The sequence below is a fragment of the Siphonobacter sp. SORGH_AS_1065 genome, assembly GCF_030818595.1.
Lineage (GTDB): Bacteria > Bacteroidota > Bacteroidia > Cytophagales > Spirosomataceae > Siphonobacter.
Map to the genome: position 1 here is coordinate 922744 of NZ_JAUTAM010000004.1, position 47257 is coordinate 970000.

29 protein-coding genes and 2 rRNA genes (2 of these 31 running past the window's edge) are annotated in these 47257 nt (G+C 44.0%); 19 read left to right on the forward strand and 12 right to left on the reverse strand.

The features are described from left to right. Positions 1–503, reverse strand: partial view of a hypothetical protein gene (locus QE390_RS04580; RefSeq protein ID WP_307141276.1) — the 5' portion only. The gene continues 16 nt to the left of window position 1, outside the view; only the first 503 of its 519 coding nucleotides appear in the window; it begins with the start codon at positions 501–503; its stop codon lies beyond the left edge, outside the window. Next, positions 473–979 carry a hypothetical protein gene (locus tag QE390_RS04585; protein ID WP_307141277.1) on the reverse strand — a complete coding sequence of 169 codons (507 nt, stop codon included), beginning with the start codon at positions 977–979 and terminating at the stop codon, positions 473–475. Before QE390_RS04585 ends, QE390_RS04580 begins: the two co-directional genes overlap by 31 nt. A 649-nt stretch (positions 980–1628) precedes the next feature. Here QE390_RS04585 and arr point away from each other — a divergent pair. The 5 genes from arr to QE390_RS04610 all read left to right on the forward strand — a co-directional run bounded on the left by arr (position 1629) and on the right by QE390_RS04610 (position 5519). Next, positions 1629–2045: an NAD(+)--rifampin ADP-ribosyltransferase gene (arr, locus tag QE390_RS04590; protein ID WP_307141278.1), complete on the forward strand. Its 417-nt coding sequence runs from the start codon at positions 1629–1631 to the stop codon at positions 2043–2045. 90 nt (positions 2046–2135) lie between these two features. Then, a complete protein-coding gene (locus tag QE390_RS04595; protein ID WP_307141279.1) occupies positions 2136–3830 on the forward strand; it encodes a GMC oxidoreductase in 1695 nt (564 codons plus the stop codon). A 129-nt stretch (positions 3831–3959) separates the two neighbouring features. Next, positions 3960–4244, forward strand: a complete 285-nt coding sequence (locus QE390_RS04600; protein ID WP_307141280.1) for a hypothetical protein — start codon at positions 3960–3962, stop codon at positions 4242–4244. After that, the gene (locus QE390_RS04605) at positions 4175–4663 is read left to right on the forward strand and encodes a hypothetical protein (RefSeq protein WP_307141281.1); all 489 of its coding nucleotides are present in this window, start codon (positions 4175–4177) and stop codon (positions 4661–4663) included. Before QE390_RS04600 ends, QE390_RS04605 begins: the two co-directional genes overlap by 70 nt. 61 nt (positions 4664–4724) lie before the next feature. Beyond that, the gene (locus QE390_RS04610) at positions 4725–5519 is read left to right on the forward strand and encodes a DUF2625 domain-containing protein (protein WP_307141282.1); all 795 of its coding nucleotides are present in this window, start codon (positions 4725–4727) and stop codon (positions 5517–5519) included. A gap of 95 nt (positions 5520–5614) precedes the next feature. On the opposite strand, the gene QE390_RS04615 is transcribed toward QE390_RS04610, so the two are convergent. Continuing rightward, a complete protein-coding gene (locus tag QE390_RS04615) occupies positions 5615–7480 on the reverse strand; it encodes a glycoside hydrolase family 127 protein (RefSeq protein ID WP_307141283.1) in 1866 nt (621 codons plus the stop codon). A 308-nt stretch (positions 7481–7788) separates the two neighbouring features. Next, positions 7789–10593 (reverse strand): bifunctional aconitate hydratase 2/2-methylisocitrate dehydratase, encoded by a 2805-nt coding sequence (locus QE390_RS04620; RefSeq protein ID WP_307141284.1) that lies wholly within the window; start codon positions 10591–10593, stop codon positions 7789–7791. Positions 10594–10949: 356 nt separating this feature from the next. Between QE390_RS04620 and QE390_RS04625 the strand changes: the two genes are divergently transcribed. Continuing rightward, entirely contained in the window at positions 10950–12347 is a 1398-nt protein-coding gene (locus QE390_RS04625) for an ADP-ribosylglycohydrolase family protein (RefSeq protein ID WP_307141285.1), read from the forward strand. Between the two features lie 424 nt (positions 12348–12771). Here QE390_RS04625 and QE390_RS04630 read toward each other — a convergent pair whose 3' ends face one another. The 5 genes from QE390_RS04630 to dnaE form a co-directional block, all read right to left on the reverse strand. Continuing rightward, on the reverse strand, positions 12772–13233 hold the full coding sequence (locus QE390_RS04630; RefSeq protein WP_307141286.1) for a putative immunity protein: 462 nt from the start codon (positions 13231–13233) through the stop codon (positions 12772–12774). Between the two features lie 415 nt (positions 13234–13648). Continuing rightward, on the reverse strand, positions 13649–16888 hold the full coding sequence (locus QE390_RS04635) for a TonB-dependent receptor (protein ID WP_307141287.1): 3240 nt from the start codon (positions 16886–16888) through the stop codon (positions 13649–13651). A 408-nt stretch (positions 16889–17296) separates the two neighbouring features. After that, positions 17297–19255, reverse strand: a complete 1959-nt coding sequence (locus QE390_RS04640) for a family 43 glycosylhydrolase (protein ID WP_307141288.1) — start codon at positions 19253–19255, stop codon at positions 17297–17299. A gap of 699 nt (positions 19256–19954) precedes the next feature. After that, complete coding sequence (locus tag QE390_RS04645) at positions 19955–20626, reverse strand: hypothetical protein (RefSeq protein ID WP_307141289.1); 672 nt, start codon at positions 20624–20626, stop codon at positions 19955–19957. Positions 20627–21044: 418 nt separating this feature from the next. Beyond that, the gene (dnaE, locus tag QE390_RS04650; protein ID WP_307141290.1) at positions 21045–24647 is read right to left on the reverse strand and encodes a DNA polymerase III subunit alpha; all 3603 of its coding nucleotides are present in this window, start codon (positions 24645–24647) and stop codon (positions 21045–21047) included. A 173-nt stretch (positions 24648–24820) separates the two neighbouring features. Here dnaE and QE390_RS04655 point away from each other — a divergent pair, with 173 nt between their 5' ends. The 6 genes from QE390_RS04655 to QE390_RS04680 all read left to right on the forward strand — a co-directional run bounded on the left by QE390_RS04655 (position 24821) and on the right by QE390_RS04680 (position 33569). Continuing rightward, the gene (locus QE390_RS04655; RefSeq protein ID WP_307141291.1) at positions 24821–25171 is read left to right on the forward strand and encodes a hypothetical protein; all 351 of its coding nucleotides are present in this window, start codon (positions 24821–24823) and stop codon (positions 25169–25171) included. Positions 25172–25562: 391 nt separating this feature from the next. Next, complete coding sequence (locus QE390_RS04660) at positions 25563–26720, forward strand: glycosyltransferase family 4 protein (RefSeq protein ID WP_307141292.1); 1158 nt, start codon at positions 25563–25565, stop codon at positions 26718–26720. After that, a complete protein-coding gene (locus QE390_RS04665) occupies positions 26717–27691 on the forward strand; it encodes an NAD(P)-dependent oxidoreductase (RefSeq protein WP_307141293.1) in 975 nt (324 codons plus the stop codon). The genes QE390_RS04660 and QE390_RS04665 overlap by 4 nt, the downstream gene beginning before the upstream one ends. Positions 27692–27693: 2 nt before the next feature. Then, on the forward strand, positions 27694–28830 hold the full coding sequence (locus QE390_RS04670) for a LegC family aminotransferase (RefSeq protein WP_307141294.1): 1137 nt from the start codon (positions 27694–27696) through the stop codon (positions 28828–28830). Between the two features lie 10 nt (positions 28831–28840). Further along, on the forward strand, positions 28841–29563 hold the full coding sequence (locus QE390_RS04675; protein WP_307141295.1) for a sugar phosphate nucleotidyltransferase: 723 nt from the start codon (positions 28841–28843) through the stop codon (positions 29561–29563). 1084 nt (positions 29564–30647) lie between these two features. Continuing rightward, entirely contained in the window at positions 30648–33569 is a 2922-nt protein-coding gene (locus QE390_RS04680; protein ID WP_307141296.1) for a C25 family cysteine peptidase, read from the forward strand. A 187-nt stretch (positions 33570–33756) separates the two neighbouring features. On the opposite strand, the gene QE390_RS04685 is transcribed toward QE390_RS04680, so the two are convergent. Beyond that, complete coding sequence (locus QE390_RS04685; protein WP_307141297.1) at positions 33757–35670, reverse strand: S9 family peptidase; 1914 nt, start codon at positions 35668–35670, stop codon at positions 33757–33759. A 425-nt stretch (positions 35671–36095) separates the two neighbouring features. Here QE390_RS04685 and QE390_RS04690 point away from each other — a divergent pair, with 425 nt between their 5' ends. From QE390_RS04690 to QE390_RS04720, 7 genes are all read left to right on the forward strand, one after another. Then, a complete protein-coding gene (locus QE390_RS04690; RefSeq protein ID WP_307141298.1) occupies positions 36096–36788 on the forward strand; it encodes a TonB-dependent receptor plug domain-containing protein in 693 nt (230 codons plus the stop codon). A 7-nt stretch (positions 36789–36795) separates the two neighbouring features. Further along, positions 36796–39291, forward strand: a complete 2496-nt coding sequence (locus tag QE390_RS04695) for a SusC/RagA family TonB-linked outer membrane protein (protein ID WP_307141299.1) — start codon at positions 36796–36798, stop codon at positions 39289–39291. A gap of 48 nt (positions 39292–39339) precedes the next feature. Further along, entirely contained in the window at positions 39340–41061 is a 1722-nt protein-coding gene (locus tag QE390_RS04700) for a RagB/SusD family nutrient uptake outer membrane protein (RefSeq protein WP_307141300.1), read from the forward strand. 119 nt (positions 41062–41180) lie between these two features. Further along, a complete protein-coding gene (locus QE390_RS04705) occupies positions 41181–42176 on the forward strand; it encodes a LacI family DNA-binding transcriptional regulator (RefSeq protein WP_106637715.1) in 996 nt (331 codons plus the stop codon). Positions 42177–42347: 171 nt separating this feature from the next. Then, a complete protein-coding gene (locus QE390_RS04710) occupies positions 42348–43421 on the forward strand; it encodes a mevalonate kinase (RefSeq protein ID WP_307141301.1) in 1074 nt (357 codons plus the stop codon). A 29-nt stretch (positions 43422–43450) separates the two neighbouring features. Further along, on the forward strand, positions 43451–44311 hold the full coding sequence (locus QE390_RS04715) for a sugar phosphate nucleotidyltransferase (protein ID WP_307141302.1): 861 nt from the start codon (positions 43451–43453) through the stop codon (positions 44309–44311). 10 nt (positions 44312–44321) lie between these two features. Continuing rightward, complete coding sequence (locus QE390_RS04720) at positions 44322–45668, forward strand: Gfo/Idh/MocA family protein (RefSeq protein ID WP_307141303.1); 1347 nt, start codon at positions 44322–44324, stop codon at positions 45666–45668. A 204-nt stretch (positions 45669–45872) separates the two neighbouring features. Here QE390_RS04720 and rrf read toward each other — a convergent pair. Continuing rightward, positions 45873–45984, reverse strand: a 5S ribosomal RNA gene (gene rrf / locus QE390_RS04725). Between the two features lie 118 nt (positions 45985–46102). Continuing rightward, a 23S ribosomal RNA gene (locus tag QE390_RS04730) occupies positions 46103–47257 on the reverse strand; it runs 1656 nt beyond the window's last position.

Consider the following 47257-nt stretch of genomic DNA (forward strand, 5'->3'; position numbering starts at 1 on the left):
GCTTTATTTTGAGAAACATCGCCTAAACAGGGGCCAGATGAAAAGGAGGAGGAGGATTTGATTTTACGAAGGCTTATTTTTAACAGCCTTATAAACTCATTTCTCAAATCTAGAGAATTTGGTTGAACTGTCCCTTCTTGAAGCTCAGCAGCCAGATCAACTCTAGCTCCATTAAAAGCCTGAGCAAAGATAACACCTGCTTGGTCAGTAGTTAAATTATACGCAGGGATAGTAATACAGTTGGCGTAAAGCTCAATATTAATAATTTTTTTTTCAAGTGGATTTATGACCAGTGCACCGAGACCATTAACCTGAGTTGTCCAGGATGATCCCTTTTTGCTCCACTGTGTCGGCGGACAAAGGTACCCTAAGACAGAAATACCCCAGCCATTACCCTGTCCATTAGGGTATGAAACATCTCCACTACTGGAACCAACCGTTCCATAACCACTGTCTGTTGTTGTTCCGTCCGTTATGTCCGTGCATGTGCTTTGAGTGTACATATATGTACAATACATGTCAGGAGAAAAGGAAGGGACACTCCCGCAGCTATACCAGTCAGTAGAAACGCATAACTGATACTGGGTGCGACCGCCCGATTATCCGTTGTAATTCGATAAGTTTTTTGATCGGCGGTCGTCTGAAAGCCTTTGATGAAGTTTCCGTAAATGTCCTCCACGAAAATGGTTCCTGAAAACTTTTTCCCTTCTTCCCAATTCAGGTAATCTTCATCCGGGATTTTCGTGACTATTTCATAGATATAGTTGCCATTTTTTTTCATAACGGTCAGGAACGAAATATTGCTGTACGCAAAATTCAGGCCGTTTGCACTCTTATAATAGATTTCTTCCTGTAATGTGAAGGGAACAATCATTTTCCATTCGGATTCTATTTTTTGAAAGTAAGCGTCTTTCCAATAAATTCTTTTATCGAGTGTTTTAACATTTTTTCCCGATCTGTTAATGCGACCGGCAGCCATTTTTGACTCATAACCTTCCTGAATATCATCATAGGAAAAGCCATTGAATGTAACGTTAATCTTATTTAAAGAGGTACTTTCGTCACTTTTTTTGCAAGAATAAAATACTGCCGAAGCAACAGAAACGAAGATAATAAAGAGGATGGAATAGCACAGGTAGAATATAGTTTTAATTGAATTTTTACGTTTTTGATCGCCATAAATTATACAAACTTCAATAAATAAGATTGAGCCTTCTTAAATTTAATCCAAAATTAATAATTCATTTATAGACATCTAAAACGATAAATAAATCTGTTTTTTGGCTTAGTTTTTTTTAAAAAATAGCTGCACAAATCACTACAACTAGCAGCTTAATATAAGTTAGCATAATATATTAATCTTCCCATTTTTAGAAATATATTTAAAAACTAATAGAGAAATATAGTATTGATTTAGTATTCTGAGCGTAGCTGTTATTTAATTTATGTATATTGTTAAATATCACCTATCAAAATATGAACAAAAATAATTTTTAAAAATATTAAATTTGATCTTCAGTTAGTTCAATGTGTTTTACATAGATTTCCCTGTTCGTCCGCGAGTACGTCGCGAATGCCCGAGAAAGGCGTCTGTGACGCCCCCGTTAATAGTCATCCATCCGAATCGCATGAACCTAAACACCGAATCCACAACCAAGTCCTATTACCACGGCACCAAAGCCGATCTGAAAACCGGAGACTTGATTCAACCGGGCTTTCACTCTAACTACGGAAAGAGAAACAAAGCCAAGTTCATCTATTTAACCGCTACGCTGGATGCGGCCATCTGGGGAGCCGAACTGGCTGCTGGCGACGGACGTGAGCGAATATACATCGTTGAACCCACCGGCCCCATCGAAGACGACCCCAACTTAACCGATAAGAAATTTCCAGGAAACCCTACCCAATCGTACCGCTCGCAACATGCCTTTCGGGTGGTGGGTGAAATAACTGCCTGGCAAAGCCACTCTCCCGAACAACTTCAGACCATGAAGGATCATTTGGAACGGCTGAAGCAACTGGGTATTGAGGCAATCGAAGATTAAACCCTTTCGATAAATAGCTATTCTTTATCTTATTAAATTTCAATAATAAATAAGTATGTTTATATGACCACTTATTAGCATACGTATTTAGTGAAAGAAGAAGCTACATTCGACGCCATCGTTATTGGCTCTGGTATCAGCGGTGGCTGGGCAGCCAAGGAGCTGTGTGACAAAGGATTAAAAACGCTGGTCCTGGAACGGGGTCGTTCCGTGGAACATCTCAAAGATTACCCAACGGCTCATTTGCATCCCTGGCAGATTCCGCATCGGGGTCGGATGAGTAAGGCCTTTCTTGAAGAAAATCCGCTCATTAGTAAAGCCGCCGGATTTGGTTCGGATACTGCTCATTTCTTCATCCGCGATCAGGATCATCCCTATATTCAGGAAAAGCCTTTTGACTGGATTCGCGGGTATCAGGTTGGTGGAAAATCCCTGACCTGGGGAAGGGCCTGTCAACGCTGGAGTGATTTTGAATTTACTGCTCCCCAACGTTTTGGCTACGGTATTGACTGGCCCATTCGGTACAAAGACATAGCTCCCTGGTACACACACGTCGAAAATTTTATTGGCGTTTGCGGTAATGCCGATGGTATCGAAGCCATGCCTGATGGTGAGTTTTTGCCGCCTTTTCAGCTGAATTGCGTAGAAGCCGCTCTTCAGCAATCCATCAAAAAAAATTATCCTAATCGGCATCTGGTGCAGGCCCGCTGGGCTCACCTGACCAAGCCTAAAGAAATTCATCGGCAACAGGGACGGGGGCAATGTCAAGCCCGTAACCTGTGCATGCGGGGGTGTCCTTTCGGTGGCTATTTCAGCTCGGTATCCTCTACCCTGCCCTGGGCCCAGAAAACGGGAAAACTTACCATTCGTCCGCATTCGGTAGTGCATTCGATTCTGTACGATGCCCAAACCCAAAAAGCTTCGGGCGTACGGATAATTGATGCCGAAACCCGGCAGACCATTGATTTTTCAGCCCGGATTATTTTTGTGAATGCCTCGGCGTTGAACAGTAATCTTATTCTGCTAAACTCCCGCTCTTCCCGCTTTCCCAATGGACTGGGTAATGACTCCGGCTTGTTAGGCAAATACGTTGCTTTTCACAACTACCGGGCCAGTCTACACGCTGAAATGCCAGGCTTCACGGATCGGTATTACTTTGGCCGAAATCCTACCGATGCTATTATTGCCAATTACCGGAATCTGCACACGCAGGATACTGATTACCTGGGTGGCTTCACCACCTTTCTGGGAGCGTACCGAAGCAAAGGAAAATTGGAAGCCCAAAGTTCTGGTTTTGGGGCGGAATTCAAGCGGGCCATGACCGAGCCCGGCCCCTGGCAGATTTACATGTACATGCAGGGCGAAACCATTCCGAAAGTAAGTAATCACGTACGGCTGAGTTCGGATCAGACGGATCCCTGGGGGATTCCACGGCTCATTACCTCGGTAGGTTATGACGAAAACGATGAGAAAATGACGCAGGATTTTCTGCGGGAAAGCGAGGCCATGCTGGAAAAAGCGGGTTGCAAGAACATCGAAACCCATGATAACAAGCAGGCTCCCGGACTGGATATTCACGAAATGGGTGGGGTACGAATGGGCCGCGACCCGAAAACGTCGGTACTGAATGCTCATAACCAGATGCACACGGTGCCCAACGTATTTGTAACCGACGGAGCCTGCATGACCAGCACGGGAAACCAAAGTCCTTCGCTATTATACATGGCCCTAACGGCCCGAGCCGTTCACCATGCCGCTCAAGAATTGAAGGCTGGACATTTGTAGGGCTGCGGTATTACCATTCATCCATGATTACCAGCGTTGGAAGAATGGTTACTTGGGTGCATTCATGTGGTTACCTAATATTGCCTAACGACATGGACCTCTACCATTCCACATCTGTAATTCTAACCTATGGAGGAAATTAAGCCTTACACTACCTTTGAAGAAGCCCTCCGTGATCTGGATAATGGCGGTCACTTTTATAACCTGTTTACCCAAGCTGAAGACGATATCATTACTCAGGCCGAATTGTCTAAAGTATCTGGTGTGTTTTTCGCCAAACAGCAAATGATTTTATTTCTGGAAATGGCTCTTTCCAAACTTGATGAGACGGAAAAACTGAAGTTTTGTCGAAGTTGGACGAATCGCTCCAGAGTTGTTATCAGCAATACAAACCCCAACGTCTGGCCTCTTTAAGAACGGATGAAAAAGGTAAACTTACGTCCAGTACGATCATTACCGGCATTCCCAAACTACAGGAATCAAAATCCTATTTAAATGGCTTTATTATGATTCCCGTTGGAAAGTCGTTCACCATAGTACCCATTATGGATCTATACCAGGTGTACGAAATTGCCGAAGAAGGTTCTTCCTATCAGGTTATTATGGCTAATAGTAAAAGTAAAACCAAATTGACGTTACCCGAAACCTCCCTAACGGTGGGTGGTGTCTGGAAAAAATTCACTTCTTCGTACGGTGAAAACAAACCCATAACCCAGGAACTTTCCCCGGGCATACCTCAGTCTTACGACTACATTACTAGCGTTTTTGAAAAGCTGGAGTCAGATCAGAAAACGACAAATTATCTGGAGATCAATTACTTCATAAGATCATGATCTATTTTTACTGTCTAAGATTTTACGATTAAAAGTATTGCTTCCCCTATCATCCAAACGAATGAGTAATAACGCTGTTGACCTCCGCCATTTTCAAAGCTTTTTGAGAAAAACAAGCACGGTTCTTGTTCTCACCCTATTACCCCTGATGGCATCTGCACAAAACAAAATGCGTCCGCTTGAACAGCTTATCAATGAAACTGACTCAGGATGGCCCCTCGTGCAGGAGTGGATCAGTAAGGCCAAAAACAAAGTACAAGTTCTCCCCTGTAATACAAACCGAGCAAAAGACGCTTTATATAAAACACAAGTAACTACGCGTTCTCCAATGGGAGCGATTGTTTATGCCACAGGTGGGTTACTCATTGATCATGGGTGGATACGTGTTCTAGGGTCTGGCTGCTCTAAACTTAATCGTTCCCTTCCTGACTGGAACAAGGGAAAATCCTTCAAGGAATTTGGCCAACGGCCTGGGGTTCTCCTGATAGCTGATGATGTTGCAGGAGGTTTTTTCGCGGTAAATGGAGGGGCTTTGGGAAGTGATGCTGGTAAAGTTTATTATTTATCCCCTGATCAGCTGGAATGGGAGCCCCTGGACCTCACCTATACCGATTTCTTGCATTTTTGCTTTAACGGCGACTTGGCTACGTTTTATAAAGACCTTCGCTGGAAAAACTGGAAGAGTGACGTGGAGAAACTGAACGGCGATACCGTTTTTAACTTTTATCCTTATCTATGGACAAAAGAGGGCCAGAATATTAACAAAGTGTCAAGAAAGGCTGTACCTATTGAAGAACAATATCTTCTGAATTTAGATCTTATAAAGCAGCTTCTTGAAAAAAAGAATGGCTCATAGTCTCAGAAGTAACTCCCCTGTTCGTCCGCGACTATTTCGCGGACGACTTCATTTTAACCTTTTCAGCAAGCTTCCCTAGCAGCTCGCAAAAAATATTAGAGTTTCTGGGGATTGAGTAATTGAGGCAACCAGACTCGAAATCTCGAACGTGCATCATTAGTATTTCCTGCCGACGCATAATCACACAAAATAACCGATACGGGGTTTCCCGGCCCTTCTTTGTATGATTCTGGCATAAATGATCCCTGAAACTGCATCCAGATTCCATCCGTGTTTTCCTTTACCAGATCGAGTTTCAGCGTACCTGTTTTGTCCATCATAGGGCTCAGTGTAGCATCAATCACTGGACCTGGTAAGCGGGCATCCCGTGCCAGCAGAATCGGGCCTCTTACAATTGCCACCTGTTGCGGTTCAGTCCCCATCTGAATTACTTTTCCCTGAAGGTACAGATTCAGCGTGATCTCGTCTCCTGATTTCCAGGATTGTTTCAGGCGTTTGTATGTCCCTTTCTTACCCGAAACTTCCTGAGATTTTACCAACAATTGATACGAATCCGCCCATTCGGGGATCCGTACATCAACGGCAAAATCTTCTGCTTGGGGGATTTCTATTTTCCAATGGATGTCTCCAGAAACGGGATAACGAGTCTGGCATTTCACCGTGACAACCTGACCTTTCGGACTTTTGAAGGTATAACTTCCGGGTACGAAAAAATTCAACTGTACGCCCTGCTGGCTTTGCATAACTACCGTGGAAGGTAACGTAAAAAGTCCACGAGGACCACTGGCCACGCAGCAGTTTAGTCCCATACCACATTGCTCGGAACCTTCCAGTCGTTGGCCCATGAGCGGCGTATACTTGGCCCAGTCAGAGCCGTCAGGTTTCATCGATCCCAGCAATGCGTTGTAATACGTCTGTTCAATGGCATCAGCGTATTTGGCTTCCCCTGTCAACCTTAGCAATTGTTGGTTCAGCTTAATCCAGGTGGCCGTAACGCAAGTTTCCTGATAATGGTGTATGGCCATCGTCTGGTACTTTTTCCCGCCAAACCAGCATTCTACCGCAGACCCCGAGCCTGCCAGGTTAATTTCCGTATCATGGATATTCTGCCAAGTTTTTTCGACCGCTTCACGATACGAGGCTTTGCCCGTGACTCGGTACAGCTCCAACAGGCCTTCGTAACAGGACATCATTTCGTATGCTTTCTGACCCTGCTCCCAACCAAACCAATTTTGTGGTTTCGGAAAACGCTCAGATACGGGAACACCCGCCCTGGTGATCAACTGTGGACCATCCGCCGACTCCCATTGGCGAACAATCTCTTCCGCAAACTGTAAGTATTTGGGTTCTTTGGTACGCGTATAAAGTAGCGTGATGGGCTCCAGTACGGAAGACGTGGCCATGCCCCGGTGATTCCCTTTTCGTACCAATAGAACGTTCTTCTCTTTTAATTGCTGAATCAGGTGGTCAGCCAACCGACGGGCAGCCGTCAGGCTTTTGGCATCCTGAGTAAGATCATAATACGCCAGCAAACCCAGCATACAATATTTTCTTCCCCAAATATCCCATTGCTCCAGTTGACTGGCCTCGCTGTAGTTTCCAATGTATCCATCCGGGGTTTGCGTAGCGATAAGTCCCTGAACTGCTTTATCAAGTTTAGCTTTCAAGGTGGGCTCCGGTTTGTACCGATAAGCTAGTACGGCTGACGTAAACCATTTACCCCAGAATTCACTCTGCCAGCATCGGGTCTCGGTTCGGTCACGAAACGGGGATACGAGACGATCTACGTCTTGTGCCAGGATACGGTTCTGATACGAAGCATCCAGTTTTTCACCTATATATCCGGTAATTTTTTCCGTATAAACCGGCGTTAACTCGTCCGGTACAGGAGATTGGGCTGTTGCCGGTAACCAACCCAGGCATCCAATGAGCAGTGATGCCTGTCGAATGAGGCGAAGCATAGGATGATCTTTTCGTTTAGAGGATACTTATTCTCTGATAAGCATAATCTAAAATACAAAAAATCTAATGAGGTGTCCTATAAAAATGTTAAATGCGTAGCGGCGTATGACGGAAAGGCACGAAAGAAAGTCCAATCAAAAACTATTAGATTAGCTATGGATGTATCGCCTGAATACACCCTACAAAGGGAAGTCCTTTAGCAATGCTCAAGATAACCGGAAAGAAGAGTCGCATAAACCTAAACAAAAAGACCCATCCGCATAAAGCCGATGGGTCTTTCCCTAATCAGAAAACCTTACTAAGATCCTTAGAAAGAAAGCTGATGAGTCGCGGAGGAACTCGTCGTCATTTTCTGAACAGGTGGGGCAAATTGGGTTAACTTGATTCCCTTCACTGCCGTTTTGTATTCTTCGATTGTAGGAGTTCTACCTAAAATGGCAGAAAGAACCACCACCGGCGTAGAGGCCAGTAAAGACTCTCCTTTCTTACGATCTGAATCTTTTACCACACGTCCCTGGAACAAACGAGTAGACGTAGCCATTACGGTATCGCCCTTCTCTGCTTTTTCCTGGTTACCCATACACAGGTTACAACCGGGACGCTCCAGATAGAGGATGTTTTCGTATTCGGTGCGAGCCGTTACTTTCGGAGCCGCATCATCGAATTCGAAACCGGAATACTTTTGCAGTACATCCCAATCACCTTCCTCTTTCAATTCAGCGATGATGTTATAGGTCGGAGCCGCCACTACTAACGGAGCCTGGAATTCTACTTTCCCGTAGTGCTCTTCCAGGTTTTTGAGCATTTTGGCAACGATTTTGATGTCTCCTTTGTGTACCATGCAGGAGCCCACAAAACCCAGGTCTACGTGCTTTTCGCCTTCATAATAGGTCAGGTCGCGAATGGTATCGTGCGTATATCGCTTCGAGGCATCCACGTTATTTACGTCAGGATCGGCAATCATAGGCTCATCAATGATGTCCAGATCAACTACGAATTCTGCGTAATACTTCGCATTATCATCAGGAGTCAAAGGAGGCTTCTCACCTGATTTAATTTCGTTAATTCGCTTATCAGCTTTATCGATCAGCCCTTGCAGTACCTGCTTCTCATTATCCATGCCCTTTTCGATCATGATTCGGATGCGATCTTTCGCGATCTCTAATGATTCGATGAGCGTTTCAGGCTGAGAAATACAGATCGAAGCTTTGGCTTTCATCTCTGCCGTCCAGTCGGTGAAAGTAAAGGCCTGATCTGAAAGTAAGGTACCGATGTGTACTTCGATTACCCGGCCCTGGAATACGTTTTCACCATTGAATTCCTTCAGCATCTGTAACTGGGTAGCGTGCACGACATCCCGGAAATCCAGGTGATCCTTCATTTTACCCTTGAACGTTACCTTAACCGATTCAGGAATAGGCATGGAAGCTTCACCCGTAGCCAGTGCCAGAGCAACCGTACCCGAGTCAGCACCGAAGGCCACACCTTTTGACATCCGGGTATGGGAGTCTCCCCCGATAATGATCGCCCAGTCGTCTACCGTGATATCATTCAAAACCTTGTGAATTACGTCAGTCATGGAATGATAAACTCCTTTGGGGTCACGGGCCGTGATGAGACCGAAGTCATTCATAAATTTCATCAGTCGGGGAATATTCTGCTGAGATTTGCTATCCCAAACTGATGCCGTGTGGCAACCCGATTGATAACCAGCGTCTACGATGGGAGAAATCACCGTGGCAGCCATAGACTCCAGCTCCTGAGCCGTCATTAATCCCGTCGTATCCTGCGAGCCTACAATGTTTACCTTCGCCCGAACGTAAGAACCGGCGTGTAAGGTAGCACCAGAGGTTCCCACCGCATTGCGATTGAATATTTTTTCTACCGCTGTAAGGCCTTGTCCTGGAATGGAGATTTCTTTCGATGGAGCGAATACCGCAGGAGCCGTAATGCCCAGCGTCTTTGCCGCAAACGTCTGTAATTTTTTACCGAATTCGATGGAGTAAGAACCACCGGCTTTCATGAACTCGATTTTCTGAGGTGTGAAGGCTGAACTCACATCCATTACCTCCTGGCCATCTTTGTAAAGCTTCTTGGTCTTGGTATTCACCGTAAGCACCGTTCCGGTATCCACCGAATACGTTTGCTTTAACACGGGCTGACCATCCGCATCGACGATAAGCTTACCGTTTTCATCGAACTGCTTCACCCAGTTTTTAAGATCCAGGCCAATACCACCCGTTACGCCAACCGTAGTCAGGAAGATCGGAGAAATGCCGTTAGTTCCGGCTACTACCGGAGCAATGTTCACGAAAGGCACATAAGGACTAGCCTGCTTACCAATCCAGAGAGCCACGTTATTTACACCCGACATCCGCGAAGAACCTACGCCCATCGTGCCTTTTTCAGCCACCAGCATAACTGTTTTATCAGGATGTTGAGCTTTGAGTTCCTTCAGTGCGGCTTGTTGTGCTTTGTTGTGCTCAAACATACACTGGCCGTGCAGTTCACGGTCTGAACGTGAGTGAGCATCACTGCCGGGAGAGAGTAAATCCGTAGAAATATCACCAATACCGGCAATGAAAGTTACCAAGGTAATCTCTTCGGGGATATCAGGTAACTTGGTATAGAAGTCTGCTCGAGCGTAACTCTCAAGAATATCTTTAGCAATTTCGCTGCCGTTTTTGTAAGCCTGCTCTAAACGGTCGGTATCTGCGTCGTAGAGGAATACCTGCGTTTTTAAAACCTCAGCTGCCTGTGTGGCAATGGCAAGATCATCGCCTAAGGCTAAATCCAGTAATACCTCAATGGAAGGACCGCCCTTCATGTGGGACAACTGCTCAAAAGCAAAAGCGGGGGTAATTTCTTTTACTTCCGACTCACCCAGAATAATCTCCTTCAGGAACTTTGCCTTTACACGAGCTGCACTGGTAGTGCCGGGTAATACATTATAAATAAAGAATTGAAGTGACTCATCCCGATGCTCGTGGCCGGCGTGTTTGATCTGTTCAATGACCTCGTACATCAACTCAGCTCCATCAATCGGCAAAGGGTGAAGCCCCTGGGCTTCTCTATCTATAATCTGCTTTTGATACTCGTCATATTTGCTCATAATTAACCTATTAGTTCAAGAAGATTAGATAAATCATCGAAAACTACAAATCTACTAAAAAAGTAGTAAATAGCCTTTCTATGCGTTGTTTTTCGCAGGACGGAGGGCCCCTGTAGAGGATGGCTAAAGTAAGTATTTTCCGAAGACGACAAGGCCATTCCAACGTATCAAGCTGGAAAGCCATCTCAGACCAATCGTTACTTGGATAGATCTGGACGAAGGAATAGGCAAAGTCCTCGGTTTTACGTAACCCGATGTAACTATTCACCAATATCACTTGGAGTAAATTATCCCCCCGTTCGCCTGCGACCATATCGCGGATATCCTAAAGCATGGACTAACGGAGAAATCTTGTAATGAACGCACCAGCAACAAAAGCAACTTGGAAAAATTTTCCTATGGATCATCCCAAACGGATTGACATACACTTGCTGTTTACAGACAGGCAATTCTCTACGTTAGTAGCAGGACTTATTCCTCAGCAAATGGAAGACAAATGGTTCATTTATTACGAAAATGAATGGCTTTATTTTCATCGTTCCTGGACAGGTCATGGTATTTATAAAGCAAAAATCAATAAAGTAACTGACGGTTACTCCATAAAAGAGTTTTGGGCGGAAAGAAACCCGAAAAAATATAAAAATCAGGATGATACTACTGACCTTGAAACGTTTTCATTTTTAATTGCAAGAGGTATTTTAGGGATTAATGTTCGTAACATTTATCCAGGAAGAACTACAAAGTCAGAAACTGATGCTCTAATAGACTGGAGTACCTTTGGAAATATGCTTTTCACAAATCAAGGTGTTGATTATTTTTATGAAATAACATCTGCTCTTTTCGGTGTTGCTACTGGCGATGCTTTGGGTGTTCCTGTAGAGTTCAACAATAGGGAATCCATTAGTAAAAATCCCGTAACGGATATGATTGGTTATGGAACATATAATTTGCCAGCAGGAACCTGGTCAGATGACAGTTCGCTCACTTTTTGCCTTACCGAAGCATTAACCCAAGACTTTGACTTACATGTAATCGGGCAAAATTTTGTAAAATGGTATCAGGAAAATTACTGGACACCGCACGGAAACGTTTTTGATATTGGCATGGCCACACAACAGGCTATTTCACGACTTGCCCAAGGTGAAGAACCAGAATTAGCTGGCGGCTTTGAGGAAAGCGACAACGGAAATGGTTCGCTTATGCGAATTTTACCCTTGCTTTTCTATTTGCTTGACAAACCAATCAAAGAACGCTACGCCATTACCAAACAAGTTTCGTCGCTTACTCATGGGCATATCCGTTCTGTAATTGCTTGCTTCTATTATCTTGAATTTGCAAAGCAAATTTTGGAAGGTAAAGACAAAATTGAAGTTTACAGAAACCTGCAAATAGAAATCCCCAATTACTTGACCAGTATAGCCATCAATCCGAAAGAGATTGCGTTGTTTGACAGGCTACTAAAAGGAAATATTGATAAAATTGAAGAAGAAAAAATTTTAAGTGATGGTTATGTTTTGCATACACTTGAAGCAAGTATCTGGTGTGTACTAACCACTAATAGCTACGAAGAAGCCGTTTTACGAGCGGTAAATCTAGGGGAAGATACAGATACCACTGGTGCAGTAACAGGAGGACTAGCAGGTCTTCTATACGGATTTAATAAAATTCCTTTACATTGGCTTCGACAACTAGCAAGATATGACGACATTGAAAACCTGGCGAAGCGATTTAACAACAAAATTACCAGCCGCTAATACGGTAACGGTATCCACCATTCTCCCATGAACATGTTGAGCAATGGCGTCGGAGACACCCATTAGTTGTCATTGCATATTTATCCCCAAATTTACCTTTTAAAGAATATGATAACTGGATTACCCCCAGAAGTTAGACACTTACTGGGGTATTTTTATCGCAAAGGGGAGAGGAACAACTACTGTATGGTTTCACTATGAGTAATTATCAATCTCCATTACTAAGTGGCTTATCGACATCTATTGTTAGAAATGTCTTATCAAAACTCAATAATGATTGAAGTGTAAGGGTATTCTTCCTATTTACGTCACAAACGAATATCTATAAAATCTATATTATAAACGCGGACGAACAGGGAAATTTAAACTATAAACTTAAAGTAGCATATCCGCCAACTCCACCACAACTTTTCATTCATTTAGCTTAAAGGTTCTTCAATAAATTGATCTGGGCTTTTCGCTCTTTTCTTACCTCTGCCCTATCGCCGGGAAACATTTTGTTAATCAGTGTAACCGCAAAATCAGTGGCCCATAAGCCATGATATTTTGTATGTGGGCTTGCGGCTATTTGTGCCATAGTTCTTAAAAACTTCACCTTAACCAAGTCTTTTTCAAGTTTAGCAATTCTGCTAATCTCAAGACTCAAATTCCTTGCTTCGTGATAATTGGTCTTTCCATCCAGCCACCTTTGCATGGCTTCGAATGCTTCCTTTATTTCACGACAAGGCTCAAAACCCGTTAGATCTATCAGATGTTGCCCGAACATCAAACAAAACTGCACCATCTCCCGGTGGCTTTTAGTATCGTACAGAACTATAAATTCCTGCTTCAACTCAGGGATATCCTCTATCTTCCCGACTAATCGCTGGTATTCGTAAATATTCATGAGCTTTTTATGTTTATGCAGCCCTCACTCGACTCTATCAAACGGACGGTACAATTGTGCTTCTCAAAACTCGTATAAAAACTTCTGTATTGACCCAAAGTCCGCCTATAGACACTCATACGAGACTTTTTATCAATTATTCGCTTCGCCATTTTAGGTGACATTCCGCTAAACACCAATAACGGCGAGAATGTGAAAAGTATTTGAATTGTTGATGGAATGTGCATAGGCAGAAACGGCTCTTTGCCTTTTGCTATAATCATAAAACCAGTCCTTCAATCAAAGCCTACATTACAGGGACGTAACTCTGTAAAATCCGCTTCTAAATAAGGGAAGGGTACTGAATCAATCATGACTTATGTGATTGATTCAGTACCCTTCCCTTGTTAGATACTTCCTATTACTCAGCTCAAGCCTAGAAAGAATACCGGGCTCCTAACTGCATTTGCCAGCGAGATCCGAGGGGATCAATCGAATAGGGCGTGGTAGGACGGCTCCAGGTAAAGGTCGGGTCGCCCGTAGTGGGGTTAGTAGCCCGAGCTAGACCGATAGAAGCCGTTGAGTTAAAGGTATTGGGTGAGAAGTAATAATACCCTAACTTCTTGTCTACCAGATTCAGGAAGTTAAGGATGTCATACGAAAGCTGAAGAGAATGGCCATTTTTCATGGTAATCTCGTGTAGAAAACGTAAGTCCATCGTATTGTTCCAGGGGGTACGTCCACCGTTACGCTCCGTAAAGGTTCCCATGCGGGTTTTCAGGTAGTTATCACTCTGCACAAAGGCCATGAAATCCTGTGCCTGTGTACCCGTTGGGAGTAACTTCTGAGCTTCCGTCAGATCTTTTGGAATGTAGGCTAACCCGTTTGCTTGTCCAGAACCATTAATCGTTGAGTTAACATACCCCCAGGAATACGCAGAACCTGACTGGAAAGAAGCGAACAGAGAAACCGTCGTGGCGTTGGTATTGCTCCACTTCTGGCGGTAATTAACGCTGGCTACGATGCGGTGACGAATGTCAAAGTTCGAATAAGCCAGAGATGGATTGTTCGGTGAGAGCGACTGGTTCAACTGCCAGTTCGATTCCATGGAGTTCCGAATACCATTGGTGATATCAAAAGCCTTTCCATACGTATAGGCAGCAGAGAAACCTAAACCTGCCGAGTAGTTTTTCTGAATCTGGGCAGTTAAGCTATACCGACGTCCCTGACTCGTGTTGGAAAGCATGTACGCGTTCGCGAAGTTATTATCAATCCGCTGGGCACCCGCCGCTCCGGTTGACGATACGTAAATAGGCTGCTGATGCTGCGTGTCATAACTGTAGTAACAAACGACATCTTTGGTATTCACCTGTTGGAATTTCAGGTCATGGATGACTTTCGTATACAATCCTTCCAGCGTGATCTTATAACCGTTGATTACATAGTCTACGGCTAAGTTACTCCGAAACATCTGAGGCATCTTGAAGTTATTGTCAATCAAGTCAACCTGAGTCCGGCGAGTACCTCCGTTGTTATTGTTAATAGCCAAGGCTCCACCCGGTACCAGCGGATCTCCTACGAGTTTCGTGGAGGCGGTAGCGTTGTTGTTAAAATCATAAGCACCGTAACCTACCCCGTTGTTATAAAACGCATAGCCCAGCCAGGCAAAAGGAATCCGGCCCGTAAACAGACCCGCTCCACCCCGAATGACAAGACTTTTATCCCCTTTCGCATCGATATTGAAGCCCAAACGAGGCGATACCTGTACATTGTTCAGATACTTATTCGTGATCTGATTTAAAGGAGTGTACGTATAGGTTGTACCGTAATTAGGATCTCCCGTAGAAGCCGCTACCTGAGGACTCAACGCAGGTTTGGTAGGTAATCCCGTATAATCGAAACGAATGCCGGGAGAAAGTTTAATACGATCCGTAAGCTGAATATCATCCTGAGCATACAAACTCAGCAGGTTAACATTGAAATGAGCGTAGGGATTGTTGAATTGATTGTCGAGGCTGTTGCTGGCATCAGCAAACGGATACGAACCCCGCACCCGGTTGGGTAAGTTAATCAGGAAGTTCTGAACACCATCGCGGGCAGGTGTAGAAGCATTTGCCGCCGTTGAAACGTATGAAATCCGACCATTAGGAGCATTCACGAATCCATAATCAATTGTATAAAATTCGTTGTGCGTACCTACCGTGAAGGTATGGTTACCTTTGTAGAAGGTGAAGTTATCCGTTAACTCAAACGTTTTCTGACGCAGGTTGAACACGGAAGCTTCCCGGTCGTTACCCAGGAAGATCGTACCGCCATTGTAAGCAATCTCTACCTGTGGGAATGTACGAATATTAGAAAGGGTCGTACGGTAATCGTGTACAGTAGAATATCCTGCAATTAAGCTATTGGAAGCACGTCCGAATTGCGTTTTCAACTCCGCAACCGTACTGGTCTGGTTGTTATTCTGACGGAAATCGATGCTACCGAAACGGAAGTTTGCGGCATCCCGCTCGAGGTTGGTTGCTTCCGAGAATACCGTGTTATTACGCAAGCTTAACTGATTACGAGCATTGATATTCCAGTCCAGACGATTGAAGAATTTCGTACTTTTTGAATAGATGGAATAATTACCGTACGAACCAGCCTCAAACCCGTAATTAGTTTTCACGAAATCTGAAATCTGTTGAGCTACTGCCGCATCTTTAATCAGAGAAGAAGCCGAACCTGCCTGGAACTGTACGGGATCCTGACGGTTGGTGATTTCTTCATTAGTAAAGAAAAACAGCTTGTTCTTGATGAGAGGTAAGCCTACTCTAAAACCCGTTTGATATTCGTGAAAAGTGCTGGGTAGCTTTTCTTTTGCGTTGGCGGCTCCATTCCAGGCTCCCGTCAGCGTCGCATTGCGACCAAAACCATAGACAGAACCCGAAACCTTGTTTGTACCACTCCGCGTAACGGCGTTTACCGATCCACCCAGGAAGTTACCCAGCCGTACGTCGAACGGAGCAACGGCTACCTGAATATCCTGAATGGCATCCAGACTAACGGGGTTGGTACGCGTACTTGAACCGGGCTGTCCTGACGTTCCGGTTGATCCACCCAGCGAGGGGCTAAAACCAATGGCATCGTTATTAATCGCTCCGTCAATCGTTACGTTATTGTACCGGAAATTGGTACCCGCAAAGGAGTTCTGATTGTTTACCTGAGGCGTTAATCGCGTCATGTCCGTGAGGCTACGGGAGATCGTAGGCATTCGGCGAATCGTTTCACTACCCACGTTTAATCCGGCTCCGTTGCGTTCTCCTCCTTTTTCGCCTTTTACAACCAGCTCACCTAAGGTTTGGGTTGAGTTCTGCAAGGTGACGTTGATGGTAGTCGTTTCCCCTAATTGAAGGGTAACTCCGGGGATCGTATTTGTTTGAAAACCAATGGAGGAAAATGTAATTTCATAGGGGCCACCGACACTCATGTTATTGATTCGGTAACGGCCCTCCGTATCAGTAATGGCCGCATAACGGGTACCCGTGGGGGTAAAAACGGCCTGAACCGTGACTCCTACCAGCGTCTCTTTTTTGTCATCTATGACACGTCCACTCAAGCCGCTGGTGGTTACCTGAGCCCACGCCTGACTACTGACCAGTAAAGTAAATAGTAGAATAACCCTATAGAGTTTCATAAATTAGTTGGGATCCTTAAGTTTTAAGATGCCCCGCAATTTATGTCTGGTATGTTTCCTGAATATTAACAACTTCCCTCTAGAGATTATAATGAGATTAAAAGATACGACTAACGCCCACCCACCTGTTTTTTACCTAATAATTTCATTTATTTATCTCATTTATAAGTAGTTGATAGTTTTTCGTTGTTAGTTAATAGACTGGCACTTAGTACTTCTACGCCGACCTATCTATTATTAAATCATTATAAGAACTTATCACCACTTGACCGTAGGTTTCTACTGTATGATTTTCGTAAAATCCATTTATGATTATTCAAAACCCGTTTAAACCAGCAACGAGTTAATCGATAAAGAGACCTAGCTCCTTCATCCATTAACTCGTTGCTGGTTTAAATTCAGTAAAACCTATTTAGTTGGGCTGTAAGTATTCGATACGCCTTCACTAGTCATCATTACTCGTTTTATGGTTCCGTTTTTATTGTAGTCCAATTTGTCGATACATATCGAGCGGCTATAGCTATTACCATCGGTTTGAATACCGCCGTTATGATAAATGAAGTACCACTGCCCTTTGTGCTGGACAATCGCCTGATGATTAGTATTACTGTTTCCGGCAATCTCATTTAAAATACCTTTGTATTCGTAAGGTCCTTCAATGGAATTAGCCACTGCATACGCAATTTTTTCCGGGAAGCCCGTCGCATAACTCAGGTAATATTTGCCCTTGTAGGCATGAATCCAGGGAGCTTCCGTAAAATCGAAACCAGGGAACTGAACCCGTTTAATTTCCCCTTCTATCTCGATCATGTTCTTTTTTAATTTGGCATAATAGCATTCGAGGTTGCCCCAGAAAAGCCAGGCCTGATCGTTAGCATCGATATATACCGTAGGGTCAATACAGGCCCAGGAGTGGGAAGAGGCAAAACAATCCTTATTAGTAAGCAGAGGTTTCCCCAACGCATCTCTGTAAGGTCCTTCCGGTCGATCCGCTACTGCAACTCCAATACCTGACCAGTTTGTGCTGATGTACCAGTAATATTTCCCGTTTCTTTCCATGACCTGACCCGCGTACGCATCTCCACTCTTCGCCCAGGGGAAGTCCGTTATTTTTAAGGGCACGGGATACTGGGTCCACGTTTTCAAATCCGTGGTTGAATACACCAGCCAGTCTTTCATTTTATATCCACTTTGCCCACCGGCGAAATCGTGACCCGCGAACAACCACAGCGTATCTCCTTTCACCAGTGCCGCCGGATCAGCTGTGTACGCATGCGTAATGATGGGGTTTCCTTTCGAAGTAAATGAATAGCGATCAGAAGCCTCGACGGGTTGTAACAAGTCATTAGGAACGCCCCCCCATTTCGCCTGTAGACGGCGGGCTTCTTCTCGGGTAATGCCGATGACACTGCCATGCCGGGGATTAAAGTTTTTGGTGAAAGACTCGGGTTTATCCGTAAAATGATACAGATCGGTGCTCCGCTGAAACTCATACCGCAGGTTCGTGTATAGATCATACATCAAAATATACTCGTCCGAGTCGTTGAGTTTGAAGACACTGGAGCCCTCTACTACAATATGTTTATCCGAATAAGCATCCAGATACTTGAAATCCTCTACCCAGGGGCCGTTCAGCGATTTCGAAGTGGCCTGTTGAATGCCATTTTTGATTTCTTTGCCGCTCTCATCTTTTGTATTCCCTTTAAAGAACAGATGGTACGTGCCGTCTTTATAAACAATATCGCCATCAATGGCTCCGTACTTTGCCCGGAACATCAGCTTGGGTTCAGCCTCAAAACCAGTAAAGTCCTGATTGGCGTAGGCGGAATAAAAATCAAGCTTCGAATCGTCTTTGAAACGTACCGTGAAGTAGATCAGATACTTTTTGGCCTGGGGATCATAGATGGTCTGCGGAGCCCATACCCATTGTACATTCCCAAACGTCTGCGGGTAGGTTTTGGCCAGGTCGATACTCCGGTGGGTCCAATCCACTAGATTAGTGGAACGCAGCAGAACAATACCCGGATTACTCCCCCAACCATTTTTACCTACGAACATATCAGTTGCCGTCAGATAAAAGGTATTTCCATCCTGTCCGCGTAACAAATGTGGGTCCCGAATTCCACCCGTCTGCGAGATGTCACTGGAGGCAAGAATAGGCTGATTGTTATTTAAAGCAGACCAATGGATGGCATCCTTGCTGATGCCCAGGCGTAACTGCTCCTGCTTGAGCGGATCTCCTGAACCCTCGAAGTAAGCAAATAGATACCCTTCGAAGGGCGGTGAAGCCTGCTTGGTCTGGGTAAAAGCGGTTACACTGCTTAACATGGCCCACAGGAAGGCCATTGCTTTTTTGCGTAGATTCATTTTAGAAAATAGACTTAGTAGCACAAAATAGACGAGGTTTATTATTGTTCTTTTTAAAGCGACTATAAAAGGCCCGATGCATTTGCCCACAGGGAATGGGTTAGCCTTTTACTTGCCCTTTCCACCGCAGCATTTACTACTCTTATGTTGTCTTGAGCTGTTTATACTCGTTCTGGAAGAATTAATCTGGTAAGTATCTGCCTCTATTTTGGAAAATTAAGGCGTGCAACCCTGTCCTCCGAGCCGGAGTCATGGATGCCGGAGAGAAGTGTCTCTGGCCCTACTATTCCGGGTGTTAAGCCTGAAAGGCGTCACTTGGAATAGCTGATAAATGTCAGTCTGTGAGGGTCGGCAGTTGCAAACTACCTTTCGTCGTTCCAAGTTAGGTCTAATGGACGAACACTTGGAACAGTCTGAAATCATTTTTGCTGGGGCTTTGGGGCAGTGATGATAGGTAGTGGTGAATTTATGACGGATCTGTATTCCTGAAGAATCTTCTACTAATATGTTGAAATGAGCAGTTTATACTCATTCGCGAGCCGTTAATCGTAAGAATTTTGCTGTCGTTATGGGTGTTTAAGCAAAGCGAAACCAATAAATTTAATGAATATTATTATTTGCCCCACGAATAAAGTTGTTGATAACGCTACGCTAAATCCCGACAACGGCGGTAGTAACACCAACAATGGTAAGAATAATTTAATATTTATCTTGTATACCAGCTTCAATTCGCTTCTTTTTTATTTCGTCTTTGTTGGCTCTAAAGTAATTAATACTTTCTTCAATATCTTTCTCTTTTTTCGTCTTAATTTCTTCTAATTTAGTATCAGATAAGAACTTTGTTTTTTTATAGACGCTTGTATAAAATTTTATATTTTTTATTTCTGTTTTAATTATTTCCATGGTTGATGCAGCTTTTTCAACGTCATTGAAGCCATATGCATTTATATAACTACCAACAATTTGATTGAATGCCGTAAAAAGATGTTTAAGTTCGAAAGCTTCAGAACCTATACCTCTAATTTTTTCGGGATCAAGTGCTTCTACAAAAATTCTGGCTCTTGTCTTAGCAGTATGAAACCAATAAAATGATTCATCTTTTTTGCCTAGGTCATAAAGTCTCAAAGAAAGGACATATAAAGTCTCGATTGAAACATTGTTAATGTCCGCTTTAATTTTATTAGCTAAGTCAAGAAGCTGGGTAGTATCATTGGTTTTTAGCTGTTCGCTATATTTTCCAATATTAATTCTTAGTGGCTTATAATTATAGTAAGGTTCAGCGTAAAACGGAATTTGCCCATTATCTAAGTCTTGAGCACATAATTTAGTAAATGACAACAATATAAAAAGTACAATACTACTTCCCCTCATGATGCTATATATTATGGTATTTATTATTACTGCAATAAATAGTACTATACGTACTATTCTGGTTGGTCTTCAAAAATATATTAAATTCATATATAGTGGTATCAAAATATTTTAATTTATTACTAATTTTCTAATAAAGTACTATTTAATAGTTCATTACAATGACGAGATATATTTTCAATATCTTATTCATCTACGAATATGTTCTCAATCTTTCTACCGTTGTTAGTGTTTAAGCAAAGCGACACCAATAACTTAATTTCAGTTTTCAGTTCAATAACACAAATAACCCGAAAACCATGTTGTTAGCAATGCTCCATTAACTTCCAATGACGGCGAAGCGTATTAACGATGTCCACAAATAAAAAGACCCACTAGCCAAAGCCAGTGAGTCTTCCTTCTTATTAATATAAAAACCTTAATTCAACCGAAAACTATTCTTCCCAACCAACTGCTCCAATCCTTTAATCAGATCATTTGAGACGTTGATTTTATTGAAACGGCTTTGCAGCGTTACCTCTACCGGACTTTCCGAGTCTTTGAGTTTCACGAATAAGTTACAGGTGCCCGGATTTTGCTTGAATAACTCGCTCAGACTTGCCACCAGTTCCCCACTAACTTCCTGCAAATTAATCTCCAGACTCAACTGCTTACACATCTTCTCCCGTACTTCGGGTAATAGTTGAATCTGCGTAGCCTTGAACTCGTACTGCCCCTGGTTCCGCCAGCTCGGTTGCAGTTTTCCCCGAATGTACAGAAACCGATCCTGTGATACATACTGACCCATTTTTACGTAATCGTCGCCAAACAGGGCCAGTTCCATGCTTCCGGCATAATCTTCAATCGTAAACAAACAGAAGGGATTGCCATTTTTGGCGTATCGCTCTTGGTACTTGGTCACGATTCCGGCAATGCGGACATCGCGATTGTACCAGTTTTTTTCCTCTTCCGAATCGCGGAAACGGTCCAGTGTAATATCGCAGAAATTATCCAGCTCAATACGGAACTCATCCAGCGGGTGGCCGGATATGTATACGCCAATCACATCCCGTTCCTGATTGAGTTCGATCATTCGGGCCCAGGGCTCCGCCGAAGGGATGCGAGGAGCCATCATGTTGGCTCCACCACCCCCACTCATCGCTCCGAAAAGCGACACCTGAGCAGCGGCTTTTTCTTCGTGGTGCTTGTTGGCATACCGAATCAGCGTTTCGATGAACGTACCCGTTCCCGTATCGGCGAAGAATGCCGCCCGGTTGATGCCAAAGCTATCGAAGGCTCCGGCATAGGCCAGCGATTCCAACGTCTTCTTGTTCACCGTACGCAGGTTGATCCGCGTGACGAAGTCAAAAATATCCTGGTAAGGACCATTCGCGTTTCGTTCCTGAATGATGCTATCCACGGCCGCATCGCCCGTACCTTTAATGCCACCCAGACCAAAACGAATCTGCTTTTTCTTATTAACGTTAAATTCCTTGATGGATTCGTTCACGTCGGGACCTAATACGTCGAGACCCATCCGGCGGGTTTCCTCCATGAAGAGCGTAATCTTCTTGATGTCGCCCAGCTCGTTGGTTAAGTTGGCCGCCATGTACTCCTCCGGATAGTGGGCCTTCAGGTACGCCGTCTGGTAGGCCACGAATGCATAACAGGTCGAGTGCGACTTGTTGAAGGCGTACTGAGCAAACGCTTCCCAGTCGGTCCAGACCTTTTCAAGTTTCTTGGCATCCAGACCTTTGGCGACGGCTCCTTCCATGAATTTGCCCTTCATCTTGTCCAGCGTGGCCCGGTCTTTCTTACCCATGGCCTTCCGCAGTACGTCGGCGTCACCTTTGGAGAAGCCCGCCAGTTTCTGAGACAGCAACATCACCTGCTCCTGATACACCGTGATACCGTAGGTATCAGCCAGGTACTCTTCCATTTCGGGAAGATCATATACAACGGGTTTCCGGCCGTGTTTCCGGTCAATAAATTCAGGAATGTACTGAATCGGACCGGGCCGGTACAGGGCGTTCATCGCAATAAGGTCCTCAAACCGCGTGGGTTTTAGTTCCTTCATGTACTTCTGCATTCCCGGACTTTCGTATTGGAAAATCGCGTAGGTTTCACCGCGTTGGAAAAGCTCGTAAGTCTTCGGATCATCGAGCGGCAAACTATCCAGATCAATATCTACGCCGTGGTTTTGCTTAATCAGAGCCAGAGCGTTTTTCAGGATCGTCAACGTGGATAATCCTAAAAAGTCCATCTTGATTACCCCGGCATCCTCGATTACCTTTCCTTCAAACTGCGTGATAAACCAGTCCGAATCTTTTGAGGTACACACCGGAATAATATCCGTTAAGTCTTTAGGAGCGATGATAATACCCGCCGCGTGGATACCCGTACCGCGTACGGAGCCTTCCAGCTTCAGGGCTTCGGTCAGTACCTTACCCGCTACGGTATTGGATTTCATCGTATCCCGCAACTTCTGGATATTCTGAATTTCCTCGCCTCCCCAGCCTTCTTTATCCTTCACGCCGCCCGGCCCATCAATGGGAGCCAGCAGGACGCGTTGCAGGTTCAGATCCAGGGGTTTTTCCGGAATCAACTTCGTGAGTAAGTTGGTTTCATCCAAAGGTAAATCCAGTACCCGGCCCACGTCTTTGATGGCCGATTTGGCTTTCATCCCCGTGTAGCTCACAATCTGGGCTACCTGATTTCGACCGTATTTATCGACTACGTAGTCAATGACTTTCTGGCGACCCGCATCGTCAAAGTCCGTATCAATATCGGGCATAGATTTCCGGTCAGGATTCAGGAAACGCTCGAACAGCAGATTGTACTTAATCGGATCGATGTTCGTAATCCCGATGCAGTACGCCACCGCCGAACCCGCCGCCGAACCCCGACCCGGCCCCACGAATACGCCGATGTCACGACCCGCCTTGATAAAGTCCATCACGATGAGGAAGTATCCAGCGAAACCCATCGTTTTGATGGTATGCAGCTCAAAGTTGAGGCGTTCCTCGGCTTCGGGCGAAATAGTTTCATAGCGTTGACGTGCTCCTTCAAACGTCAGGTGACGCAGGTATTCCCACTGGTTCAGGGTATCATCAGCGTGTACCTTGAATTCGTCAGGAATGGGGAAATTGGGCAGAAGAATGTCTTTCTTCAGTTTCGGTTCAAAACACTTATCGACAATTTCCTGTGTATTGTCTAGGCCTTCGGGAATGTGGCCCCAGACGTTCAGCATTTCCGCTTTCGTCTTGAAATAAAACTGATCGTTGTAAAAGGCAAACCGCGACCCCCGGGGCATGGCCTCATCGTCCGAGAAATCCTTAGCCGAGGGCGTACTCTGCTTTTCGCCGGTGTTGACGCACAGCAAAATATCGTGAGCGTTGGCATCCTGCTGGTCTACGTAGTGACTATCATTAGAGACGATAATCTTCACATTATGCTTACGAGCAAACTTTAGCAATACTTCATTGACCCGCTTTTGATCGGGAATTTCGTGATCCTGTAGCTCGACGTAAAAGTCTTCACCGAAGATATTCAGCCACCACAAAAACTCCTTTTCACCTTCCTCTTCCCCTTTCCGTAGAATGGTTTTGGGCACGCTGGCTCCAATACAGCAGGTTGTGGCAATGAGGCCTTCGTGGTATTGTTCAATCAGGGTTTTATCAATGCGGGGGTACTTCCCGTACATCCCTTCAATGAAACCCAGCGAACAGAGTTTGACCAGATTTCGATAGCCAATTTCATTTTTGGCCAGCATTAACTGGTGATACCGAACGTCTTTCTTCTCCTTCGTAAATTTCTTCTCGTGACGATCCTGTACCACGTAAAACTCACAGCCTACGATGGGTTTTACCCCATGCTTCCCGGCTTCGGCCACGAATTTGAACACGCCGAACATATTACCGTGATCGGTAATGGCAACTGCCGAATGTCCATCAGCCTTGGCTTTCTTGAACATGCCACCAATATCGGCGGCACCGTCGAGCAGTGAAAATTTGGTATGGCAGTGAAGATGGGAAAAATGCATAATGACTGGGCTCTAATCGTAATTCAAACTTGAAGATACCATTAAAAACGTGGGGGTACAAGTTAGGTTCCGGGACGACGGGGAGAATTTGAAGAAAATAGCAGGGAATAGATGATAACCTTTTTACAGGGGCTGCTATAGTAATTCTAAAGAACCTTCAGCCTTTTTTCTTCATGTCATACCCTTCTATTCAAACACCCTGGGCTAAATCCCCCTTTTTCGAAGAAGAACTTACCAAATATCAACTAACCCCTGCTAATAAAGCGTTAGTCAGGCATTTTGCCGAACACGGTTACGTAATCATTGATCCCGAAATCGATGAATTATTCATTGTAGAAGCGTTAGCCTCTACTAAGCCCGAATTTAAAAATCAGAATACTAATCGTCTGGAGAATGCCTGGCAAAGACATAAAACGATTCGAAAAACTTCCGCAGGCCCACGCGTACTGGCAATCCTGGAGTTATTGTACCAACGCAAACCGATCCCCTTTCAAACACTGAATTTTTCAACAGGCAGTCAATAACGATTCTATTCATTTCGATTCGGTGCCGGAATGCTTTTTAATGAAACCATTTTGGGGATCAAACTGGATTGACATTACGCCTCAATCAATGGCATATTTATTGAATTTCATCAAAAAAAATCAGCCATTAATACCTATTCCAAACTCTTCCACATACTTGATGAATATTTATTTCAAACCATTTCCATCAATGCTTCAGAGCAGGCAATAAGAACGGTCATCAATTCCAAATTTACCTTTTCTTAGTTGAAAACACCTACTTAATTAAGTACATACATTGACCTTGACAACCTGATAAGTTCAGGCGATTTATTAGTCATAAAATTCGGTCAAACTTATGATGTAACTATTTTAGACTGGTTGGATAAACATCATAGTTAACCCCTTTACTATGAAAATAATTGCGGTTCATAATATACTCTGGTCTCATTACAAGGCTCGTATTTTCAATGAAATTGAAGAAAAATCCAAACAGAATGGCTTTGATTTTCATGTGTTGCAGTTAGCCGATACAGAACAAAGTCGAGCCAATCTGGGCACTGATCTAGGGGTTCATCAGTATAGCTATCAGGTTCTGTTTCCGGGACAGTCTTTCGATAGTATCAGGTGGCTTCCCAAAACCCTAAAATTGTTAGGTAATGTGCATCGATATGCTCCGAATATCATCTACCTCAACGGTTATTATGATCCCTCCTACTGGTTTGTATGGGCTTATTGTAAAGTACGTGGAATAAAGGTTTTGTTAGATTTTGAAAGTACAGAAATAAGCCGTCAACGAAAGTGGTGGAAAGAAGCTTTGAAACGATTTTTTCTACAAAATAGTGAAGGTATAGTTTGTTTAGGAACACTAGCAGCAAACTACGCTTTAAAACTAGGAGTTCACCCAGATCGGTTATTAAGTAAAAAAAACATTGGCATTGACAATGATACTATTTACGAAATTTATAGTAAGAATTTAACTCATCGCCAAGCCAGTAAAGATCGTTTGGGTTTACCCACATTTAATTTCATTTATGCCGGACGATTTATTTATAGAAAAAACCTTAAATCATTAATTGAATGCTTCGATAAGGCTCAGAAAAAATCAGTTAACGGCCCCCTTTTTGGCCTAATACTGAGCGGAGAAGGTGATCAGAAAAGCATTCTTGAATCAACCCAAAAAAAGCTTCATAATTCTTCAGTATTTTTTATTGATTCCTGCGAATGGTACGAAGTACCCATTCGGTATACGTTGGCGGATGTTGCCGTTTTACCCAGTGTCTTTGAGCCGTTTGGTTTTTTAACCAATGAAGCTATGGTTTTCGGATTACCCGTTTTAGTATCTAATCGTTGCGGAAGTGCCATAGACTTGGTCGAACAGGGCAGAAATGGATATACGTTCGATCCATACAATCAAGAAGATTTAGTAGAAAAGATGACCTATTACATGGATAATCCCGAACAGTATCAGGCCCTGGGTAAACAGGGGCAGGAAATAATCAGAGCATGGGAACCTTCCGCCATTGTAAATGAGTTAATCGCAGCTTTTAAAAAACTTCAACCCTTATGAAAGAAAGAGTATTAGTTACGGGTGGTGCTGGATACATTGGTTCCTCACTGGTTCGCATTTTATTAACTAACGGATATAAAGTTCGAGTTCTGGATAATTTAACATTCGGCGGAGAAGGTTTAATTGAATTCTGGCTACATCCTGATTTTGAATTTATTAAAGGTGACCTAAGAGAGCTTTCCACCGTTCGTGAGTCGCTCCAAAACGTCGATCACGTCTGTCACCTGGCGGCTATCGTTGGCGAACCTCCCTGTAATAAATATCCTCAGGAAACGAAGGAAATTAACTGGGCGGCCTCCGTTCAATTATATGAATGTTGTGAAGAAGCTAAGATTAAACGATTTGTTTTTGCCTCGACGTGCAGCAATTACGGAAAAATGCAAGACCCTACCGCTTATCTGGATGAAGAATCACCACTTAATCCCATCTCATTATACGCCGAGACTAAAGTAAAGTTTGAAGAATACTTACTCAGCATTAAGTCCCAAACCGTTACCCGGACTATACTTCGCTTTTCAACCGTCTATGGGGTTTCTCCTCGGATTCGCTTTGACTTAACGGTGAATGAGTTCACACGGGATGCCGCTTCCGGTATCAATTTACTAATCTATGGAGAGCATTTCTGGCGTCCCTACTGCCACGTATACGACCTAGCCAATGCGATGTATATGGTATTAATTTCCCCCAAAGAAGTGGTAGCTAATAACTATTACAATGTGGGCGATACCCGGGAAAATTATACAAAAAAAATGCTGATGGATGAAATCTGTAAACAGATTCCTACGCTTCAGGTAAGCTATAAATCTATAGGTAGTGACCCACGTGATTACCGGGTTAATGCCGATAAAATTAAAAACCAGCTAGGTTTCCAAATCACCCGCACAGTACCTCAGGGGATTACTGAAGTAAACCAGCTCATTACTTCCCAAATTCTATCCGATCCATTCGCTCGTAAATACACCAATATCTAATCATGAACTCCATTCCACTATGCGAACCGAACCTGGCTGGTAACGAATGGACTTACGTCAAGGAAAGTCTGGATTCAAACTGGTTATCAGGTGGCAGTTATTTACGGGCCTTCGAAAAAAGTATGTGTGAATATACCGGAGCTGTTTATGCCATTGGTGTAAGTAGTGGTACTTCAGCTTTACACATCGCACTATTAGTTAATAAGATTGAAAAGAACGATTTAGTGATCGTTCCTAATCTAACATTTATAGCCACGGCTAATGCCGTGACTTACGTTGGAGCAGAACCCTTATTAATAGACATTGATTCTAAAACCTGGCTTCTGGATTTAGATGTATTAGATGAGTTTCTTACTACTCAAACGTACCAAAAGAATAATTACTGCTATTATCACAAGAGTAAACAACGGATTAAAGCCATTGTTCTGGTTCATCTGCTGGGAAATATGCCAGATATGGAGCGGTTACTGTCTTTAACTCAAAGGTATAACATCGAATTAATTGAGGATGCTGCTGGTTCATTAGGTTCTTTTTACAAGGGTAAGCACGCAGGTACGTTTGGGTCCGTGGGTACATTTAGCTTCAATAGTAATAAGATTATCACTACCGCTGGCGGTGGAATGGTTATCACTGACGATGCCCTTATTGCTCAGCAGGTAAAACATCTAATTACTCAGGCTAAAACTGGTACAATAGAATACCTGCACGATCAGATTGGATATAATTATCGATTGGTTAATCCATTAGCTGCGATTGGCTTAGCTCAAATGGAATATCTAAACTCTTTTGTCACTAAAAAGCAGAAGATTGCGGCGTATTACACGCAAGAGCTATCTACTATTCCAAATTTAGGTTTTCAAACGATAAGTCCAGGAGTTAATTCTAATTTCTGGCACTTTGTAATTACGGTTCCCAATAGTCGAAAGCTAATTCAATATTTGGCTGAATTTAAGATTGAAACCAGACCTCTTTGGATTCCTATTCAGGAGCTACCAGCTTTTAAAAACAACGTTTACATTTCAAAAAATCATACGACAGCAGGAGTCGCCAACAAGGGGATTATGCTGCCCTGCTCCACCTCTATTACCCAAGAGCAATTAGCTTTTGTAGTTAAAAAAATAAAGTCCTTTTATCTATAAACTCATCTTTATGCAAACACCTTTACAATCTTATCCCGTTCACTTTATGATCATGGCGGGAGGTAAAGGGAGTAGACTAAGTCCTTTGACAGATAGCATTCCAAAAGCACTACTCAAAATTAATCAGGTTCCTATTATTGAACGGATTGTTAATCATTTCCAAACCTTCGGCATTCAGGATTTTATTATATCTGTAGGTCACTTAGGTCAACAGATTAAAGAACATTTTGCTCAGACCAATACTTCTATTGAGTTCATTTCAGAACAACAGCCTTTGGGAAGTATTGGAGCTTTACGACTCATCCAGAACTGGAAACATAAGTACGTTTTTATCATCAACTGTGATTTATTAACAGATTTTGACGTTCATGCCTTTCTACAGGAGTTTCTGGACAGCGGTGCTGAATTAGGTATTGGGACCTATCAGCATCAAGTGAAACTTCCGTGGGGAGTAATCGAAAAAGATATTAATCGCCAATTCATAGGTATCACGGAAAAGCCTTCCTTGACTTTTGAGATTAATGCGGGCATATACGTTATAGAAAGATCTTTACTAACTCTGATTCCAGAATCTGGTCCTTATGAAGGTTGGCAATTCATCGCTACAGCCGCCCAGGCTGGTCATAAAATTAGCTGTATTCCCATTCAGGGCGAATGGTTGGATATTGGCAACTTCTCGGATTACGAGAAAGCTCAGCAAACGTTTGTCACTACTCGTACCATTACCTTTTAATAAAAAGCCCGCGAAAATGGACTAGAACCCTAAAGTTTCATAGTAGTAAACTCTTTTCCTTGTAAATGGGGCTTGATACGATACTCATGGCAATAACCCGGCATATAACTTTCATCAAAAGTCAGGGCTTTTAGTAGTCCTGACTTTTGATTGTTTTCGATCATAACCTGAAGATTGACTAATTATGTCATTGATACATACAGGAATCGTCTGTCCGGGTTTACCAATTACTTCTGATTTGTTTATATGCACATCTTTTATAACTAAAGCGAAGCCCTTGCTGGATTAGACGGGGGCTCTAATTATCATATCAAATTTGAAAATACTCTTATAAACGTGGGGACAAGTTAGGTTCCGGCAACGGGCGTTTTTCCTCAACACTATCAAAAGGCTGCCTAGTGAGACTTCACCTTACGATCCTGTGAGACTAATTTCATTTTAACACTTTACCATTGCAACTATCTTTCACAGAAGACTTAAGTTGTCCATAGGCAGTCCTTATTCGTACATACCGCTGGCTCGTATTCAACAAGCTAACTCGCTGTATCTCTTTCACAATCAAGCTATCACCTACTAATGACTTTCCATACAGAAGTCCATTCCTACCGAAAAACTGAATTTCCTGCCTGATTAACTTATTCTTAACAAGTCGTTTGGAATTTTTCTATATTTTTAACCTATGATTATTCCCCCACCAGGAAAAGGTTGTTCTCTGGCCTTGTGGGTGGTCTTTAAGTTTGGAGTCGTTACGTTTTCACTTCTAATCAAAAATCATTTGACAATTTTAAAGTATTGCCTATCACTTTAAAGAACTTAAACAAAATAAACTTTTGAGCATAGATACTTATCTAAACTAAATTGATTTAGCTAACTTAACGGTCCTATTCGCTATCTTCTCTTGAGCATACTTAAGAAAAGGTAAAAACTTGATCATTAACGTTAATAACTGGCTAATTTCGTTATCTATCTTCCTGTTAATCCATTGATTTTAAATAATTTACCAAGCTTCCCACGTAATTTATCCCTGTACCCAACCACAACTCACGCACTACGCATCAGTAGCCCCATTTCTTTAGCCCTTGATATGAAAAAAATCTACTTTTTACTGCTCGTTCTTTCACTAGGCTGGACGACAAAATCCTTTTCCCAACAGTTTGGCAATGAATGGATTAATTACCAGCAAACGTATTTTAAAATTCCCGTCACTCAGAAAGGGATTTACCGGCTTACTTACACTGAATTGCAAAATGCTGGTTTTGATTTAAAAGCAAACCCTCAACAAATTCAGCTTTTTAGAAGAGGGGTTGAGCAGGCCATCACCGTCGTAGGAGAAGGAGATGGTACATTTGATACAGGTGATTACGTTGAATTCTTCGGGGTTGGTAACGATGGTTCCCGTGATGCGGAACTGTATGTACCCAAGGAATCCCACCATAACCCATATGTGAGTTTATTTACGGAAAACTCTTATTACTTCCTGACACTGACGGTCAATGGACAGAAGGGAAAGCGGGTGAGCACTCCGACACCTCCCAGTAAAGGTACCCTGGCAGCAGAGCCTTATCACTGGGCGGAAAATGTCTCTCTCTTCACCTCTCATTATGACGTCGGGCCAGCCTATTCCAGTGCGTACACGCAGATGAATTTCGAACGGGGCATGACTTTAGCCAGCTACGGAGTCGGAAAAGGGTATATGGATTCCCCTATCGGTAATAATAACCGGAAAGCGTATAATCTACCTTTAGAGAATCCATACCAAGCCGAGGCAAATACGGTAAAACCTCGTCTGAGCATTTCGTTATTTACCGCCAACATTGGTAATCACGAGATTGAGGTTAGCATCCGTCCTTCCTCATCTGCCGCAGAAAATACCATTCTGACCTTTCCAACGACGACCGATTACCAAATCCTAAAAAATAGTGCTGAATTTGACTGGAGTTTTTTAACTAACTCGAGTTCACAGGCTGTTGTCTATTCAAAAGTTGGTTCTGCCAGTGTCATTTATTTTAAGTTTACCTATCCTCAACTTCTGAATTTATCTGGGGTTACTCAGGGAAAGGCAATCAATACCCGTACAAACCCCAGTGGTACGTCCCTTCTGCAATTCAGTAATGCCAACACCAATGATCAACTCTATGACGTTACCGATTTAAACAATATTCAGCGAATTCAATCTTCTTTCACTTCGAACACGTTAGAAGCCGTAGTAAGCAACACCCAGCAAGCTCGCAATTTTTGGGTCAATCGATCATCAGGCTCGGTCTCTAAAATTGAGAAGATCAATTTCATTCCTATTGATCCTTCGCAGGTTAATTACCTGATTGTAACGAATAAAGTGCTCCGCCAGGCTGCTGGTGGATCTTCGGATATCGTACAAGCCTATGCCGACTACCGGGCTTCCGTAGCAGGCGGAGGTTATAAACCTCTGGTGGTAGATATGGACGTACTGTCGAATCAATTTAACTATGGAGAACGTAGTGGTTTGTCCATTCGCAATTTCGCGGGGTACATGCTGAAAAACGGTTCTCCAAAGCACCTGTTTCTGATTGGTCGAGGGATTTTTCCGCAGTACTTCCGTTTCGGCTTGGATGAGCAAGGGATGGCAGACAATAGTTTAGTACCAACAGGGGGATGGCCGGGTTCCGACTGGCTATTAGTCAATGGTTTAAATGGCGAACCCGCCAACGTACCCGCTATTGCTGTAGGCCGATTAAATGTTACGAAGCCTGATGAAATTGCCTCTTATTTAAGTAAAATCAAAGAGTACGAACTTAGTAAGAATCAACCCTGGAGAAAGAAGTTTTTATACCTGAGTGGTGGGCATACGGATTACGAAAGAAGCAGTTTTACGGGATATGCCACCGATTTTAAGAATATTGTTGAAAATGCTCCTCTACAGGGAACAGGTAAAATCATCTCAAAAACGACTAATCAAAACGTTGAAACGATCGACGTATCGCCAGATGTAAATGATGGTACCAGTATGATTACCTTTTTTGGCCACGCTTCTACGAACTACACCGATATTAATATTGGGCTAGCTTCCCAAAGCTCTTATACCAATAAAGGGAAGTACCCCATCATATTTGTTAATGGGTGTGAGGCAGGAAATATCTTTTACTACAATGCCCCGGAAACTGTAGGTAGCAATTGGGTAAACACGCCTGATCGAGGAGCCATCGTCCATCTAGCTTCTTCGTTTTTGGGCTGGCCTTTTTATCTGAAAGATTACTCTAATACTCTTTTCACAAAACTTACTGACTCGGAAGGATTAGACAAAACCTTTGGAACAAATCTGGTAAGAGCAATAAAAGCGTTCGTAACCGCAAGACCTAACGATGCCATGACAGTAGGTCATGCCCAGGAATTTGTCCTTCAGGGCGACCCGGCTATTGTAGCCTACTCCACTAGTAGTTCCCTGCCCGTTAGTCTGATTTACTTCAAAGGCCAGGTAGAATCCAGTGCTGGTAAAAAACTTACCGATGTGGAGGTCCATGCTATTCCTGAAAACATAGGAGTACTCACCTGGGAAGTAGCACAGGAGAAAAATATTTTGGGCTATACCGTTGAAAAAAGCCTAGATGGTAAAAACTGGGCAAGCATTGGATTTGCTGCTTCTAAAAACGTTCCTTCGGGTATTTACACCTTCTATGATACTAAACTTCAAGTAGGTACGGCTTACTATCGTCTAAAAATCAATGAAGCTTCAGAACCAGATCATTACAGTAGAATCATTGCACTAAGCCTGGCTCCAACCTACGGTTTAGTTGCCTACCCGAACCCTGCTAGTACGGATATTACCATCAGCGTAAAAGAAAACACCAATACTAAAGCCCATTCTATACAAGCCGTATTGCTCCACATTACCGGGCAGACCGTATGGAAAGGGGAAATTCGCAATGGCAAAGCCCTTATCCCTGTGCAGGGACTAACCAGGGGTGTCTATACGTTACAAGTGAACGACGGTGTCAGTATCCAACAGCAAAAGATTTTGGTTACTCCGTAAGAGGTACCCATACTAAAATTACGTTAATACTACCTGACGTACAGTTCAGAACACATGTCTTGGACTGTACGTCTTTTTATTTCACTACTAGTATACAAATGCATACGGTTACACTATCTAAGGACTAATTTTTACGCCTCTACCAATAAAAGAGAGAGGCCTGAACCAGACCTCTCTCTTTTCTAACTTACTTCAGCGTCTCTTCTAACCACTGATAGAACTCCCGCTGCCAAACAATGGCATTTTGGGGACTCAGCACCCAATGGTTTTCGTCGGGTAAGTATAACAGCTTACTTTTGATGCCACGTAACTGAGCTGCCTGAAAAGCCTGCAAACCCTGCTCGATGGGAACCCGGTAATCTTTTCCACCCTGAATAATGAAAATGGGTGTATCCCACTTATCTACAAAGTTACTGGGCGACTGGCTAAACGAACGTTGAGCTACTGCGTTTTTCTTATCCCAGTACGGACCACCTTTTTCCCAGTTTTCAAAGAATAATTCATCGGTGGTACCGTACATGCTGCGAAAATCATAGATGCCATCATGAGCAATGAACGACTTGAATCGCTTGTTGTGCATACCCGCCAGAGCAAAGGCCGAATACCCACCAAAACTCGCTCCAACGCAGGCACGGCGATTTTTATCCACAAAGGATTCCTTCGAAACTTCATCAATGGCACTCAAATAATCCTTGAGCACCTGACCGCCCCAGTCTTTACTTACCTGCTCATTCCATTGTGTACCGTGACCGGGCATGCCGCGACGATTAGGGGCCACAATTACGTAACCCTGCGAGGCCATTAGCTGAAAATTCCAACGGAAAGAATACGATTGCGTCAGCGGTGACTGTGGTCCGCCCTGACAGTACAACAACGTAGGGTATTGTTTAGATGGGTCAAACTGAGGGGGATATATCACCCATACCAGCATTTTCTTTTTATCCGTTGTCGTAATCCAGCGGCGTTCGGTTTTGCAGGTTTCCAGTGATGACATAGCCGCATCGTTTACATGCGTCAGCGTTTGGATGGTTCCCTTCGTTAGATCAATGGAAACTAACTCCGCTGGATGATTCATATCCGTTCTACTGGCAATGAGTTGATTTCCAACCTGACCAACGATCCCACTTATGTCAAAATCTCCTTTGGTTACCTGAGTAATCAAAGGGTTCATTTTGGTAAGTCCGGGATAGGTCACCTTGAAAATCTGAAGCGTGCCATCTATGGGAGCCCAGAAAAACAGAGCCGTTCCGTCTTCACTCCACTTGAAACCTTCCACATGAATGTCGTCCCGCTGAGCGGTAAGGTTCATCGTAGAAACGCCATTAGATACGACAATATCCTGTTTATCAGCTTCGTACCCATCACGTTTCATTTGCAGCCAGGCAAGCTGTCCTTTATTGTTGTACTCAGGACTTACATCATAGCCCTTATTGTCGGGCGTCAGATTTTTCGTCGTTCCGGTGGTCAGATCGTACTCGTATAAATCGGTATTCGTACTTACGGCATAATCCGTTCCAAATTTCTTTTTTGTTACGTAGACCACTCGCTTGCCGTCAGGATTCCAGATGAAATCCTCATCACCACCGAAAGGTTTTTGCGGAGAATCATGGGGTTCACCGGGCATAATATCTTTGGCTTCGCCAGCTTTCCCATTCACTAAAGGAGCCACAAAAATGTGGTCAAAAGAGCCATCCTCCCAGGTATCCCAGTGGCGATAATTTAAAGACGTAAAGACGTAAGCGTCTGATTTGGGTAAGTCCTTATACTTGTCGGAACCCTTAATGTCAAGCACTTTTACTTCTTTGGTACTCAAAATATGCTTACCATCTGGAGAAATTTTAGGGTTAGCCAACAGGCCTTCCGTCGTAGAAATTTCCTGAGCTTCCCCGCCTGAAAGAGCTACTTTATAGAGTTTTCGGCTACTCTTATTAGTCTCCAGTTGAGGTGTACTCACCGCATACACCACAAACTTTTTGTCTTTCGAAATACCTAAGCCCGTCACCCGACCCATTTTCCAGAGTAACTCAGGAGTCAGCCGATTTTGTGCCTGCGTTGCCAGTGACACCAGAAGCATGCCACCCAATAGCCAACGATTTTTCATACGCTTATCAAAAAATTGAGTTAAAAACTTGCAGCAAAGGTAAGCTCCTCCGTGGTTAATCCAGCTTTCTCAGTGGCAGTCTTGCCCTCAACAATTCTGCTTCATTCATAATTTTTTTGAGATTTTTTAAAATATTTTTAATAACTATTAAAACGAAATAAAATTTTGACTAACCCATCGCGAGGCTTAGCATTATACATATAGTTCAAAATATTATAGATATATTCATATATAAAATCTTTTTTTTATTTGGTTTTCTTCGCTGAGATTTTCCTCAAAAACACCGTCTTAATCCTACTCGTACGTCTCTAAAATTTGACAATACGTAGAATAATTTATAATAATTGCAGACAAATTACCGCCGCGAGCAATATATCCTCAGTTCTTAATCTATTACTCTCTCTATGAAAAAACGACTAATTTTTATGTGTACGATCCTATTTTGGATGGTACAAATGGTTCATGCTCAAGATCGTCGGGTAAGCGGCAAAGTCAGTGCCATAGACGGACAATCAGTGCCGGGGGTAAGCGTACAGCTTAAAGGCACAACGCGAGGAGTAAATACCGACAATAATGGAAATTTTACCATTGCAGTGAATAGTAACTCCGACGTGCTGGTATTTACTGCCGTCGGATACCGATCTCAGGAAATCATCGTCGGCAATCAGACCATCATTAATGCAACGCTGGTGGAAGAAAGCCGTGCTCTCGATGAAGTTGTCGTAACGGGTTATGGCTCCCAACGGAAAAAGGACATTACTGGAGCCGTAACGGTTGTGAAAGGTGCGGACCTGACCGCTTTACCAACCGCTAACTTAACCCAGGCTTTGCAGGGTCGGGCCGCTGGGGTAACCGTCGGTACGGATAACTCGCCCGGTGGTGGAACGATGGTTCGTATACGTGGATTTGGTACGATCAATAATAACTCTCCCCTTTACATTGTCGATGGCGTTCCAACGCAGGGTACGCTCAATAACATTAACCCAAATGATATTGAAAGTCTTCAGGTTCTGAAAGATGCTTCGGCGGCTTCCATCTACGGAGCCCGGGCCGCAAACGGAGTAGTAATCATCACCACTAAAAAAGGGAAACCTCGGAGAGCCCAAGCTTACCTTTGATACCTATGTGGGCATTCAACGTCCGGGTAAATTCCTGAACCTGCTGAATTCTCAGGAGCTGGGTCAGCAAATCTGGGCTTCGGCTAAAAATGTGGGGGTAACGCCTAGCCACGGCCAGTATGGTAGTGGAGCCAACCCTGTAATTCCAGATTACATCTACCCTTCAGGGGCCTTTGAAGGCGATCCTCGCGTGGCCCAGGATGGGAATGGCAACTACATTTATTATACCCACGATTTACGAGACCCTGAATTGGGTAAAACCAAATTCATGATTACAAAAGCCAGCAAAAATGGTACGGACTGGCAACGGGAAATCTTCAATCCTGCCCTGATCCAGAACTACCAGTTAGGAGCCAGTGGTGGTACGGATAAGGGTGCTTACGCGATTTCTTTCAATTATTTCAATCAGAAAGGAATCATGAAATACACCAATTACAAACGCTATTCAATGCGGGCGAACACTGAATTCAAGCTCAAAAATCGGATTCGGGTGGGTGAAAACCTGACGGTTTCGTACGATGAACGCGTGGGTATCACTAATAACGATGAATCGAACCCCATTGCTTTCGCCGTTCGGATGAATCCGTTGATTCCGGTTTATGACGTAGCCGGAAACTTCGCCGGGGCCAAAGGTGCGAACTTAGGTAATGCCCGTAACCCAGTAGCAGAACTGTACCGGAATAAAGACAACGTAACCAAAGGCGTTCACTTGTTTGGTAATGCGTTTGCGGATATTGATCTTTTGAAAGGATTAACGTTCCGTACCAGTCTGGGGATTGAATATAACCTCTATAACTTCGCTCCCTTTACCCCACTCGATCCCGAGTCTCCCGAAGCTCGTAACACGAATAACCTTCGCGTAGAAAACCGTTACGATAACTCCTGGACCTGGTATAACACCCTGACTTACAACAGAACTTTTGGCGATCACAGCATTAACGTACTGGCGGGTACCGAAGCCATTGCTACGTATGATTACATTTTTGATGCCACCCGTAGTAACTACGCTTTCGAAGATCCTGATTATCTGTACCTGAATGCAGGTAGCCCCCTGGGTCTGCAAAACAGTGGTCGTGGAGCCAACCGATCTCGGCTATTTTCTTTATTTGGTAAAGTGAACTACTCCTATAAAGATATTTTCCTGGCCGATTTTACCCTGCGTCGTGATGGTTCTTCCCGCTTTAGTGCCGCAAACCGTTATGCCGTATTCCCCGCCGCCAGCGTTGGTTTACGTTTATCCGAACTAGCTGCTTTAAAAGAGGTAGGCTTCCTGTCGGATTTAAAACTTCGGGTGGGTTGGGGAAGCACGGGTAACCAGAACATTCCCAACATTTACAACGCCTATACGCTGTACGAATCAAGACCAACTGAAAACCATTCTGACATTAACGGCTCCAGAAATTCCATCGTTCCTGGTTTTGACCTAGTTCAATTTGGTAATGACCGGGGTAAATGGGAAACCACTACTTCGACTAACGTAGGTTTCGATGCCAGTTTATTTAACAATAAATTACAGTTCGTTTTTGACTGGTATATCAAGAAAACCAAGGATATGCTGAGCCAGATTGACGTACCTTACGCCTTAGGGCAGGCTACGATTCCTTACACTAATATTGGTGATATGCAGAATAAGGGCGTTGACCTTTCGCTAAACTACATGGGCCGGGCTCTGGATGGCAAAGTACGTTTCACGGTTGGGGCAAACTTCTCAACGTATCGAAACAAAGTACTGAAAATTAACGATGACCCTTCGTCAATCAAGTTTGGTTTCAGTACGCGTCTGCCCGCGATGAGTGCCACGAAGGTAGGTGAGCCGATCTCTTCCTTCTATGGCTACGTAATCGATGGCATTTTCCAAACCGACGAACAAGCTAAGAATGCCCCTCCAGCTTTTGGAACCTATAACCGGGCCGGTTCATTCATCTTCCGGGATGTGAATGGAGATGACGTGATTACTTCTGCTGACCGTACCTTCATTGGTAACCCCCACCCTGATTTTACGTATGGTCTTAACGTTAGCGTTGGTTACAAAAATTTTGATCTGACCTTATTTGGACAGGGCGTACAGGGTAATGACCTCTTTAACTACATGCGTTACTGGACTGATTTCAACACTTTCCAGGGTAACCGTAGCAAACGAATGCTGTATGATTCATGGGTTCCTGGTAAAACGGACGCGTTACTTCCCCAGCTGCGTTCTACCGATGCTACCAGTGCTCAGGTATCTACTTACTTCGTAGAAAAAGGCTCTTATTTCCGTCTGAAAAACATTCAACTGTCGTACACCATTCCTTCGGTTCTTCAGAAAAATCTGGGCTTAGGTACGTCGCAGATTTATGTTCAGGGACAGAACCTGTTCACGATTACCAAATATACCGGACTTGATCCCGAGGTAAACCTGCGTCGTTCGGGCGAAAGTGGTCAGGATACCCACCTGGGTGTGGATGAGGGAGCTTATCCCGTATCACGTAACCTGATTGTAGGTTTACGCCTGAGTTTCTAATTCTCAATTATTAGATTAAAGTAAAACGAATTCTACTTAGACATTCCTATGAAAAAAAATATAATCGCGGTTTCTCTGGTAATGGCGGGACTTCTTTCTTCCTGCGGGGATTCCTTCCTTGATGTGAAACCTCAGGGGGTAGCATTGGTGACGCAATTGAATAACAAAAGTGGAGTGAATGCCAGCTTAATTGGAGCCTATTCTTTACTGGACGGAATTGGTTCAGGAGGTACCAACTGGCACGGAGCAGTTTCGAACTGGGTATACGGTGGCGTTGCTTCCGATGACTGCTACAAAGGTTCAGATGCCAGCGATCAGCCCGAAATCACCGGGATCGAACGCTATGAAGTGCAGCCCGCTTTCGTGCATATGCGGGGGAAGTGGCGAGTGGTTTACGATGGTGTTTCCCGTTGCAATGAAGTTATTCAATTGGTAGCCAAAACGACCGACATGACTGACGCTGAGAAAACCCAGGTAATCGCCGAAGCCCGTTTCCTGAGAGGCCATTACCATTTCGAAGCCAAGAAAATGTGGAATATGGTGCCTTACATTGATGAAAAAATCTATAATCCATCAGATCCTAACTCAGTGAAGGTGCCTAATGATAAAAACATCTGGTCTAACATTGAAGATGACTTCAAGTATGCGATGGATAACCTACCTGAGACGCAATCGCAAAAGGGAAGATGTACCAAATATGCAGCAATGGCTTACCTGGCGAAAGCTTATCTTTTCGAAGGAAAGTATTCTACGGCCAAGCCCCTGCTGGAAAGCATCGTAGCCAGTGGTAAGTATCGCCTGGTGGATTACCATGATAACTACAAAGCAGCAACGAATAACAATGCAGAATCTATTTTTGAAGTACAGTTCTCAGTGAATGATGGTACCAACGGTAATAATGGTAATGCAGGGGATGAGTTAAACTGGCCCTATTTTTCGGGGGCTCCCGGTGGCGGTTGCTGCGGTTTTTACCTGCCTTCATCGAACCTGGTGAATTCATTTAAAACGGATGGAAACGGATTACCCATGCTGGATACTTTCAATGATACCGATTTAAAAAGCGATCAGGGTTTAAAGATTACGGATTCTTTCACGCCAGATACGGCTCCGCTTGATCCACGACTGGATTGGACCGTAGGTCGCCGGGGCATTCCATTCCTGGACTGGGGTGCTATGCCGGGTGTTACCTGGATTCGTGATCAGACTTATTCAGGACCTTATACGGGTAAAAAATGGATGTATTATAAAGCCGAAGAAGGAACCAATACTCACTCTACTAACAAACGCCGGGTTGCCAACAATTACCGCATGATCAAGTATTCACACGTGTTACTCTGGCTAGCTGAATGTGAAGTAGAAGCGGGTAACCTGACGAAAGCTCAGGATTACGTGAACCAGATTCGGAAGAGAGCGAAAAACAGTACTTACGTAACGACCTCCGATGGGAAACCAGCCGCCAATTATGTGGTAAATGAATACCCTAGCGGTTCATCTGCCTTTGCCAATCAGACTGCGGCTCGTAAAGCCGTTCGTTTCGAACAGCGTCTGGAATTTGCGATGGAAGGCCACCGATTCTTTGATCTGGTTCGCTGGGGTATTGCCGATCAAACGTTGAATACCTATCTGCAAGCAGAAAGTAAAAAACGGACCTATCTCAATGGGGCCAGTTTTACAAAAGGAAAACATGAGTATTTCCCCCTTCCGGTTGATGAAATCAATAACAGCTATGTAAATGGTGCCCCGACTCTAAAACAGAATCCGGGATATTAATTAATCAACCCTTACCGAAGCGAGCCCCGTTCAGATCTGGACGGGGTTTCTTTTTATAGTTCATTCCGCTTTTTCTGAGTATCTTGAATACTTTAGCGTATTCATTTAGCACTGGATTTATGAGCGTCTCGATTAAAGAAATAGCCCGTCGGTTAAAAATTTCTCCTTCTACTGTATCGAGAGCTTTGCAGAACCACCCCCGCATTGGCTTACGTACGAGGGAGCGGGTGCAGGAATTAGCTCAGGAACTTAATTATATTCCCAGCACGACCGCACGAAACCTGCGAAGTGGGAAAACCTTTATGCTGGGTGTAGTAGTACCCGAAATTCAGGAAAATTTCTTCTCTAAAGTTATTAACGGTATTGAAGAGTTAGCCTTCCAGAAAGGATATACCGTTGCTCTTTATCAGTCACACGATCAATACGAACGCGAAAAGCAGGTGCTGGAAGTATTATCCCATCAGCTAGTAGACGGTATCATTTTATCCGTTGCGAAGGAAAGCCGACAATTTGATCACGTTCAGAAATTAATTAATCACCACATTCCGCTGGTTCTTTTTGACCGTATTCCACCTTCCATTACTACCCATCAGGTTAGTTGTGACATGGAAGCCGGAGCTTACGAAGCTACTTCCTTTTTAATCAAAAAAGGCTTCAGGCGAATCGCCTTACTCAACGGTCCTTCGGCACTGGTGGCTAGTCAGGAACGGTACCAGGGTTACCTCCGGGCGTTACAGGAGGCAGACATCCCTTTGCAGCAAAACTTTATTCAATCCACCAATTTAAGCTCGGAAGAAACCCGTCAACAAATGCAGGCCTTGCTGGAGTTGCCCAATCGACCTGACTCCGTTTTAACCTTCAATGATTATGTGGCTCTGGATGCGATGGGTGTTTGTCGTAGTAAAGGGTTACAGCTTAATAAGGATATTTCCTTTGTTAGCTTTGCTAACCTTCCCATGAATGCTTACCTCGAACACCCTCCATTAGCATCCCTGGAGCAACACCCCTATCAGATGGGGTTCCAGGCCACGCAAATTTTGCTGGATGCCATCTCCGGTACAAAAACCGAATTTGAAAAGGTTGTTCTTCAGCCAGATCTTATTACGCTTTCCTAATCCATTCTTTTTTTATATCTGTTGAAAATTTGTGCATTCGTTTGTTCAGTTCTGTGCAAACGAATGTGCAGTTCAATAGGCCTGAAATTACCCGTTTCAGGTAAGGCTTCACTGATAATTGTTCTGTTTTCTAGCGTATTTTAGTCCAGAGTTTCTCTTGAACCATCACTTATGTCTAACACTCTAACCGTTTCTGCCCCGGGCCGAATTTGTCTCTTTGGCGAACACCAAGATTACCTGGGTTTGCCCGTCATTGCAGCGGCTATATCCCTGCGACTACGAATCACGGGTACGCCACGGGAGGATCGAAAAATTCATATTGATTTACCCGATATTGATCAGAACGAATCGTTCTACCTTCAACCAGAAATTCCTTACGAAAATGAAAGGGATTATTATAAAAGTGTCCTGAATGCCTGGCATCGAAAGGGTGCCTCCCTGAAGAGCGGCTTTGACCTAAGTTTGACGAGCTCGATTCCTATTAATGCCGGAACATCCAGTTCGTCGGCCCTGGTCGTTGCCTGGTCTTATTTTCTTGCTCAGTTCGCCCCTCAGGGAACACCCCTACTGGATTTAGCGGATTTAGCGTATAAAGCGGAAGTCGAAGAATTTGGAGAACCCGGTGGTCGGATGGATCAAACTTCTATCACGTTTGGAAATGTCATTTATCTGGAATCGCAGCCAGCTCCTTACGTCGAAACGCTTCCCCCCATTTCAGGAACATTCGTTTTGGGCGACTCCCAACAAGCCAAAGACACGCTTGGTGTTCTCAAGCACGTCAAGTATGGAATGCTGGATGCTATCAAAAAGATCAAAGCTTCCGATCCATCTTTCTCTCTACATACCTATCCAGCAGCAAAGGCTGAGCAGTATAAATCATTGCTTACTTCGGATGAATACACTCTTTTAAAAGGCAACCTTTCAGACCGCGACATTTTACGGGAAGCGAAACGTCTGCTCCAATCTTCCGACCCGGATCCAATAACATTCGGAGAACTTTTAAATGCCCATCAATTCAATCTGCGGGAAGCGAAACGCATTTCTACGCCTAAAATCAATCGCATGATTGATTATGCATTGGAAGCTGGAGCCCTGGGAGCTAAAATCAATGGCTCGGGCGGCGGTGGATGCATGTTTGCCTACGCTCCCGAAAAGCCTGAAGTGGTAGCCGAAGCTATCGAAAGGGCAGGTGGAAAAAGCTACATCATAACGATTGACGAAGGCGTTCGCCTGGAAAATAACTAGTTCAACTGATTTACTTCTTACGTAAACCAATGAATAAACGATTACTAATTCTTGCCGGAGGCATGTCGTCCCGCATGAAAAAAGCCGCCGAGAATATCCAATTGGATCAGCAACTCATTCAGCAGGCTGATACTTTAACGAAAGGTATGATTCAGGTTGGTTCGGCGGGTCAATCACTTATTGATTATCAACTAAAAAATGCTCAGGATGCCGATTTTAATGAAGTGCTTTTACTACTTCATCCCGAAGATGCACTGACGCAAGAGTATTATGAGTCGGCGGCTACCCAACAAAAATATGCAGGGTTATCTTTTCGCTACGCCCGCCAGTTCATCCCCGCAGATCGCCAAAAGCCAGCTGGAACAGCCGATGCCGTATTACAAGCTTTGCAACAAACGCCAGACTGGCAAATCGGACGGCTGGTCATCTGTAACAGCGATAACCTGTATTCCATAGAGGCATTAAACGTATTATGGAACAGTGAAAAGCCGAATGCATTGATCAGCTACGATCGAGAAGCTTTACGCTTTGCACCGGAAAGAATCCAGGCTTTCGCGGTCATCCGAAATGATGAAGAAGGTAACTTAATTGATATTCATGAAAAACCCAGTCAGGAAGAAATTGATAGTATTCTTGAAAAAACTGGGCGGGTAGGTGTAAGTATGAATCTCTTTGTAGTGGAAGCCGAAAAAATTCTTCCCTGTCTGGAAACCACTCCTTACCATGCAACGCGTAATGAGAAAGAGTTACCCACGGCAATTAATAAGCTGGCTACGATAGAAAAAGTGGCTGTGTTCCCTCTATCCGAAAACGTTCCTGACCTTACCAATAAACAGGATATTCTGACGGTTCAGAATTATCTCAAGGCTCATTATTCATCACTTAACTAACCTCCATCGTATGGAAAACCGTAGAACCTTTATTAAAAACATATCATTGACAGCCGCAGGCATGGCTCTATCTCCAGCTATTCTTAAAGGAGCGGTAAATGATCAGAAAGTACGTTTAGGATTTATTGGTGTTGGTTTAAGAGGAAGGGAACACGTTAAGAATGCCATTCTTTTCCCACAGGTTGAAATCAATGCCATTTGCGACATTGACCCTGCAACGATTGAGATAACCCAGAAAATGCTGCGAAATGCGGGACGAAAAGAAGCAGTAGTATATGGTAAGAATGACCATGACTTTGAAAACATGGTCAAGCGGGATGATCTGGATGGAATTATTATTGCTACTCCATGGGAATGGCACGTACCCATGGCAGTATCAGCGATGAAAGGTGGTAAATATGCAGGAGTAGAAGTTTCGGCTACCGTTACTCTTCAGGAATCCTGGGATCTAGTTAACACCTTCGAGAAGACGGGTTCACACTGCATGATTCTTGAAAACGTTTGTTACCGAAGAGATGTGATGGCAGCTTTGAACATGGTCAGACAAGGCTTGTTTGGAGAATTAACTCATTTGGAATGCGGCTACGAGCACGATTTAAGAGAAGTAAAATTTAATGATGGGAAAAAAGCGTATGGAGGAGGTGTTGAATTCGGGGCGAAAGGATTTTCAGAGGCAAAATGGAGAACCCAGCATTCTATTGATCGCAATGGAGACATTTATCCTACCCATGGATTGGGGCCGGTTGCTCAAATGATCAATATTAATACTGGTAACCAATTTCAGTATTTAGTATCCATGGCAACCAAACCACTAGGACTTCATAAATACATCGTAGACAATGGCGGAGAAAACCATCCAAACGCGAAAGTGAAATTCAAGTTAGGAGATCAGGTACAAACCATGATTAAGTGTGTCAACGGAGAAACTATCTTAGTTACCCATGATACGAATAGCCCCAGACCCTACTCATTAGGATTCAAAGTTCAGGGTACGAATGGTTTATGGATGGACGAAGGAGATCAGATTTATATTGAGAAGAAAAGTCCTAAACCCCACCAATGGGAAAAAGATACGGACTATATGAAACAATATGATCACCCCTTATGGAAGAAACTGGAAAGCAATGCTCAGGGAGCTGGACACGGGGGCATGGACTATTTTGTAATCAGAGAATTCATCACTTCCATTCAGGAAAAACGCAGCCCAGCCATAGACGTATACGATGCGGCAGCTTGGTCAGCTATCAGCCCTTTATCTGAAGAATCCATAAAAAAAGGCTCTGCCCCCATTCAAATTCCAGATTTTACCCGAGGGAAATGGAAAAATCGAAAATCTACATTCGGTATAGAAGCTTAATAACAAAAGGCCTGCAAAAAATGCAGGCCTTTTGTTTGAATTAATTATTTCTAAAGCCTATTGGTAATAGGAGTGGTATTTCGCAAGCAGTAAGTATGGGCATTACGCTCCCGTGAACAGTTATAGGATAGGAGTAGCCAGGCTAGGGAGTGAAGCAAAAAAACGACTCCTGCATCCCGGCAGGAGTCGTTAGGAATTATAAGGGGGAGGCGATTACCTACTTTCCCGGGGGTAAACCCAGTATCATCGGCGGAGCGGGGCTTAACGGCCCTGTTCGGGATGGGAAGGGGTGAACACCCGCCCTATGATCGCCATTGGCTCTTTGGGTTGCTAATCTCCGTAGAGTCAGCTTCCGATGCCTATCGAGGTGTTCCCTCTTTTGAACGTGATGTGAAAAACAGAAAAGTATACCTAAGCAACAATAAAGTTAATTTAAAAAGAAGTCTTGGAGGCATTAGTACTACTCGGCTTTGTTGTCACCAACTTTAGACCTGTAGCCTATCAACGTCATCGTCTCTGACGGCTCTCATAGGAATTCTCATCTTGAGGCAAGTTTCGCACTTAGATGCTTTCAGCGCTTATCTTCACCCGACGTGGCTACCCAGCGGTGCTCCTGGCGGAACAACTGGTCTACCAGCGGTCGGTTCAACCCGGTCCTCTCGTACTAAGGTCAAGCCCTCTCAAAATTCCAACGCCCACCACAGATAGGGACCGAACTGTCTCACGACGTTCTGAACCCAGCTCGCGTGCCACTTTAATCGGCGAACAGCCGAACCCTTGGGACCTTCTCCAGCCCCAGGATGTGACGAGCCGACATCGAGGTGCCAAACCTCCCCGTCGATGTGAGCTCTTGGGGGAGATCAGCCTGTTATCCCCGGAGTACCTTTTATCCTTTGAGCGACGGCCCTTCCATTCGGAAACCGCCGGATCACTATCTCCCACTTTCGTGCCTGCTCGGCCTGTTTGCCTCACAGTCAAGCACCCTTCTGCGATTGCACTCTACGCACGGTTACCAAGCGTGCTGAGGGTACCTTTGAAAGCCTCCGATACTTTTTTGGAGGCGACCACCCCAGTCAAACTACCCATCATGCATTGTCCAATCTAATGTTAGACTCCCAGCAACCGGAGGGTGGTATTTCAACGTTGGCTCCTCGATGCCTAGCGACACCGACTCATAGCCTCCCACCTATCCTACACACCAGTTACCAAAAGTCAGTGCAAAACTGTAGTGAAGGTTCACGGGGTCTTTCCGTCCCGTGGCGGGTAAGCGGCATCTTCACCGCTACTACAATTTCACCGAGCTCACGGCTGAGACAGTGCCCAGATCGTTACACCATTCGTGCAGGTCGGAACTTACCCGACAAGGAATTTCGCTACCTTAGGACCGTTATAGTTACGGCCGCCGTTTACTGGGGCTTCGATTCAATGCTTCGCCTTGCGACTAACATCCCCTCTTAACCTTCCAGCACCGGGCAGGTGTCAGGCCTTATACGTCAACTTTCGTTTTAGCAAAGCCCTGTGTTTTTGTTAAACAGTCGCCTGGGCCATTTCTCTGCGACCACATCGCTGTGGTTCCCCTTATCCCGAAG

Excerpts from the sequence above, each read along its gene's own strand:
- QE390_RS04585 (WP_307141277.1), bottom strand. The coding sequence starts at position 979 with ATGGCTGCCGGTCGCATTAACAGATCGGGAAAAAATGTTAAAACACTC.
- arr (WP_307141278.1), top strand. The coding sequence starts at position 1,629 with ATGAACCTAAACACCGAATCCACAACCAAGTCCTATTACCACGGCACC.
- QE390_RS04600 (WP_307141280.1), top strand. The coding sequence starts at position 3,960 with ATGGAGGAAATTAAGCCTTACACTACCTTTGAAGAAGCCCTCCGTGAT.
- QE390_RS04610 (WP_307141282.1), top strand. The coding sequence starts at position 4,725 with ATGAGTAATAACGCTGTTGACCTCCGCCATTTTCAAAGCTTTTTGAGA.
- QE390_RS04615 (WP_307141283.1), bottom strand. The coding sequence starts at position 7,480 with ATGCTTCGCCTCATTCGACAGGCATCACTGCTCATTGGATGCCTGGGT.
- QE390_RS04620 (WP_307141284.1), bottom strand. The coding sequence starts at position 10,593 with ATGAGCAAATATGACGAGTATCAAAAGCAGATTATAGATAGAGAAGCC.
- QE390_RS04625 (WP_307141285.1), top strand. The coding sequence starts at position 10,950 with ATGAACGCACCAGCAACAAAAGCAACTTGGAAAAATTTTCCTATGGAT.
- QE390_RS04630 (WP_307141286.1), bottom strand. The coding sequence starts at position 13,233 with ATGAATATTTACGAATACCAGCGATTAGTCGGGAAGATAGAGGATATC.
- QE390_RS04635 (WP_307141287.1), bottom strand. The coding sequence starts at position 16,888 with ATGAAACTCTATAGGGTTATTCTACTATTTACTTTACTGGTCAGTAGT.
- QE390_RS04640 (WP_307141288.1), bottom strand. The coding sequence starts at position 19,255 with ATGAATCTACGCAAAAAAGCAATGGCCTTCCTGTGGGCCATGTTAAGC.
- QE390_RS04645 (WP_307141289.1), bottom strand. The coding sequence starts at position 20,626 with ATGAGGGGAAGTAGTATTGTACTTTTTATATTGTTGTCATTTACTAAA.
- dnaE (WP_307141290.1), bottom strand. The coding sequence starts at position 24,647 with ATGCATTTTTCCCATCTTCACTGCCATACCAAATTTTCACTGCTCGAC.
- QE390_RS04655 (WP_307141291.1), top strand. The coding sequence starts at position 24,821 with ATGTCATACCCTTCTATTCAAACACCCTGGGCTAAATCCCCCTTTTTC.
- QE390_RS04660 (WP_307141292.1), top strand. The coding sequence starts at position 25,563 with ATGAAAATAATTGCGGTTCATAATATACTCTGGTCTCATTACAAGGCT.
- QE390_RS04665 (WP_307141293.1), top strand. The coding sequence starts at position 26,717 with ATGAAAGAAAGAGTATTAGTTACGGGTGGTGCTGGATACATTGGTTCC.
- QE390_RS04670 (WP_307141294.1), top strand. The coding sequence starts at position 27,694 with ATGAACTCCATTCCACTATGCGAACCGAACCTGGCTGGTAACGAATGG.
- QE390_RS04675 (WP_307141295.1), top strand. The coding sequence starts at position 28,841 with ATGCAAACACCTTTACAATCTTATCCCGTTCACTTTATGATCATGGCG.
- QE390_RS04680 (WP_307141296.1), top strand. The coding sequence starts at position 30,648 with ATGAAAAAAATCTACTTTTTACTGCTCGTTCTTTCACTAGGCTGGACG.
- QE390_RS04685 (WP_307141297.1), bottom strand. The coding sequence starts at position 35,670 with ATGAAAAATCGTTGGCTATTGGGTGGCATGCTTCTGGTGTCACTGGCA.
- QE390_RS04690 (WP_307141298.1), top strand. The coding sequence starts at position 36,096 with ATGTGTACGATCCTATTTTGGATGGTACAAATGGTTCATGCTCAAGAT.
- QE390_RS04700 (WP_307141300.1), top strand. The coding sequence starts at position 39,340 with ATGAAAAAAAATATAATCGCGGTTTCTCTGGTAATGGCGGGACTTCTT.
- QE390_RS04705 (WP_106637715.1), top strand. The coding sequence starts at position 41,181 with ATGAGCGTCTCGATTAAAGAAATAGCCCGTCGGTTAAAAATTTCTCCT.
- QE390_RS04710 (WP_307141301.1), top strand. The coding sequence starts at position 42,348 with ATGTCTAACACTCTAACCGTTTCTGCCCCGGGCCGAATTTGTCTCTTT.
- QE390_RS04715 (WP_307141302.1), top strand. The coding sequence starts at position 43,451 with ATGAATAAACGATTACTAATTCTTGCCGGAGGCATGTCGTCCCGCATG.
- QE390_RS04720 (WP_307141303.1), top strand. The coding sequence starts at position 44,322 with ATGGAAAACCGTAGAACCTTTATTAAAAACATATCATTGACAGCCGCA.